Raw genomic sequence first — 57,671 nt, 5'->3', positions numbered from 1 at the left:
CAATCCAACGATGAAAATTGTGGAGGAATTAGAAGGGAAAGAAATTGGACAATACATCATTACCTCGAAAGTGTTATCCGTTGATTTTGAGTTGGCAGGTAAGCAATTATTAAAATATATAGATGAGAATAAACCAGATGCGGTTATTTCCCTCGGTCTTGCTGGTGGTAGGTATAAAATCACGCCAGAAAGAATTGCGATTAATGTTAATCACGGTTTAGCAGATAATAAGGGACATATTCCAATGGATGAAGTGATTCAAGCTGGAGGACCAGACGGGTTATTTTCTACTTTACCTATCAGTTTTATGGTCGAGCAATTAATACATAATGGACTACCTGCTGAGATTTCTAATACGGCTGGGACTTATTTGTGTAACCATGTTATGTATCAAGCTCTTTATTATACAAAATCAAAAAAACTTTCTATTCCAACTGGTTTTATTCATATTCCTGCCTCACATGAATTGGCTATCAAACACGGGAGAATCCCAAGTTGGAGTCATGAAGATTTAAAGAAAGGGATCATAATTTGTATTAAATCTCTTATGAATTCTTAGTAGATTTGTAGACTCATATACACTATTAGATTACCTTAATTTGTGGCTCTGAAAATGGGAATAGGGTGTAATAGGGCTATATGTAAATGATTTTATTTAGGATAGGAAAGAGTGGTTAAAGAGTGATTTTATTCTGACTGTACTATTCTATATTGGAGGATGGATGTGACACAGCTTCAAAAAGAAATAAACAATGAAAAGGCTTTGTGGGCTTTGTTTTTTGGGGTTGTTTTAGTTGCGGTAAATTTAAGAGCTCCGATATCAGCGATTGGTCCAATTTTAAGTTCGATCCAGGAAAGTCTTGGTTTAACTAAATCGATGGCAGGGAGTATGACAACGATTCCCCTTATTGCTTTTGCCCTTTTGTCTCCTTTTGCTCCGAGGTTTGCTAGAAGATTTGGAACGGAGAAGACAATCTTTGTTGCTTTGATTGTATTAACAATTGGAATAGCGGTACGCATCTATCCGAGCATTCCATCTTTATTTATTGGGACAGCTTTTATTGGGGCGGCGATTGCTATTTGTAATGTTCTCCTGCCTGCGATTATAAAGCAGCATTTTCCATTACGGCTTGGGTTGATGACAGGGATTTATGGGCTTGTTATGAATGTAACAGCAGCTCTTTCTTCTGGTATTAGTGAGCCGCTATCCTTATATTTTCATTGGAGTGGGGCGTTAGCAATTTGGGGGGGGCTTGCTGTGATAGCCCTCATCGTCTGGGGTTTTCAGCTCAAAAACAATCAGCCAATAAAAAAAGGATTAGACAAAATGGGGGCTGTTTCTTTTCGATTGCGTACATCATCGTTAGCTTGGTTTGTTACGGCTTTTATGGGGATCCAATCCTTTTTGTACTATACAGTTTTGACATGGCTTCCGCAGATTCTCGAGACATATGGATATAGTTCAATAGCGGCAGGCTGGATGTTAGCGACCATGCAAGGAGCTTTATTTCCGATGACGTTTCTTATCCCGATTCTTGCAGGGAAAATGAAAGATCAACGATTTTTATCTGTAGCTACAGGCATTTGTTTTCTAATATCAAGTGTTGGTTTGTTAATGGGATTTTGGCTACCAGTATGGGTTTTATTAATGGGAGTCGCATGTGGTAGTGCTTTTGGATTGGCGATGATGTTCTTCCCTCTTCGTACTAAGGATGCTCAGCAAGCGGCCAAGCTATCAGGAATGGCTCAATCCTTAGGATATTTATTGGCAGCATCAGGTCCTGTTTTATTCGGCTTTATCCATGAACTATCTGGTGGATGGAGGGCACCGATGATGCTCCTTATTATTCTATCAATCGTCATTTGTTTTATCGGTTTTAAAGCGGGAAGCGGCTTTGTTGAAAGAGAAAAATGAAGAGTGCAGCTAAGAAAAAACAACCCAATCAATAGATAATGGGTTGTTTTTAATTTCTTATAATGCTTGATCATCAACTGATTCAAGCCAGTCTTCAATGGTTTTCACTACTGTTTCAACCATACCTTCTTCAAATGGAGAGGCGAGGGAAGCGGCTTCTACTAATTCGAGGAATGACTTTGAACCACCAAGCTTACATAGGTTTAAATAATCATTCCATGCTTTTTCTTTATTCTCCTGTGATCTTTTCCAAAGCTGAAAGGCACAAATTTGGGCAAGAGTGTAGTCAATATAATAAAACGGTGATTTGTAAATATGACCTTGTCTTTTCCAAAAGTTCCCCTCTTCTAAATAAGCATTGCCATCATAATCGCGATGTGGCAGGTATGTTTCCTCTAACTGTTTCCATGCTTGTTTTCGTTCAGTTGGTGACCATTCAGGGTTTTCATAAATAAGATGTTGAAATTCATCGACAGCGACTCCATATGGTAGGAATTGAAGGCCAGTCGCTAAATGGGAATATTTGTACTTATCCGTATCTTCTTTGAAAAATAATTCCATCCACGGCCATGTTAGAAATTCCATACTCATCGAATGGATTTCACAAGCTTCATGAGTTGGGAATAAATATTCTGGTATCCCGATATCTCGACTTAAATAGCATTGAAAAGCATGACCAACTTCATGGGTGAGAACATCGAGATCATCAGAAGTACCATTAAAGTTAGCAAATATAAACGGGGCTTGGTAGTCCTCAATAAAAGTACAGTAACCTCCCGCTTCTTTTCCCTTTTTCGCTTCTAGATCCATTAAGTTTCGCTCAAGCATAAATTGGAAAAATTCCTTCGTCTCTGGAGACAGTTCTTCATACATCTTTTTCCCGTTATCGATAATCCACTGTGGAGAGCCTTTTGGTTTGGCGTTCCCAGTTTTATACTTGAAATTCTCATCATAAAATTTTAGTGAATCAACGCCAATTCGGTTCGCTTGTTTTTTATACAGTTTAGAGGCGAGTGGAACGATCACATCGCGTACTTGTTTACGAAATACTTCAACCATTTCTGCATTATAATCAATTCTTAACATGCGGATATAGCCTAGCTCTACAAAGTTTTTATATCCAAGTGTGGTCGCGATTTCATGGCGAACTTTAACTAATTGATTGTAAATTTCATCAAATTTATCTGAATGATTTGCATAAAAACCAAAACTAGCATCAACGGCTTCTTGTCGAATATTACGCTCATTGTCCTGTGTAAATGGAGCAAGCTGAGCGAGTGTGTAACTCTCTCCTTGGAATTCAATTTCTGCCGAGGCAACAAGCTTTGCATATTCGGACGTTAGTTTATTTTCTTTTTGAAGTAGATGAATCACTTCCGGTGAAAAAGATTTGATTTGAAAATCAGCAATGTCGAATAATTGTGCTCCCCACTTCTTTTCGAGAGCTTCACGGAATGGAGACTTAATTAACTCTTGATAAAGAGTAGTATTTAGTTCATCCAATTCTGGTGAAATTTCATCAAAGAAATCGCGTTCCTTTTGATAAAAATCATTTTTTGTATCAATGGATGAACGAATATAAGTAAGTGTATGCATCGTGGAAAGCTTACTTCGAAATTGATTAATACTTTCGAGAGCCGTTGTCGCTGCCTTCACATTTGTTGCATTGGTAAATTCTTTTAGTAATAATTTAAAATCTTCTTTTACAGATTGTACATTCGGTCGTTCATATGTATAGTTTTCAAAACTTTTCATGGTCATCCCCCTTTATCTTATATGTATTCGACATTCTTTTTTTAATCCTTTAAAATAATTGCTTTTTTCAAATAATATTTGTTTAGTTGGAAGGGTGGAGTCATTTGTGAATGATTATAACTTCATCCAAAACTAGGTTTAAAGGATAAGGGCGTTAGTGCACATTTAGGTATTGGTACGTATAGTATGTGAAGAGATGGTTACTAAGGAAGTGAATAGCAGTGAGGATACATGTAACGAAAAGTGGTGAATCATTAACGGAACTAGCAAAAAAGCATCATGTGGATGTAGAGGATTTAATCTTCTATAATCCACATATTTTAAGTGTGACTAGTGACAAGGAAGGGGTAGAAGTGAACATTCCATCTCCTCGAATAGATATAGAGGCAAAGGATTTACCTTTATGTCCTTATGGAGAACCAGAGGACCCGCTCGATCATTGGATTCCAACGACTTCTCTTGCCAAAATGGCTGAAACGGAATATGACGTTCTTGTGGTCGGGAGTGGAGCAGGGGGAGGAGCTGCTCTTTGGCGCCTATGTGAAAATTTACTCAAGAGTGGCAAGAAGATAGGTCTAATCGAAGCTGGGAAGTTACTCCTACCAACACATGCTCAAAATTTAGTAACGGTGAATGAGGAACGTTTAGCGAGGTATTTATATAACCCAAAGATCTCGACGTTATCTTCAAAGTATTCTTATGAGTATCCTGGAGCGATTCAAGTTGATGCATTAGGAGGAAATTCTTTATTTTGGAGTGCGGTGACCCCGCGTATGGATCCTTCTATTATTGAATCATGGCCTCTCTCTTTGCAAGAAATGAATAGGTATTATGATCTCGCTGAAAACGTGATGAATGTGACTGAGCAATTTACAGTAGGTTCTTTGGTTACGCAATTCTTTCTTGAGCAGCTCCGAGCAAATGGATATAGAGAAGCCGAGCCAATACCGATGGCAGTAGATTTGCAAGCAACTCAATTTGGTCGGATTCAATCAAGTGTTTATTTTAGTTCGATTGTGTTGCTTGGGAGAGCTCTAAATTATGGAGCATTTGATTTAGCGATAAATGCACGGACAACAAATATATTTGCAGAGAATGGTAAAGTGCAAGGAGTTAGAGTGATGTCAGAAGAAAAGCAAGTATATGATATAAAAGCAAAGCATGTGGTCATAAGTGCAGGAGCATTCGAGTCACCACGACTTTTGCTTCATTCAGGACTTAGCGGAGCGGTTGGACATTATTTGACAAATCATTCTTATATTCGAGCAACGACCCAAGCCGATAGTAAGTCATTTTCTGATCCTTTAGGTACACTTGGAATTCTTCTTCCTCAAAGTGAACATCGTCCTTATCAAATTCAAGTTCACGGGCCAGGTAGCTATTTTTGGTACCCTTCTCCTTATGTTACTTGGAAAACTAGAGCAAGTAAATATGAATTTACCGTGTGGTGATCATGGTGAAGAAAATCAATTCAATGTATTTGAAATTTCTTTAGAAAATTATCAGCTCTCTCCTAAAATGAAAGGGGAACAAGTAGTAACTGATATTTCCCTTGATTTAGATGTGGTCATACGTGAATTGCTATGTCCGGTTGAGCTAGAAACGGTGGAGCAAATTGAGGAACTTGTTGTAGAAATTAAAGACTACATAGAAGATGATTTAAGAAGTGTAATCACTACGTTACAAGACAAAAAAATAGATGTAATTAATGTAGGGCATGAAATCAATATGAAATCTCCAAGTAAGTGGAAAGAGATAAAAGGAGATTGGGATGACTTATTTGCAAAAAGCGAGTTTGTCTTCGATATTTCAATCGATATTGAAGGTTCGGGTATTATAGATTACACTCCTTTTGTGAAATTCAATCAATGATGGAGGAGGCTTTTAATGTTTGAACGAGTGTTTCTCGTTGTATTAGTATATATAATCTTGTTTTCGTTTGATTTATCGAGATTTAGTACGCAGGAAAAACGAGCAAAATTTATTTATTCAGTCATAATTCTAGCCTCTCTATACCAAAGCATTGATTTTATATGGGATGCCAAATGGCCAAATGTCGTGGATTTTATTAATATGCTCTTTTGGGAGCCGGCTGAAAAGATAGTTGATTATTTATCATCATAGAGTAAAGGAAGATAGCGATGAAAGTGAAGGGAAAAGATAAGGAGTCAGTTAGCGATAGGCAAATGTCATTCTTATTTATAAGCTTTTTATTAGGATCAGCTATCGTTAATATCCCGTCGCCACTAGTAAATAGAGCCGGTAATATGGCATGGTTATCACTTATTATTGCTTTTTTGATTAGTATTCCTTTATTACTATCTATTCTTTTTTTACATCGCCAATCTGCGGAGAAAACATTTGTTGAACACTCTAGGAAAACTCTTGGTAATTTTGGGACTGGGCTCATTGTAATTCCTATTTGTATAATGTTGTTTTTAATGATCACATACATCATGTTTGATGTCGGCCTTTTCTTAAATAATACTTTGATGTTAGAGACACCAGCATCGATTGTACACCTGTTTTTGTATATGGTTTCTGCCCTGACTGTTTATGCCGGTATTGAAGTGATGGGGAGAATGTTTACGATCCTGTTTGTCTTTATGATTGGGGCATTTATTCTCTTTCTGTTGTTGATTATGCCTCAGCTTCAACCTGACTATCTCCTACCTTTATTTTCAGACGGACTAAAGCCTATATTCCACGGAGTCTATGTCAATTACGGATTTCCATATGCGGAAGTTGCCATTTTCGCACTGTTACTTTCTTTTACTCATTCTGATAAAAAGAAAGGGTTGAAGAAGGCAATGTTTCGGGCTTTAATGTTACAAGGGTTGTTTTTAATGATGGCTATTCTTTTAACCATTATGGTTTTGGGGCCGACAGGAGCGGATATAAAATATTCTTTATTCTATATCGCAACATTAATTGATATTAAAGAGGTTTTTACAGGGGTGGAAGCTATTGTTGCGATGACATGGATTCTTGGTTCATATATGAAAGGGACGATTGCGTTGTTTGCCTTAAATTTTACATTCTCGCAATTGTTAAAACTTAAAGATGAAAGAATGTTAATCTTTCCCATTGCCTTATGTTCTTTTTTTCTTTCCATATCGACGTTTGACCATGAAAGGGAATTCCATGTTGCGGTTTCAACTGTCTATCCGTTATTAATAACCGTTATAGCTGTATTACCGATTCTTTTTGTTGTCGCGATGACATTTCTGAGACAGAAAAAAAATCAATCAAAAGGAGTTTAGTACTTCGCAGTTCGAATATGACTTCCTCAAAAATTGTCGCCACCTTTTTTTAGAAAGAATAAAGAATCCAAACGGAGGAGCCCATGGAATGTATAGTACCTTTTGGAATACATACAGCCTTCGAGGCAGTTTCGGTTGTTTTTGATTATTCTGATGGAGTTGAGCATAGCATGTAGAATGAAACATATATTATAGAGTCTAAAGTGATAATTTGAATTATTGAATATTAATATGAGTTTATGGGGTTAAAGTAAGTCCGTACGAGATAATAAAAGAAGGGAGGAGAAAAATGAGGTTTCGCAAAGTTGGTAAAGAGATGATGGAAATTGAAGAAAAGGACTTATTAGCTTCTCCAGGTTTAGCAATTTACACAGTAAGAGAGGCATTTAGTCAAGATTATTATACTACGTTGAAAAAAGTAGCTGAAATAGGTTACCGCACACTTGATTTATATGAATATGAGCACATACCACCAAATGAAATGAAAAGAACATTGGATTCTCTTTAATTACATGGGGTTTCCTTATTTATCGAATCTGACCTTCTAGAAAGGGAATTGCAAAAGCATATTGATTACGCACAAAAGATTGGTGCTTCTTATATTGCAACAACGGCTCCAGAAGAGACTTTTCATAGTGAAGCTAAATTCAAAGCACTTAGCTCTTTTTTAAATTATGCAGCAAAAGTGGCTAAAAAACATCAATTAAAACTTGTCTATCACCCTCATGATTGGGAGTTTTTAGCCTATGGTAGTGAGCAATTTGTCTTGGATCGGTTGCTGAATGAAGCAGGTCCTGAATTGGGGTTAGAATTGGATACGTATTGGATCAAGATGGCCGGGGAAAACCCAGAACAGATTCTTAAAAGGTATGAGAGACGTGTGCCTCTTATTCATGTTAAAGACCTTGATAAGGAAGGGAATTTTAAAGAGGTAGGTTCCGGAATCCTGGACTGGCCGTCTATATTCACTGTAGCTCAAGAGGTAGGTGTACAATATTATTTTGTAGAACAAGATGTGTCAGAAGATCCTTTTAAAAGTATTAAAAAGAGTCTCCTATATTTGAAATCATTATAATTTTTATTCCTTTTACAATCTCTTCTTTTATCCACATATTGATAGGTGTGATGGAGTATTCTTTTTCCGCCTTATTTAATGAGCTTTTTTTCAAGAATAATTTTGTGCATGCCCTTTTTATCCGTATAGGTTTCGAGCACATCAAATCCGTTTTTAATATTTAAAATTAACATGTTCCGCCATTTATTCATTGTTTTTGTTTGGACGATTTGGTAACCATATTCTATTAGTAGGTCATGTTGCATTTTCATGAGAGTAGAAGCGATGCCGTAATTACGATAATGAGGGTCCACACCACCAAGCCAGCTATAGAATTTCTCTTCAGTTAATTCATAGCCGATTTTATAGCCCACGAGTTGGTTGTTGTTATAAGCTAAATGGATGAGAATGTTAGATTGTTGTCTCAATTTTCCGATAAAATTGGACTTTTGAGCAAAAATTTTCTCATGGAGACGTATAAGTTGGGTTGATTCTTTTTCAGTTGGTAGGGATTCTAATTGAGAGAACGATAGGTTCATTTATTACCTCCTTATTTGTTTTGAAAAGACTGTCTTCATAATGATGTACTCTTATGGGACAGCCTCATTTTACAACTTCTCCACATTAACCGATTTAACATAACGGATTTTTTTTATTATATAATAGACATCGGTAATGTACATTTTACTTGGTACGGATATTTTTAAATCGATTAGTTGATTGCCGTTATCTAAGTCTTTAACTTTGACCGAGCGGATAGAAATTTCTTTTTTGCGTCGATTTTTTCTTTTTTTCGTAATGGGTTCAGTAGCTTTTTCTTCAAGTATTTCTCCTTTTTGCTCAATGGCTTCGATAAGTTCTGTCATGTTTAGATTCGGTTCCATCACGATTTTTAAGGCAACATCATCCTGTTTAAGAGTTGGTGGTCCAACTGTTTTTAACAATGAAGGGATGATATTAATGGCAATAAGGATTAGAAGAACCGTATAGAATGATTCAAGATAAAAGCCGGCACCAATCGCAATACCGAGTCCAGAAGCTGCCCAAATCATGGCGGCAGTTGTCAAACCAGAAATAACGTCATTGTTGCGGCGGAGAATAACCCCAGCTCCAAGGAAACCGACTCCACTAACAATTTGGGCGGCAAGGCGCATCGGGTCCATATTTGTTGATAATCCTTCTGCTGAATATTTAAAAAATGATTCAACTGAAACGATCGTTACAAGACAGCTAGCAACACAGATGACCATGCTTGTCTTTAAACCTAGAGGCTTATGCTTCATTTGACGATCAATACCGATGACTAACCCTAATAACAGAGAAAGGCTAATTTTAATAACGAATTCTTGAATAAGCATAATTATTCCTCCAGTTTAGGTCTATAATCTTTCATTATGAGTTAAATTGGAAAAACCTTCAACTTCTTAATGGAAAACTTTTTTCCTTATTCATTAATATATGTAGAAAAGCATACTTTATATGAGGTGGCATAATGTTTTTAATTTTTTTTGAAGAAAAGCTTGCATTCCTTTTTATAGCATGGTAAGATATATCTTGTGTCAGAGAAAAGTCTGGTGGCGATAGCGAAGAGGTCACACCCGTTTCCATGCCGAACACGGCCGTTAAGCTCTTCAGCGCCGATGGTAGTTGGGGGCTTCCCCCTGTGAGAGTAGGACGTTGCCAGGCTATATTTGATACATACATAATATCCAGATGATTGGGTATCTTAACTTTATAACGTCGCGGGGTGGAGCAACGAGCATTACATCAATGAGTAATCTCCGAGTAACATCGACGCAGCAAACTTCGAAGCATAAGCTAGAAGAGGAAGATGTCCTCATCAATGAGAAAACATCATCCATTAACTTTATAACGTCGCGGGGTGGAGCAGTCTGGTAGCTCGTCGGGCTCATAACCCGAAGGTCGATGGTTCAAATCCGTCCCCCGCAATACCATAAAAAATCGAAACAGTAGCCTGTTTCGATTTTTTATTATGTGCAAAATAGAAAAGGATAACTTGTAGTGGAGAAGAGTGGGAGGCAAGGAGGTCAGTTTGAATGCCGTCGTTTAAGTGCTATATTAGAACGAATTTACAATGGCAGTGAGTAGAAAATCGATGTGAATCATGCGTAATAGGAAATGAAAACCCGAAAAATCCAAAATTTCAGTGCATATCATTCTTTATAGGCAATAAAAAAGCCAAAGTGTCACAGAAAGAATTATTCTGGGTAGATTAACTCTTTGAACTAGGATTCCTGCAAAAAATCGGCTAAACTGTTGAGAGATGAATTTGCTTCGGTATTAGCTGTATGTAGGAGGAATGGATGATGGATGATGAATTTGCTTTTATTGATAGTGTGACACCTAAAGGAACAAAACAACATGGGCTAGTCGTTGGGATTGGTGATGATGCGGCAATGTATCAGGCGACTGATGGCTTTAATCAAGTCATTTGTGTCGATACGATGGTTGAGGGAATTCATTTTCGGAAGGACACATTAACTCCTTATCAAATTGGTCGTAAAGTGCTTGCGATTAATTTGAGTGATCTTGCGGCGATGGGAGCGATTCCGCGGTATTTTGTCGTTTCCATTGCGGTTCCGTCTACATGGAATGAAGAGGAGTTGCAAGAAATTTATCTAGGAATGAAGGAATTAGCGGACCGATATGATGTTGATTTAATTGGTGGAGATACGGTTTCGACAAACTCGGGACTCGTGTTAACGATTACGACTACAGGTGAAGTGGAACAAGGGCGAATGCTTTTAAGAAGCGTGGCTAAACCTGGAGATATCGTTTTTTTAACTGGTGAAGTTGGGGTCTCCGCTGCGGGACTTGACCTCTTAAATGAAATGGGATTAGAAGGCCCTTATACAGAAGAAGAAATGAAATTAGTCAAAATTCATCAAGAGCCAAAACCGCAAATTGAAGCGGGGCGAATTTTCGCTGAAATCAATGAACGAGTCGCTTTAAATGATGTTAGTGATGGGGTTGCAAGTGAAGTGAATGAATTAGCGACCGCAAGTCAGGTGATGATTGAAATTGATGCTCAGTGCTTGCCGATTCAATTAACAACTAGTTACAAAACGAGAGAACAAGCTCTGGAGTGGGCCTTATTTGGCGGGGAAGACTTTCAACTGATCGGAACAACCTCGGAAACGACATTTCCAAAGTTGGCACAACTGTTTGAAGAAAAAGGAATACAATTAACAGCAATTGGTAAAGTTTATGAGGGAAAACCAGAAGTTTGGTTAAAGGATCACGATAAAAAGGGTAAACTGGATCGAAAAGGTTATAACCATTTTCAAAAAGGTGATAAAAATGAATGAATATATGAAGAGGACAAGTTCACCGGAAGAAACGATGGACTTTGCGACAAGACTAGGACAGCATTTGAAACCAGGAACGGTCCTTACATTAGAAGGGGACTTAGGGGCAGGAAAAACCCATTTTACGAAAGGGTTAGCCAAAGGACTTGGTGTTAAAAGAGTTGTAAATAGCCCGACTTTTACGATTATAAAGGAATATAAGGGGAGTATGCCTCTTTATCATATGGATGTCTATCGACTAGATAATAGCAGAGAAGATATAGGGTTAGATGAGTATTTTTATGGGGAAGGACTTACCGTTGTTGAATGGGCGAGCCGAATTCAAGAGCAACTGCCAAAAGAGCGTTTAGAGGTTGAGATTTTCCGTGTAGGAGATACAGAACGAAAAATAGTAATTCGTCCGATTGGGGCGGAGCTTGAGCAATTATGTGAGGAGATCATTGTATGAGTAAAGTATTAGCGATTGATACATCATCATTTGTCCTAGGAGTCGCTATTATGGACGGTGAGCGTGTACTAGGAGAGATTGTGACCAATAGCAAAAAAAATCATGCATTACGTTTAATGCCAGCTATTTCAAAGTTAATGGAAGAGTTGAAAGTTGCACCTAAAGAGCTAGAACGGATCGTTGTCGCGAATGGGCCAGGCTCTTATACAGGGGTTCGAATTGGTGTCACAACAGCGAAAACATTAGCATGGTCATTAAATATTCCGCTCGTGATGGTGTCTAGTATTGAGGTTATGGCACAAGCGGGGAGGTTTTATCCAGATAAGATTGTTCCGTTAATTGATGCGAGAAGAGGTCAAGTGTATACGGGACTTTATGAAGCGTATGAAGATGAGGTAAAACCACTTGGCTCGGACAAGCTTGTTTTGTTAAGTGATTGGCTTAATGTTCTAAAAGCAGAGGGGGACTCTGTTCTTTTTGTCGGACAAGATGTGGAATTACACCGAGATGTAATTGTTGAGGCTCTTGGTGATAAGGCGAATTTTGCGCCAGTGTCGGTTCAATTACCAAGGCCAACAGAATTGGGTTTACTCGGTCAAAAGAAAGAAGTTGAGGCGGATGTTCACGTCGTAACACCGCAATACTTGCAATTAGCTGAAGCAGAAGCGAAATGGAAAGCTGCGCAAGAGGGGAAAAGCCATGATTGAACAAAATAAAGCATCAATACGCTTTATGACAAAGGATGACATTGAAAAAATTGTAGAAGTGGAACAAAATGCTTTTACAACGCCATGGACACATGAGGTTTTTGAGCAGGAGCTAGAGGTGAATAAATTTGCTCACTATTTAGTATATGAAAAAGACGACAAGCTTGTTGGTTATTGTGGGGTTTGGATTATAACAGAAGAAGCTCAAGTAACGAATATTGCCGTCCATTCTGATTTTCGTGGTCATGGATACGGCGAGGAATTGCTTGACTATGCCCTGAGTTTTTCGAAGTTGATGGGGGCGAATCGTATCTCTCTTGAAGTTCGTTTGTCCAATATCGTCGCACAAAATTTATATAAAAAATTAGGCTTTCAGCCAGGTGGAATTCGAAAAAATTATTATGCAGATAATCAAGAAGATGCATTAGTGATGTGGGTGAAATTATGATAAAAGAACGGGAACTAATCTTAGCGATAGAAACGAGCTGTGATGAAACTTCAGCAGCTGTGATTGAAAATGGGGATACGATTTTAAGTAATGTCGTCTCCTCGCAAATTGAAAGTCATAAACGTTTTGGTGGTGTTGTGCCAGAAGTAGCGTCAAGACATCATGTGGAACAAATCACTTTAATTATTGAAGAAGCGATGTCAGAGGCTGACGTCCAATTTGAAGATTTATCTGCTGTTGCGGTTACAGAGGGTCCAGGACTAGTGGGGGCTTTATTAGTTGGAGTTCATGCGGCAAAGGCGATTGCGTTTGCTCATCAACTGCCACTTATCGGTGTCCATCATATTGCCGGTCATATCTATGCGAATCAGTTAGTAAAAGAGCTCCAATATCCCCTACTTACTCTTGTCGTCTCAGGTGGGCATACAGAGCTCGTCTATATGGAGTCAGAAGGTCAATTTGAAATCATTGGCGAAACAAGGGATGATGCCGTCGGTGAAGCCTATGATAAAGTCGCTAGGACGTTAGGATTACCGTATCCAGGTGGTCCGCATATTGATCGTTTAGCAGCTGAAGGTGAACAGGCGGTTGAGTTACCGCGAGCTTGGCTTGAGCCAGATTCCTATGATTTTAGCTTTAGTGGCTTAAAATCGGCGGTTATTAATACCGTTCATAATGAGAAACAAAAAGGAAGAGAAGTAAATCCAGCAAATGTTGCTCGTGGTTTTCAGGAAAGTGTAATCGATGTCCTTGTGACGAAAACAAAAAGAGCAACAGGAAATTATCCAGTAAAACAGCTTTTGTTAGCAGGTGGGGTGGCAGCTAATAGTGGACTTAGAAACGAGTTAGAGACTACATTTTCCGATTCGGAAGTTGAATTAATCATTCCACCACTCTCATTATGTACGGATAACGCCGCGATGATTGGAGCTGCAGCAAGCGTGAAGTTCAAACGTCAGCAATTTAGTGATTATGCCTTAAATGGCAATCCTGGATTAGATTTAGAAAGTCAATAAAAATGAGCCTTGAAGTTAAAAAACCGTTCTTTTTAAATGGTTGTGCAAAAAAACCATTTTTCAAAAGAGCGGTTTTTTTGTCATTTGTAATGATGGAATCAGTAAAGAAAGGAATGACGAAAGAAGAAGCTCGGCTATTCCTAATGATACTTTAGAATAGTAAAAAAACCCCTTTTATATGTTGGTAGTAACAATTCTTTTAAAAATAGTCTTTTAAAACAAGTTTTCTTACATAAGATGGCAGAAATTGAGTCATACTAAAGAGAAAAGACCCAGTCTTATAGTCAAAAAAGTTGTGCACAAAAGTTGTTAACAAAACTGTGGATAATGTGGATAACATAAAAAAACTACTGATTTAAAAAGAGCTTAACTGTGGTTAACTGAATTTGTGGATAACTATGGGGTGATCGTGGATTATTATAAAAAGTATGATAGTAATAGGATTTGTCCTGTGTATAAAGTTGTGGGTAGTGTGGATATGTCAGAAAATATTGAAAGGTAGAACGTATGTTTTTGAAAAAAATAATCCCGCTTATTCTTTTTTTCTTTTTTATTGTTATTTCGGTTGGTGAAGCTTCAACGACTGACCTGTCCGCTTCCGAACATCATACTATAGTCATAGTTCCACACTTTTCATTTGAGGATGCCAAAGCATTAATTGAAAAGGAAGAGGAACCTTTTTTATGGACTAAAGCGAGTATCGGGGCGATGAATGTTCGACCAGATGGTGCTTATCAATATTTGAATAATATGGTCACACTTGCTACGGGAGCGAAGGCAAAAGGTGTGGATATGTGGAATGCATATGAAGAAGATGAAACCATTCAAGACGTTCCATTAGAAGAAGTGATGTTGCAAGTAATAGGAGAAGAAGGTTTGGAAGCGTCGGGTGTGTTATTACATCCCTTGTTTTATAAACTGAAAACGATTAATGCAAACACATCTTACCGTGCACAAATAGGTCAACTTGGACAAATATTAAAAGAAGATAATGTAGAACGATTTGTTTTGGGGCATAGCGATACGATCGATAACAAAATAAGGTACGGTTCGCTGTTAACCATTGATAACGAAGGGAAAACAAATGGGGGATTAGCCAGTGCTGTGAAGGACAATCGTTATGCTCCTTTTGCGATGGAGATGGATACAGAATTTATTCTGAATGAGTTAAATCAACGGCGAAATGAAGTGAATCGTTCCTTTTTTGTGATTGAATGGGGGGATCTTTTTCGTCTAGACCAATTAAAAGCGGAAATGAAACCAAACCATTATCAAGCTGTAAAAGAGAGGCAATTAGATCGCTTACAATATTTTTTGAAGGAATTGATTGATGGAGGGAAAGGTTCCGTTTGGTTGTTAGCACCAATGATGGACACGGATTCTTTTCAACGGAAAGAGCAGCTCGCCCCTGTTTTTTATTGGGGGGAAGAGGTGGACGATGGTGGCTTTTTAACATCACCAACAACAAGGCAAACTTATTTAGTAGGCAGTATTGATTTTGTTCCAACGATTTTGTCACAACTGAAATTGACACAAGAGGATTTGATGTTACCGGGCAAACCGATTGTGATCGAGCGTTCAGAAAAACTGTCTCATGAAGGGCTTTTTTCAGAAGTAAAACATATTGTCCAAGTATTTAAAACGCGTTCACGGGTACTTTCTATCTTTATATTAAGTCTTGTTGCCTTACTTTTTGCGGCAGGTTTTGTGTTTATTTTTTTACGGAAAAACCAACTTGCTTTGATGTGGGTTAAGGTGACTTTGCTTGCGGCTTGGAGCTCTTTATTGTTTTTCCTTTTATTGGTTCCCTTCAGTCGCTATTTAAATGAGGTTGGTTTCTTAGCACTTTTAATCGGCTGCTCGATGTTATTAGGTTTTCTTATTTACCGCTTTTGTAAAGCCCCTATTTCAGTAGCCGCAGGACTCGTTTTTGTCGCTCTTACAGTCGATGTTTTAACAGGAGGCACCTTGATTCAACGTTCTTATTTGGGGTTTGATCCCATTATTGGGGCGAGGTATTATGGCATTGGTAATGAGTATGGCGGCGTCTATATCATTGCGGTCATGGCGATGCTTGTCCATTTTTTAAGTCGGAAAAAAAGAGATCTCTTTCTTGTTTCAACTGTGCTGCTATTTTTACTATTTGTCCTAGCTTCACAAGCATATGGGACCAATGCAGGTGGAACATTATCGGCCGCAATTGCCTATGCTGTACTTGTGATGAAGATGTATAGTGGCTCTATCCGGACAAAAACATTGTGGATGGCAGGCTTTTTGGCTCTAATTGGAGGAGTCGCTCTATTGTATATGATGCAATTGTTAGGAGTGCAAAGCCATATTGGATTAGCTTTTGAACGGTTACTTAGTGGTGATTTTATTTATATTCAAGATATGATCATTAGAAAACTATCGATGAATTATAAAATTTTAAGGCATTCCAATTGGACGTTGCTTTTTGCGACGAGCTATCTCGTTGTCGCGGTGCTGATCTGGAGAACGAGAAAGCAATTTTTGGATGTTAGAAAAAGGCTTTTTTTACAAGCGGGAGTGATCGCATCGATTGCTTTGCTATTATTAAATGATTCTGGTGTTGTAGCGGCCGCAACCTCGATGTTTTGTGTTGTTGCCTCTTATTGTTATTGGCTTTTAGAAAACTTTCAGGTGACGATGAATCCTGAGTTGGATTATCGTAAAGAAAAGGAAAGTCCAACGGAAAGTTCGTCGTAAAGAAGAAAAGAAACCACCTTTAGCAGTCGATGTCTACTGTTCAAGGTGGTTTTTAATTAATTTTCGGTTTGTAATGTTTCCCATTCTTCCATAAGTTGTTCGGTTTCTGCTTTAGCTTTGTCAATTTTGGTTTGAATTTCGAGAGCTTTTTCGTGATCGGCGTATACTTCTGGGTCGCATAGAAGCTCTTCGCTATCTGTGATATCTACTTCTAACTTTTCGATCGTTGTTTCAATTTCTTCAATACGCCTTAGCCTTTGTCGCTCTTGACGTTTGGCTTCTTTATCACGAGTAAAGGAAGTCGTTTTGGCCTGTTTTTCCTCAGTCGCATTTTCTGCTTCCTTCAAACGAATACGTTCCTTATTTTCCGCTTTCTTTTCAATATAATAATCATAATCACCGAGGTAGCTGATGACCGTGCCAGAATCAAGTTCAGTGACTCGAGTCGCAATCCGATTTAAAAAGTAACGGTCATGTGAAACAAAAAGAAGGGTGCCAGGGTAATCAATGAGGGCGGATTCAAGCACTTCTTTTGCATCAAGGTCTAAGTGGTTGGTCGGTTCATCTAAAATAAGAAAGTTCGCTTTTTGCATCATTAGTTTCGCTAAAGCAAGTCGAGCTTTTTCCCCACCACTTAAGCTAGAGACGGGTTTAAGGACATCGTCGCCACTAAATAAAAAGTTTCCGAGCACCGTGCGAATTTCTTTTTCAGGATGATGAGAATAATCATCCCAAAGCTCATGTAGTACTTGTTTATTCGAATGCAGCTTTGCTTGTTCCTGATCGTAATAGCCAATCTTGACATTACTTCCTAATTTAATCGTGCCCTTTGTTTCTTTTAATTGTTTTGTAATCGTCTTGAGCAAGGTTGATTTCCCAGCCCCATTTGGTCCAACTACAGCGACACTTTCCCCTCGATTGATTTCAAGTGATAATTCAGAGAAAATGGGCATCTTGTCATAGCAAACTTCTAAATCAGAAATACGTAATACTTCATTTCCGGATTGTTTTTCAATATCAAAGATAAAGTTTGCTGACTTTTCTGAGCCACTTGGACGGTCGAGCTTGTCGATTCGCCCGAGTTGTTTACGACGGCTTTGGGCTCTTTTGGTTGTTGAGGCCCGTGCGATATTTCTTTGCACAAAGTCTTCAAGCTTAGCAATTTGTTCTTGTTGTTTCTCGAATTGTTTTAATTCTAGCTCATATCGTTTCGCTTTTTCATCTAAATAAGCACTGTAGTTTCCTGGAAACTTGGTCGATTTCGTTCGTGAGATTTCCACAACTTGTCCAACGACTTGGTCTAAGAAGTAACGGTCATGCGAGACGATTAAGATAGCCCCTTTGTAATTGGATAAGTATTGTTCGAGCCATGTTAACGTCTCGATGTCTAAATGGTTGGTTGGTTCATCCAAAATTAATAAGTCAGGTTTTGTTAATAAAAGTTTCCCTAAAGCTAAACGTGTTTTTTGTCCACCACTTAAGTTTGAAATTTTCGTATCATAACGAAAAGAAGAGAAGTTTAATCCCGAAAGCACACCACGAATGTCGGCCTCGTATTGATAGCCACCTTTATCTTTAAAGATAATTTGCAATTCATCGTATTCACTTAAAATTTTCGAGTAGGCGATTTCATCTTGTTGTAGCTTTGGATCGGACATTTGTTGCTCAAGTGTTCTCAGCTTTTGTTCCATTTCAATCAATGGAGCAAATACGGTGAGCATTTCATCCCAAATGGAAAGGGTTGATTCTAAGCCGGTATCTTGGGCTAGATATCCGAGTTCGACTTCCTTAGGTTTAATAATATCGCCACCATCATATGAGAGCTGTCCTGCGATTATTTTTAAAAGAGTTGATTTCCCGGCTCCGTTCCTTCCAACTAAGGCAATTCTTTCCCCAGTTTGTACTTCTAGCTTTATATTTGATAAAATTGGTTCAGCACCAAAAGATTTTGAGATATTGACACATTGTAAAATAATCATTTAAGATCCCTTCCCAAAAAACGCTTTTGTTTATCGTTCCTTTACTAAGTAGAATAAAGTTGAAAAATACAATAACTACTTATTAGTGTAGCTTAAATGGCCGCTTTCAACAACTTATTGACTATTGAGTCTAGGTGGTTACATCAGAGGAAAAATGATGTACAATAAGGATGTTTCAAAGTTAAGTATGGGGTAAGGTGTAAGAGAAAAGGGAGGGCTGCTTATGAAGTCTGAGCAAACAAAGATACCTCAAGCGACGGCAAAACGGTTGCCTTTATATTATCGGTTTCTTGAGAATCTGCAGGCCTCTGGAAAGCAAAGAGTTTCATCTACTGAATTAAGTGAAGCGGTAAAGGTAGACTCGGCCACGATTCGGAGAGATTTTTCATATTTTGGTGCGTTAGGAAAAAAAGGTTATGGATATAATGTAAGTTATCTACTATCTTTTTTTAGGGAAACGCTTAATCAAGATGAATTAACGAAGGTCATTTTAGTCGGAGTCGGAAATTTGGGGACAGCGTTTTTGCATTATAACTTTTCGAAAAATAATAACACCCAAATTGTCATGGCTTTTGACGTCGTTGAAGAAAAGATTGGTCAAGAGATGGGGGACGTTACAATTCACCATTTTGACACATTGAAGGAAAAGCTCCCTGATGATGTGACAGTGGCGATTTTAACGGTACCTGTTAACGCTGCTCAAAACATTGCGGACAAGCTGGTAGAAGCGGGAATACAGGGGATTTTAAACTTTACACCTGCTAGGCTCTCAGTGCCTGACTATGTGAGAGTTCACCATATTGACCTATCTGTGGAATTACAGTCTCTTGTTTATTTTTTAAAGCATTATCCAGTATAATAGAAGAAGCTACACAAGGTTGTACAAAGGTCTCACAAAAATTAAGGAGGTGCATCCTTCATGCCACTATCAGCAGGAAGTATTGTACTTATCGCACTTGTTGCATTGCTTATCTTTGGTCCTAAAAAATTGCCAGAACTCGGGAAAGCGGCTGGAAATACATTGCGTGAATTTAAAGCAGCCACTAAAGGACTAGCAGATGACGATGATGATGATACAAGTAAGAAAAAAGCGACACGTCAAGACTCTTAATACAGGAAGGGTTTAAAGATGGATACACAGCATATGTCGGTCATGGACCATATTGTGGAGTTGAGACGAAGGATTGTCCTGTTACTCGTCTTTTTTGCAGTAGCGTTCATCGCCGGCTTTTTTTTAGCGACACCACTAATCACATATTTAACAAATGCACCGATGGCTCAAGGTTTGCCGATGAATGCTTTTAAGATGACGGATCCTTTTCGGGTTTTTATGACATTTGCGACAGTCATTGCCCTTGTTTTTATTTTTCCGGTCATTCTCTATCAACTTTGGGCTTTTATTAGTCCTGGGTTACATGAAAATGAGCGAAAGGTGACGTTAGCCTATATTCCATTTGCCTTTATCCTATTTTTAGGTGGGCTTTCCTTTGCCTATTTTGTTTTATTCCCCTTTATCATTCAATTTATGGGGAATTTATCAGCACGACTTGGCATAACGGAGCAGTATGGAATTAACGAGTACTTTCATTTTTTATTTCAAATTACGATACCGATGGGGATTTTGTTCCAACTACCTGTTGTCGTCTCTTTTTTAACGAGATTAGGTCTAGTTACTCCATCTACTTTATCGAAGTTACGTAAATATGCTTATTTTGTCTTACTCGTTATCGCCGGCTTTATTACACCACCTGATTTAATGTCGCATTTAATGGTTACCGTTCCATTGCTTTTACTTTATGAATTTAGCATTTGGTTATCTCGGATTGCCTATCGTAAAGTGTTAAAAGCTCAAAAACTACAAGAAGAAGAACTAGAGCGAACAGAAGCACAATAATAGTTTGCGGGCTTAGTTTATAGGATGCTAAAGTTATAAAAATGGACTTTGGCGAGCGATTTGGGCTCTCTCTTAAGGTTATTGGACCTTTTGAGAGGGCTTTTTTGAGGAGCGGAAGCATGGTTCTCGTGCTTCCTTAGCGGCAATGAAGTCAAAAGCATATGAATCAAAGGCGCAAAGGGAGTCATAAGGCGGCTATGAAGTCAAAAGCCAGTGAATGAGAGGGGGAAAGGGAATCATAGAGCCTGTATGAAGTCAAAAGCCAGTGAATGAGAGGGGGAAAGGGAATCATAGGTCAGCTATGATTCCAAAAGCGATTGAATTAAGGAAGCAAAGGGAATCAAAGAGCTCGTATGAAGTCAAAAGTATGTGAATGAGAGCTGCAAAGGGAATCATAGGACGGCTAATGATTTCAAAAGAGATTGAATTAAGGAAGCAAAGGGAATCAAAGAGCCTGTATGAAGTCAAAAGCACATGAATAAGAGCCGCAAAGGGAATCATAGGACGGCAATGATTCCAAAAGAGATTGAATTAAGGAAGCAAAGGGAATCAAAGAGCCTGTATGAAGTCAAAAGCACATGAATAAGAGCCGCAAAGGGAATCATAGGTCAAGCTATGATTCCAAAAACCATCGAATCAGTGCCCCAACAGATCTAAAAGCCCATTCTGAAAAAAAGTTTGTGAAATATTGAACAAGTTGTGAAGGTTTCTCTAAAAGGTAGATTTCCTAGTAAATACGTCATATACTAAGAGTGTAATCACATGTGAAAACATTCACAAACTCAGAAGAGCAATTATTCATAAGTTTAAATACAAATGGAGGAGGAGTTATCATGTTAGGAGAATTTTTAAGAAATAATAAAATTGTGGCGATGGGATTAGTGGTGTTGAGATTGGTGTTAGGTTGGGCTTGGTTGAGTGCAGGTTGGGGTAAAGTAACTGGTGGCTTTAATGCAGGTGGTTATTTACAAAATGCAGTAGCGAATCCTGTTTTAGATGGTGAAGTGGCTAAGTATCCATTATATGTAAGTTTCTTGGAAAACTTCGCTGTTCCAAATGCTGAAATTTTCAGTCTCGTTGTAGCTTGGGGTGAGGTGTTAGTTGGACTTGGATTAATCTTAGGGGTTCTAACCTCTGCAGCAGCATTCTTCGGAGCCGTAATGAATTTATCTTTCTTGTTTGCTGGAACCATTTCTTCAAACCCTTGGATGTTACTCGTATCCTTTATCATTATTATCGCAAGTGCTAATGCTGGAAGATACGGTGGAGACCGCTACGTATTACCGTATTTACGCTCTAAAATGAAATTAAATAAACGTTCATTTAAAATGAAAAACTCAGACCAAATGAAAGAAGCGGTGTAAGGGAAATACCATTCAATTACGAATAGCACCCCAATTGTGAGTCTTCCTGACAATTGGAGGTGCTATTTTCTATATAAAACGAGTGAAAATGAATAAGCTGTTTATGACAATTCTAAAGTTTTGGGCGTTTCCTCTCCAATATTCATTATGCGAAATACGGAGGGGGTTATTTTTAATAAAACATAATGGGGATCATTTGGTCCTTCAAACCAGTGTGTCCATTTGTCTTGCCACCATTTCTGTTTCTCCGTTGAATCCGTTATCAGTTCAGCCTGTCCTTCAATCTCTAAATAAGAATCATGAAGCCCTTCACCCGTATAGCCTATTAATATGTGAACGGCTGGATTTTGTTTAATCGATTCTACTTTATGTGTGTTTAAATCAGTCGGTGTATAGAGGGTAAAGTGTTCATGATAAAAGCTCATAAATCGACTTTGTGGTTTATTGTCCACAACAGTTGCTAGTGTTCCTATTTTGTCTTCGTCTAATATAGATAATATTTCATTTTGTACGTTTGAAGTATTCATGTCATGCTCCTTTCAAATTGGCTTTTTATAGTTTGCCGAAAGATGCCTTTTTCATTCGGGAGGGGGGAAATGGAAACGAAGGAATTTAATTTGAAGTAACTCGCATAGGGCAGGCATTTTATAAAAAATATATGTAAAAACGTGCTATACTAATTATGATGAAAAATTTCGAGAGGCGAAATGGTGTGTTCAGATGAAGGGAAATCAAAAGTGGATGGTTGTGGTGGCTGTTTTATTAGGATCATTTACGATGATTTTAAATAATAGCATGCTTAATCCGGCTATTCCGACATTTATTGACGTGTTTGAAACAGATGTTGTGTCAGCTGGTTGGATTATTACGATATTTATGGTTGCAATGGGAATGACCGTACCGGTGACGGGTTATTTAGGGGACCGTTTTGGAAAAAAGAGGACGTATTTAATTGGATTGGCTCTTTTTGTCGTCGGTTCGATTATCGGTACTTTTTCCTGGAATTTAAGTTCCTTAATTACCTTCCGTGCTTTGCAAGGGATTGGTGGAGGGATTATGATGCCACTATCGATGGCATTAATTTTTGAAGCGTTTCCGAAAAGAGAGAGAGGGCTTGCGACGGGTGTATGGGGAATTGCCTCGATGATGGCCCCAACGATTGGGCCGACCATTGGTGGAATCCTTTTAGAAACAACAAGTTGGCATTATCTTTTTATAACAAATGCTCCATTTGGATTGATTGGATTATGGTTTGCGTGGAAGTATTTACCTAATACTACACCGAATCGTCAAGTTCAGTTTGATAAGCTTGGTTTTTTTCTTGTCACCTTAGGGGTAGGAAGTATTCTTTTTGCGTTTGCACGAATGTCCACTGTGGCTGATTTAACTCACCCGACCAATTTAATGTTATTAATTGTGGGAATCATCTTGATGTATTTATTTGTAAAGGTGGAAAAGCGGGTTCAACAGCCTTTGCTTGATCTAAGTTTATTTAGAATTCCTGTTTACACATATAGTATTTTGCTGACAACAATTTCTTCTATTGGCCTGTTTGCAGGGATTTTCTTAATTCCATTACTAATTCAGCAAGCCTTTGGTTTAAGTGCGATTGTAACAGGATTAGTCTTTTTACCATCGGCCTTATTTACGGGGATCTTTATGACCGTAGGGGGACGGATTCTTGATACTAAAGGCGCTAAGGGTGTGATCACTTCTGGGTTATTGATTCTCGCTGTTGGTACGCTAGTAATGGGCTTTATGAGCCTTGAAACATCACTTGCTTTTATTATCTTTTGGATGGCGATTCGTGGAATTGGAAATGGACTTAGCTCAATGCCCTCTACCACAACAGGGATGAATGCTGTTCCCGATCGGTTAGTATCAAGAGGGTCTGCCTTAAATAATGTAGCGAGGCAAATGAGCTCTGCCTTTGCCGTTGTGTTTATTTCGATTTTTTATGAAGTGAGAAGAGGGCAGGTTATGACATCAAGTAGTACTTTTTCACTCGAGCAAGCAAGTGTACAGGCGATTAATGAAGCGTTTATATTCGTTGGGATATTAACTTTTTTAACCATTCCGATTGGATATATGCTTGAGAAAAAATCGAAGGAAGAAGACCTTAAGGAACGAAAAATGGAAGAAAAAAAGCAGGCAGTTCGTTGATTGAGGCTCACTCTGTTAAAGGGTGAGCTCTTGATATATTGGTGATTTAGGGGGAGAAAAAATCTTAAGTTGCTGCTGTTCATCTATTAATTTTCTTGACATAATCACACACTGGTGCACAATATAAAGAAGAAATAAATGAAGGAGCATTCACTATGATTCACGTGAAGAAAGCGTTAAATAATAATGTCATTATCGCAGAGCACCCAGATTATGAAGAAATTATTTTAATTGGTAAAGGGCTCGGTTTTGGCAAGCGTGCTGGTGACATCGTAGCTGGAGAACGTGCGGAGAAGTTCTTCGTTCTAAAAGATACGGAGGAACAAAAGCAATATTTAAAGCTACTTGAGTATGTTGATGAGACTTTTATTGAAATGATGGATGCCATTATTACCAAAATAGAAGAACGGTTTAAAGTCGAGTTGAATGAGCATATTCATGTAGGATTAACTGACCATCTCTTTTTTGCGATTAAACGAATTAGAGAAGGATTAGGGGTCAAAAATCCGTTTCGTAAAGAGACTGAGCTTGCTTATCCGAAAGAGTATGCAATGGCAGAAGAAATTGTCGAATCACTCAGCGATTGGCTGAAGCTCCATATTCCAGAAGGGGAAGTAGGTTTTATAGCTCTCCACATTCATAGTGCCCTTACAAATAGGGAGCTTGCGGAAATTAATAAGGAAACCCTTCTTGTTGCTGATTTAGTTGAAGTTATTGAAGAGAATCTTAAAATAAAAGTTGATAAAAAAGATATGAACTATTTGCGTCTTGTTCGCCATATTTATCATACGATTGAGCGTGTTCAGGCTGAAAATTATATGGAGGAACAGGAAGCTTTGAAAAAGGTGTTGCAAGAACAATATCCTGTATGCTACAATTTGTCATGGAAATTGATGAAAGTCATGCAACAAAAATTAAAGAGATCTGTACCGGATGCAGAAGCGGTTTATTTGACACTTCATTTGCAAAGATTGATGAAAAGATAGCAAATTTCTTCTCCATGCATTAACTGGTATGTCTCATAACTTTATAAAACACCAAAACGAACATTTTCCGTGTTACTGGTTAAGCAGGCATGAGCGAAAAGGTTGTATAGGGTGTGAATAACTAGGGAAACTTAACCATAATTTGGTTGGGTTCCCTCCCGATTCACATGCTGTATTGCTTTTTTACTCATGCTTTTTTGTTGTTTTGAATTTATCTTTTCATTATTTGTTGTTGATAAAAATATATAAAAAGGAGATGGTTTAGAAATGTTTAAAAAAGCTTTCGGACAGTTACAACGTATTGGTAAATCATTAATGTTACCGGTTGCGATTTTACCAGCTGCTGGTTTGCTACTAGGTTTCGGTAACGCAATGAGAAATCCGAGTATAACGAACATCATGCCATTTTTAGAAAATGACTTTTTTAATAGCATGGCCATTATGATGGAAGCGGCAGGCGGAATTATTTTTGATAACTTAGCTCTCATATTTGCCCTTGGAGTGGCCGTTGGATTGACAAACGGTGCTGGAGTTGCGGCTTTAGCGGCTCTAGTTGGTTACCTCGTTATGAACGTAACGATGGGAGTTATAGGTAATTTGACTTTGGAAAAGGTATTAGAAGGAGGAGACCCAGCCTTCGCACTAGTGCTTGGGATTCCAACGCTACAAACAGGGGTATTCGGTGGTATTATTATCGGGGCACTCGCTGCTTGGGCTTATAATAAATACTATGAAATAGAACTACCTGCTTTCTTAGGATTTTTTGCAGGAAAACGTTTTGTTCCGATTGTTACAGCTTTTTCAGCTTTCTTTATCGGGGTTGCTTTATTCTTTGTATGGCCTACGATTCAAACAGGCATGAATATGTTTTCTCAGTTTTTAATGGAAGAGGCAATGACTGCTGCCGTATTCTTCTTTGGATTTATTAAACGATTGTTAATTCCATTTGGTTTACATCACATTTTCCATGCACCGTTCTGGTTTGAATTTGGTAGCTATCAGACAGCTGCTGGAAACATGGTTTATGGAGATTTGAACATCTTCTTTGCTCAACTTCGTGATGGAGTCGAAATTACAGCTGGACATTTTATGGCGGGAGAATTCCCAATTATGATGTTTGGACTTCCAGCTGCTGCACTTGCGATGTATCATCAAGCACGACCAGAAAATAAAAAATTAGTCGGTGGTTTATTAGGTTCTGCGGCTCTAACTTCCTTTTTAACAGGAATTACAGAACCACTTGAATTCTCATTCTTGTTCTTATCACCATTATTATTCTTTTTCCATGCTGTTTTAGATGGATTGTCGTTTGTGGTTCTCTATTTCTTAAATATTAATATGGGGTATACATTCTCAGGGGGAGCCATTGACTTCCTATTATACGGTGTCTTGCCAGGCCGTGAACCTTGGTGGGTAGTAATTATAGTTGGTCTAGTGTTTGCCGTTATTTATTATTTCCTTTTCACTTTTATGATCAAGAAATTTAACTTAATGACACCAGGTCGTGAAAAGAATGACGATGCTGTAGAGGGTAATACGAAAAAAGGTAAAGCTGGAAAGACTGAGCTACCTTTTAATGTGTTAAAAGCTCTTGGTGGTAAAGAAAACCTAACACACTTAGATGCTTGTATTACACGTCTTCGTGTTTCAGTAGCAGATATTGATAAAGTAGAAAAGGATCGTTTAAAAGAACTAGGTGCATCTGGGGTTATGCAAATTGACAAAAACATCCAGGCTATTTTCGGACCACGATCAGAGACAATTAAAGGTCAAATTGAAGATATTATTGCAGGAAGAACACCAGTACCGGAAGCAGAACCTGAAGAGAAAGCTGCATCACCATCTGTTGAAGTATCAGCCGAAGACATCGAAGTTGCGGTGCCAATGACTGGTGAAATTAAGTCAATTACAGAAGTACCGGACAAAATGTTTGCTGAAAAAATGATGGGTGACGGATTTGCCATCGATCCTTCGGTAGAAAATGGAATTATGACTGTGACGGCTCCAGCCGCAGGAAAAATTGTCAACTTATTCCCAACAAAACATGCGATTGGACTTGAGACAGATAGTGGCAAGGAAATCTTAATTCATGTTGGGATCGATACTGTAAATTTAAAAGGTAAAGGGTTTGAAGCCTTAATCGAACAAGGACAAACAGTCGATCAAGGGCAACCATTACTAAAAGTTGATTTAGACATTGTGAAAAAAGAAGCAACTTCTGCTGTAACGCCAATCGTCTTTACAAATTTAGCCGATGACGAGTATATCGTCATTGAAGAAGGCTCAGCAAAAGCAGGAGAAACAAACCGTATTCGAATCGCCAAAAAATAACGATTTGATATGAGGGAGGAGACTTCTCAAATGGTCAGTTAATTTTGACCGTTTGAGGGGTCTTTTTTTGTTGTTGGGTGTGGGTTTAGTAATGGATTTATTGAGTTGAGGGGGGCGGGGTGCGAATCAATGAAGCCGAAAGCGATTGAATAAGAGCAGCGAAGGGAATCAAAGGGCGTCAATGAAGCCTGAAGCGATTGAATGAGAGCGGCGAAGGGAATCAAAGGGAGTCAATGAAGCCTGAAGCGATTGAATGAGAGCGGCGAAGGGAATCAAAGGGAGTCAATGAAGCCCGAAGCGATTGAGTCAAAGCCGCAAAGGGAATCAAAGAGTGCCAAAGAAGCCCGAAGCGATTAAATAAGAGCCATAAAGGGAATCAAAGGCCGCCAATGAAGCCCGAAGCGATTGAATGAGAGCGGCGAAGGGAATCAAAGGGAGTCAATGAAGCCTGAAGCGATTGAATGAGAGCGGCGAAGGGAATCAAAGGGAGTCAATGAAGCCCGAAGCGATTGAGTCAAAGCCGCAAAGGGAATCAAAGAGTGCCAAAGAAGCCCGAAGCGATTAAATAAGAGCCATAAAGGGAATCAAAGGCCGCCAATGAAGCCAAAAGCGATTGAGTCAAAGCCGCAAAGGGAATCAAAGGCCGCCAAAGAAGCCCGAAGCGATTGAATAAGAGCAGCGAAGGGAATCAAAGGGAATCAAAGGGAATCAAAGGCCGCCAATGAAGCCAAAAGCGATTGAATAAGAGCTGCAAAGGGAATCAAAGGCCACCAAAGAGGGCTAATAGGTAATTAAAAGCCAAAAAAGCCACCGAAAAGTTCATAACAAACTTTTCGGGGCTTTTAAATCTTCCATTTTAATCAATATTCACATTCAATTTTCCTTCAGCGAGTTCGCGTGTTTCGTTTCCGAAGTTATCGACGACTTTTACTTCGATTTCGGCTCCTTCTACTTTCACATTAGAGGTAGCGGTCCAATAACCGACGTAATAACCTTCTGATTCCTCACGCATTGGTAACTCATTTACATTTTGTACATTCGTAAGTGGCATCCGAATCGCAAATGTCGCATCGAGTCCAGGTTCACTTGTGAATTCGATTTTGACGGTTTCGCCGGCCTTTAAGTTTTTATCTTCTGATGGAGTTAAATCAGAAATGGTTGGAGCTGTAAATTTAGCCGTAATTGTGACGCTTGTCGAAGCCTCATTCCCAGCTAAATCAATGGCTGTTATTTCAATGACATTCTCGCCTTCATCTAATAAAACTCGTTGAGAGAATGAACCATCTTCATTGACGCTAACGGACTGACCATTAACAATAACCTCGTCAATATTCTCATCTTCAGCTGTTCCTGTGACAGTTACTGTTTCACGATTGGTTTTTGAACCATCAATGGGCTCATCAATCGTTAAGACGGGGTTTGTTTGATCGAGTACAATCGTAACAGCTTCAGATTCCGGACTTTCTCCGGCTTCAAGGAGAGCTTTTGCTGTGATTCCATTCTCGCCTTCCGCTAAATGTACATCTACTTCAAATTGTCCAGATTCATTAGTTGTCGTTTGAGCGACCTCTTCTCCGTGATTGAAAATGGCGACATCAGTTGATGGAGCGGACTCACCCGTAACAACAATTGATTCTTCATTTGTATAGGTTCCCGTTTCAGGCGACGTAATCGTTGGAGCTGTTAACTCATAATCGACAAGAGCACGGATCATATAGTTTCCTTCTGCTAATGGTGCTTGTGACCAAGCTCCACCAACATATTGCCAGCTACGTTCAGCATTTGGACCGTCTTCATCGGTCGCAAGCCCAGGTGTATTAGGGTTCGGATGGTTTTGGATATAGACTAAGTAGAAGTCACCTTCCACAACTAATCCATAATCAGATAAATCAACTTCCGTCCACGTACCATCACGATTAGCGGTAGCATCAATTGGATCCATTAAACGATTTCCAGGAGCCCCGTCTGGACCAGTGGCATCATAGACTGTCACTTGAAATTCGGTTCCACCAGGTACTGGCCATTCCGTATCCCAGAAGCGGAAAAGACCACCTGTGACCATTGCGGAATCCTGACCTTCCTCTAAGGACATTCTGACTGCCCATCCGTTACCTGCATCATAGAAGGCACGAGCATTTTCGGCTGTCCCATCGTCATAGCCAATTTCAGCTCCGTATCCGATAAATGGAGTTAGAGTAAAGTCTTCTACAATCGTTTCTCCACCTGTAATCGTAATCTCAACTTCAGCGCTATGGTATTGTGGAGCAAATACATATAATGTATACGTTCCTTCATAGGCTGTTAAGTCATATTGTCCGTTTTCATTTGTTTGTACAGGAACGACATTGGCATCTTCCATCAGCATAAGGGTTGCATTGGTGATGGATTCACCTGTTTGCTCATTCGTTACAGTACCTGATACATTTCCGGTCGGAATTTCTTCCAGGATAAAGTTAGCAACCGCTTCCTCTTCGTCAGCGATCGATACGGTTTGTTCGGCTGAACGGAATCCGTAGCTTTCAGCTCTTAAAGTGAAATCACCTTGAGCATGAAGAAGGCTGTACGAACCATTTGCAGGATTTGTTGTCACCGAACGACCCGTTTCCATTACGTGAACATGTGCTTGTAATGGTAGTAATGTTTGAGTTGGTTCTGGATTTTCGGCATCTGGCTCTTCAATAGGTGGTTTTTTTCCACCATCTCCATCATCCGGTTTAATTTTTTCAGCATCGATTTTTTCTTTAATATAGTCAATTTTATCAACAATCACTTGAACTACTTCTGTTACTTTTGATTTAATTCTCTTTAACGTATCATTAATAATAGAAGAGAATCCAAAACCAGTAACGGAATGAGTAGTAGTATTTTCATTGACTGTGTCAGCTTCTTCTTTTGGCTGTTCAACGCCTAATTGAGCGGCTGTTGAACCTAATGATTCTGATGAAATTGTGACGTCATCAATGTATAAGCCAGGGCGAACAACACTGAAATCAGTTGCTAAGTTGTAGGCGACATAGAGACGGTCGCTGTCATACTCAGTTAAATCGATTTCAACATCCTCCCAATCTGATGACACGCCATTAAAACGAACCGCTTGTTCCCAATTTTCTTGGTCCGTAGAGATAAACACATGTCCGAAGTCATAGTTTAACTCAATATTGTACCAAGCTTTGAATTGTAAATAAGCTGGCTCTCCATCTGTTAAATCAACTGGAGGCATAACGAGAGTCATATTAGCATTATTCGGGTAGTCAGCTTCTAAGTCTGTCCCATAGACTTTTTCACCAGAGGCGGCTGCGCTAGGGCCAGACTGTGGTACACCCCATTCCCATACGTCATTTGCTCCAAAGGAATACCAACCTACTGGATATTCTTCAAAGTCTTCAAAATATCCAACGGAAATACCTGGAGTGATGGATATCTCATAAATTTCACTTTCTGTTGTTAAGCCGACAAAATCAGTAACGACGATTTGATATTCAAGTGTATCACCAGAAATATCTTCGCCTGGAATCGTTACCGTATAAGTTCCTTCGAGGTGATTTCCTGAAAGGAGTTCTGCTTCAAGGGCTGTCCAGTCTCCGTCCACTTCATAACGAACCTCAACACTTGTGACACTGACATTATCTTTTGCGACAATGGCAAGTGGTAAATCCATATGAGAATAAGATTCAGATGGGCTCGTATGTTCAAAGCTAGGAGGTTCTGAATCGTCACCCTCTTTAGCGACTTGACCACTTACATAACCGAGACCTGTAACGACAGAAGACACAGCATCAAAAGCGTTGACTAATCCGTAACCATAACCGTGGTTAGGGGTAGTTGGATACTCGTCATTTGTCATTGGAATCGTTGTTTCAAGCATAATTTCTTCCAGTTGATCAACGGTTAAGGAAGAGTCAGCTTGTAATAATAAGGCAACGACTCCGGCTACGTGTGGAGAAGCCATTGAGGTACCATTATATCCACCTTGATAGATACTTCCAGGTACGGCCGAACGGATATTGACACCTGGTGCACTTAAGTCAGGTTTGATTTCATCATATGGTGATGGACCTCTTAAAGAAAATCCAGCAAGGTTATCACCAATATCTGTTGCCCCTGCTGCAAATGATTCTGGGTAGTTCGCAGGCACGGCTACTGAACCAGGGCCACCAGGGTTAAATAGGGTAGTATTACCTGCCGCGAATTGAGGGAAAATGCCAGCGGCACGCCAGTTTTGAACCATTTCACGATACCATTCATTCATCCCTGGTCCACCGCCCCAAGAGTTGTTGACCACATCTGGAGCCATATCAGGGCGCGGATTTCCATCTTCATCAGTAGGGGCTAAGATCCATTCTCCAGCAGCGAGTAAATCAACATCTGTACCACCTGCAGCAGTAAATGCTTTGACGGCAATCCATTTAGCTCCTGGAGCAACACCAACAGCGTTTGAGCCATCTGGTTCAACTCCAACCATTGTGCCAGTAACGTGTGTCCCATGCCCATCGTCATCGTATGGTGTAGATTCTCCAGCAGTCGCATCGAACCAACTAAATTGATGATCGGGGTTATTAGGATCTGCGGCGTCAAAACCACGATACTGTTCGATTAAAGCCGGATGATCCCATTGAACACCTGTATCAATCGTAGCGACAACAGTACCAGAGCCATCGATACCCATATTCCAAACCTCTGGGGCACCGACTCGTTCAATATTCCATTCAATGGAGCTTGTTTCGATTTCAGCAGGAGTTAATTCTGGAGTTTGTTGTGTAGGAGTCATGAGTTGTCTTGTTTCATTTGGAAGTACTTTTGCCACTTCAGGTCTTGCGGCAAGATCTTTCATAACATCCTCCGTTGCTGTTACGGCAACAGCATTGACAATATAGAAGGATTTATAATCTTGAACAGACTTTGTTTCTTGTTGTTTTTCTAACCAAGCGAGTATTTCATGCTGTGTTTCCATACTTGTTGCTTTTAAATGAGAAACAACAGCTGAGCGTTGCATTAATTTCTCTTGTGAAGGAGAAGCTTTTTGTTGGGTCGCGATAGACATCGCATCTTCTGCGACTTTCATCGTATCTACTTGTTCATCTAGTTTGACTAAAAAAGTAACATATTCTTCTTTTTCAAATTCAGAAAGCAGTCGATTACTAATTTTTTCTTGAACAGATGCACTATCTTTGACAGAAGTGTGTGGTGAACGGTTTGTCTCAGCCAATGCGTGATAAGGTGTTAACATGGAGAAAATAAGAAGTGATGCTAATAGGATAAGGATGAATCGGTTCTTCTGAAATTTCATTTACATATTCCACCTCTTCTTCATTATTTGGTAAAAAGCGACTTGACCTTCACCTCCTAAAAAGAAATTTGTAATAATATGTAAGTGTCGTGGTTGTTTTTTTATCTTAATCTATCAAAACTTGAAAGAAAATAGCATTTCCTATATTTACTAAAAAAGTAATTGGTAGAAGTTTTTCTAACTAGTACGTAATGATTAGTAGAGCGAAATATTAGATAGTCTAATTAGGAGGAATTATACGGGTCGAAATTAATTAATATGAAAAACTATGATAAAAACAGGAATTAACCTTGGAGAGATTTAAAAGATCATGATTTTTATTAAAAAAAATGGTTTGAAATTTAAAGAATGGTGGAAAAGAAGTGTAGTTTAGAAAACAAAAAACGGAGGACTTCCATATGACAAGACAAATTGTAAGTTCCATTATTATATTATTTGTGGCCTTTGTTATTGGGTATGATATTTTAACGATGGATGCGAGGGAATTAGAGCATAACCGCTATAATAATAACATTGATTATGGAATGGATTTATTTGTAGAGTTTGATGGAAGTGTGTTGAAGGTAAGTGCTGATGAAGAAAATAACGAGCGATTAGTGTTTGGTCCAAAGGTTTCCTCTTATCAAAAATTTTGGAGAATGCGCTTATTTGAAACAGATAAAATAAGCGGTACCGAAACATTTGTAAATCAGGACCTTGTCATCGAGCTTAGAGGGGATAACGAAACAGAACAATCTTTTTTTAATTGGTTAGAGGAACAAGGGGATCTCATTATTTTAAATGAAGACGACCTTTTAGTGAATGAGGAACAAATAAGAAAGCATCTGCTTAGCTTTATAGTAAGCAGCGACCATATCGACAATTAGTTTTTTGTTTGTTAAGGATAAGGTGAGAGCATAAAAGACGACAAAGTTCTAAAGGAACTTTGTCGCTTTTTATTTTAAAGGGCATTTTGTTAGTTACTCAACTTTCGCATTGAGAAAATCCGTTCAACTAGTTGGCAGAGCGAAAGGGAAGCTCTTAAACAAATGCCTTTGACACGTTTGAAAAGCGAGAACGCACTATCACACCAAACGGATAAACTGTGCAGTAAGAAAAAATAATAGGCCCTCCGGCGGTCGCTACCAAACAGACACTCCGCGTCCTGCAGGAACCTCATGAGCCTCCTCAGCACGCTTGCGGGGTCTCATTGGGCGGTTTATTCCTGCGGGAGTCTCCGTGTCTGTTTGTCCGCTAGATAATGGAATCGAATCTAGGTTCGGTTTTCTCCTTCCATGACTAATTCCGTTCCAGTTGTAAACAAATCCGTGTTGATGCTCTGTAGGTTAGCTAGATGATCGAGCTTGTTTCGATTTGAATCATGTCTTTTCATTACTGTAGACTTAGGAAAAAAATAGGTGGCAACTACCTATTTTTTTCCATAACCAACAAAGTGAAGAAGAAGGTCCTTCTGCGTTAGAAATAGCTGATTGAGAATGGCCATATCATCAAGCCTCTCCACGACACTTAGCGGACAAAACCATACGGAGACTCCCGCGGGAATAAACCGTGGAGCGAGACCCCGCAAGGCTTGCCGAGGAGGCTCGTAAGGTTCCCGCAGGACGCGGAGTATGGTTTTGGTAGCGACAGCCGAAGCACTTCATTTTAGTGAACAATTTCCTTCAACAGCCTACGAAGAGATGTGTTCAGACTGTCAACGATTGAACCGAACATGTAAAGTCAATTTGAGTCTTGTATCGCCCTAAAGTCAAACTCTATCAACGCTTAAGGGTCAATTATACGCTGCGAAAGTTGAGTTATTTATTATCATTTTCGTTATTGCTTTGTTGCATCTTTTTAATGATTTTTCGTAGTTGGAAATAACGGATAGCTAAGAAATAATCAAACGCAGCGAAGCCCATTAGAAGAATCGTCCAGACATCCCAACCTGACATATTGACACTTCTAATCGCTAGCATAATGAAGAGTGTTCCCATTGAAAAATAAACAATTGATATCGTTAAAGGTGAAAATCTCATAAAAGTCCTCCAATAAATAAAGCCGCTTGATTAAGTGATTCTTGCTGCTCTAATAGTTCATTGATAAAATCGCCAAGTAGGAGATTGAGAATGACGGCGATTGTATTAATCGCAATATGAGCAATAATCGGAACGAGTATTCGTTTTGTTTTGACATATAAATAAGCAAAGACAAAGCCCATGGCCGTATAAATGAGTAAATGACTAAAGTCAAAATGAACTGCCGCAAAAATAATTGAGCTTAATACGGCTGCAATTGGGAAATTAAATCGTTTATAAAGTGCTCCAAAAATAATCATCCGAAAAATAATCTCTTCTAAAATCGGACCAATAATGGAGACAATCAGAATCATTAATGGAAAGGTTTCGATCATGGCAATGATTTCAGCTGTATTTTCCGAACCAGGCTCAATTCCAAGAACCATTTGTTCCACAATATTAGCAAGGATTTGACCACCATAAGCCATTAAGATTCCTAATAAGGACCATCCAACCGCCTGCCAACGTGTCGAACGACCTGGGGTGCTATGGCGATTTTTCATATCTGGTCTAAGTAATAGTAAGATGATAATCAAGCCTAGTGAAAAGGAAATAATATGTGCTAATCCATCAACTTGACCTTTCTCAAGACCTAAGAGTAGAAGGAATTCGGCGATCGGAATCGCTGCAAGTTGGGCGATTAGTATGTATGTAAGGATTACGAACCAATAGCGTTTTGTCATTTAAAGTCTCCTTTATTCATGTTTCCTTCATTTATATTACCACAGCTCTTCATTTATCGCAGAAGATAACTCTTCTATATATTATTTTTATATCTATGAGTGGTTTTCATACAGGAATGAAGAGATATGACGAAAATTATCGATAAAAAAAGCAGAAAATCTAACGCAAAATACTTGCAAAAGGTGGATTGAATGATTATTATAATAATTGTGTTAGCACTCAAAAGGTTCGAGTGCTAATAATGAAACTATTACATATTATCTATTTGAAGGAGGTTGTTTTCCTTGTTAAAGCCATTAGGTGATCGTATTGTGATCGAGCAAGTTGAAACTGAGGAAAAAACAGCAAGCGGTATCGTATTACCAGACTCTGCTAAAGAAAAACCACAGGAAGGGAAAGTTGTTGCTGTAGGTGCTGGACGTGTAGCTGATAACGGTGAACGTATTGCACTTGAGGTTAAAGAAGGCGACAAAATCATTTTCTCTAAATATGCTGGAACGGAATTAAAGTACGATGGAAAAGAATACTTAATCCTTCGTGAAAGTGATATTCTAGCTGTTATCGGTTAATAGAACAAATTTGGGCACGGACCCGTTTATATTTATGATTCTTTTAGGAGGTAGAGACAATGGCAAAAGAAATTAAATTCAGTGAAGACGCACGTCGCGCAATGCTTCGTGGTGTAGATACATTAGCAAATGCCGTAAAAGTAACGCTTGGACCAAAAGGACGTAACGTTGTTCTAGAAAAGAAATTCGGTTCACCACTTATTACAAATGACGGTGTAACGATCGCAAAAGAAATCGAATTAGAAGATGCATTCGAAAACATGGGTGCTAAATTAGTAGCAGAAGTAGCAAGCAAAACGAATGATATTGCTGGTGACGGTACAACAACTGCGACTGTTTTAGCTCAAGCGATGATTCGTGAAGGTCTTAAAAACGTAACATCTGGTGCGAACCCAATGGGTATCCGTAAAGGGATTGAAAAAGCAACAGCTGCTGCGGTTACAGAACTTAAAAATATTGCGAAACCAATCGAGGGCAAAGAGTCAATTGCACAAGTTGCGGCTAACTCAGCAGCTGATGAAGAAGTTGGACAAATTATTGCAGAAGCAATGGAACGTGTTGGAAACGACGGCGTTATTACAATCGAAGAATCAAAAGGTTTCTCTACTGAATTAGAAGTAGTAGAAGGTATGCAATTTGATCGTGGTTTCGTTTCTCCATACATGGTAACGGATTCTGATAAAATGGAAGCGGTTCTTGAAAATCCATATATTTTAATTACGGATAAAAAGATTGCAAGCATTCAAGAAATCTTACCAGTTCTTGAGCAAGTGGTTCAACAAGGTAAACCAATTCTTATCATCGCTGAAGATGTTGAAGGGGAAGCTCAAGCAACATTAGTCGTAAATAAATTACGTGGTACATTTAATGCGGTAGCCGTTAAAGCTCCTGGATTTGGTGACCGTCGTAAAGCAATGCTAGAAGATATTGCGATCTTAACTGGTGGGGAAGTGATTACAGAAGATTTAGGTCTTGACCTTAAATCAGCGAACATTTCTCAACTTGGTCGTGCAAGCAAAGTCGTTGTGACAAAAGAAAACACAACGATCGTTGAAGGTGCAGGCGAACCAGCTCAAATTTCAGCTCGTGTCAACCAAATTAAAGCTCAAGCAGAAGAAACAACTTCTGACTTTGACAAAGAGAAATTACAAGAGCGTTTAGCGAAATTAGCAGGTGGAGTGGCTGTTCTTAAAGTTGGTGCCGCAACTGAAACAGAACTAAAAGAGCGTAAACTTCGTATTGAAGATGCCCTTAACTCAACTCGTGCTGCTGTTGAAGAAGGTGTCGTAGCTGGTGGTGGTACAGCTCTAGTTACGGTTATTGGAGCAGTTAAAGCTGTAGATGCAAAAGGTGATGAAGCAACTGGTGTGAGCATCGTTCTTCGTGCACTTGAAGAGCCAATTCGCCAAATTGCACACAATGCAGGTCTTGAAGGTTCTGTTATTGTAGAACGTCTAAAAGGCGAAACAGCGGGTATCGGTTTCAATGCAGCAACAGGCGAATACACTGACATGATTGCAGCGGGTATCCTTGACCCAGTTAAAGTAACTCGTTCAGCCCTACAACATGCAGCAAGTGTATCGGCGATGTTCTTAACAACTGAGGCAGTAGTAGCAGACTTACCAGAAGAAAATGCACCAGGAATGCCTGATATGGGCGGAATGGGCGGAATGGGTGGAATGGGCGGCATGATGTAATAATGCCCCTCTAACCCTTGGTATATAAGGATTTTTTAGTGAGTTTAGAGTGGTTTGCTAACATTGAGAATATTAACGGAGGCTTCTCATGAGTTCATTGAACTTGTGGGAGGCTTTTTTTTCATTACTTGTGTCACATGAAGGTAAATATTTTTGTTAATTTGATCGTTTGAATGCACAAGTGTCTATACTCAGAATGAGAGAGACGTCAGCTTCAGCAAAATGCAGTTTGAACTTAAAATGGGTCAGTAAATCTTGTAAAGGCTCACTTTAATTTAAAATTAAATCAATATATAATGAGAGTACACCATAATATAAAAAGTGCGTATGAAGTTAATGAGCAACATGATGACCCAGTACCGGACGAATTCTACAATAGGACAGGCAATTATGGATGGAATTCTGCAAGGTTATAAGAAATATCTTCAGGAACAAAGAGGAAAATGTACAACTATGTATGTAGGTACTGTTATACATGGACCAAAGGAATTCATAATAATAATTATTTGGATGAATATTCAGAATGCTAAGTGGGGAAATCCGCTGAATCTGGATATACTTGTGGTATCTTCAGGTTGGTCATGAGCGAACTGAAAGCATATTGCAGTAGATATATATAATTATAAAGTTAGATGACATATGATGGTCATTACAGATTGATGAAGGAGTTTAGTCTATGCTAACAAGGATTGAACAACGGTTTTATGAAAATGATAAGATGCGAACGAGTCAAACATACTCGATTAAAGATTTTATATTATGAAGTTTTACATTTCGGAAACTAAATAATCAAATTTAATTATATGTTTGAGTGAGAGAGGTGAGGCCAATGTTCGAACGAATAAATGAAAAGAAAGCTCTGCTAGATGCTAATCGACCATTACCTAAATATACAGTCAAAAGTTTACGTGAAAAGCTGTTACTTGATTGGACATATAATACAAATGCAATTGAAGGAAACACGTTAACTATTAACGAAACGAAGGTAGTACTAGAAGGTATTACTGTTGGTGGCAAAACACTACGTGAACACTTGGAAGTTATTAATCATCGGGATGCTATTTACTTTGTAGAGGAAATTGTACAAAAAGGTGAACCTTTGTCAGAATGGCAAATTAAGAGTTTACATCGACTTGTGTTAAAAGGGATCGATGATGAATATGCTGGTGTCTATAGGGATCAGCAAGTTTTTATTTCGGGTGCTAAACATATACCGCCGGCTCCCTTCCTCATCAAAGAAGAGATGGAACAGATGATGGTCTGGTACGAACAAACAGAAACGCAAGAATGGCATCCGGTTGTTCGCGGGGCTATGTTACACGCTATCTTTGTTGGAATTCACCCATTTATTGATGGAAATGGTCGAACATCACGTTTGTTATTAAATTTAGAACTTATGAAAAATGGTTATCCACCAATTGTTATTAAAGCAGAAAATCGAATAGCTTATTATGGAGCATTAGATAAAGCTCATATGCTAAAAGAATATGATGACTTTATTCAGTTAGTCACCAACGAAGTAGAAGACTCGTTAAACTTATATTTAAGTACAATTAATAAAAACGCTTAGAAAAGTAGACAGTAGAGTTGTCAGTTTAGGTTAACACCCCTATAGCCTATAGCATATTTTGTGCTACCAACAATTTGTTAAAGAAATATTTATTTCTTAATTCACTTTAAAATTTTTCAATTCTTTGTCTATACGGCTACGTTGCTATTATATCATAGTAGGGTTTGTGTCTTAAAAGTATGTAGTAGACGGTGGTAAGCATTCGGTGTCCGATGGCACTGAGTGCTTTTTTCTTTCCTCTTCGTGTCTGCCGCAAATGATCAAGATCTAATCGATACACTTGTTTCCCTACCTCTAGAAATGATCTCAATAAACGGGAGAAAAATGGACAGGACTTAGAAAAGTATGATAAAGCTCAAAGAATTATCAGAACGACCATTTATAGAGGCTATTCATGATGAATTAGCAATCCGAAACTTCAATGTTGAGTTGGGTTCAATGGATTATGGTCTTGATATTGATAGTATTATCGGGTTCGATTTCATGAAGGGAGTGTGTCTTATTCTTGACTATTACAAGATATGGCATATAAAAGATTCAAGCTTTCACTTTTTCCTTTCTAAATCGTTTACTCTTATTTATTTAAACCCCATTTTTTTACAAAATTCAAAAAATAGATTTTATAAAAGTTACCTATTTTATTCTTCAAAGTTTATATGGTAAAGGTATGATTGGAGAATTGAGAGCGATTAACAAAAAGCGAAAGTCTGGTAAACAGATTAGTATATTACGTTTGTAAAAAGTAATTGAGGCTGGGATAAAACTAAAGTGTTTAACCGAGAATACGAACTATACACAACCTTAGCGAGTCTAATTCTAGAGCTCATGCTAAGGCTAAATAACCAGTAAGTTCGAATTCCTCATTTGTAAAAACTCTTTTTCCGAGCCTCTTTTTATAGGCTTTTAATTAAATCTTGAAATATTACTGAACCAAATTGTCAGTTTTAAATTTCTTACAAATGTATCCTACCAAATCTATCGCCTATAGTTACACTATTATACTTCTAACCAGTTTTGTGACCAATTTTCCATCTCCCGCATGAGAGGTTCAAGGGCAATTCCTTTTTCAGTCAATGAATATTCGATTCGAACTGGAGTTACTGGGAAAACTTCTCGTTTTACAATACCTTCGTTTTCAAGAACTTTTAACCTTTCTGATAGGACCCTACCACTCACGCCGATTGATGATTCGATATGGCAAAAACGTTGTGGACCAGATAGAAGCTGGTAAATGATTAAACCTGTCCATCTTTGGCTCAAAAAACCCATCGCTTTTTCAAATCTAGGACAAATCGACTTATCCAATTAAATCAACTCCTTATTTATATAGTATAAACTGCTTAGAGAAATAATTGAATTACCTTTTATCATAAAGTTACTTGACTACTTCTATTTATAATAATATACTAACTTACATAAAGTAATAAACTAACAAAATGTTTTTGATGATTCATTAGGAGGCAGCTAAAATGAATTTTCATCGTGGACCTATTACATTTGTCGGTCAGGTAAATTTAAAGATACAAAATTTAGAGCGTTCTATCGCCTTTTATAAAGAAGTCATTGGCTTTAAGGTGCTTGAACAAACGTCAAGAACTGCTACATTTAGTGCGGATGGAAAAACAGCTTTATTATCAGTGGAACAACCAGAGCATGTAGTTGCAAAACAAGAAAGAACGACGGGGTTATATCACTTTGCACTTCTTCTGCCTAAGCGAACTGATTTAGCCAATATAGTACAACATTTTGTGAAAATAGGGTTACAGTTCGGTTCTTCTGATCATCTTGTAAGTGAAGCTCTCTATTTATCTGACCCAGATGGAAACGGAATTGAAATCTATGTAGACCGGGATCCCTCCGAATGGAATTGGAAGGATAAGGAGGTAGAAATGACCGTTGATCCATTGAATTTTCCTGATCTTTTATCTATAGGAAATGAGCAGTTGTGGAAAGGTCTTCCGATTGAAACGACTATGGGCCATATCCATTTGCATGTATCGGAATTAAGCAAGACAGAAGAGTTTTATATTAAGGGGCTTGGATTTGAAGTCGTAAATCAATTCGGTAATCAGGCACTTTTTATTTCGGATGGCAAATACCATCATCATATAGGTTTAAATACTTGGAATGGTGTCGGGGCATCTGCACCTCCTCGTAATAGTGTTGGTTTAGAATCATTTACCTTAATGCTTTCAAGTGAGGAAAAGAAAAATAAAATGATTGCACAATTGAAGGGAATTGGGGCATCTGTTACAGAAGAAAATGGTTCTTCGATTACAACAGATCCATCAGGAAACCGTATACGCTTAATCGTGAAAAAGTAGCAAGGGGTTTATGCATGAGAAAGAAAGTATTAAAAAAATAGCAATTGAAATTGGGATTTATACTACAATAACCCCAAAATTAGAAGGCTAGAAAGTTAATTAAATTAAAAAAATCATAGAGGAGAATGAATAATGGTCCAAAAATATGAAGTGAGTTTATTCATTATTCGAGTAGTCTTAGGAGTAACTTTTTTAATCCATGGTATAGCTAAATTTCAAATGGGACTTGGTAATGTAGCAGGATGGTTTGAAAGTATTGGTCTTATGGGCTTCTTAGGTTATGTTGTTGCATTCATTGAACTTCTTGGTGGAATTGCCTTAATAGTAGGGATTGGAACTAGAATGACCTCAGCGTTAATTGGTTTTATAATGCTAGGTGCGATCTTTACTGTGAAATTACCACTTGGTTTCCTAGGAGCTGAAGCAGCAGGTTATGAGTTAGATATCGTTTTATTGGCAATGGCAGCTGCACTTGTTATTAGTGGGAGCCAACTACTTGCATTGGATCGGAAGCTATTTGGGCATAAACGAGAAGTTTAATACCAGAATCAGTGCTTAGCCTATATGTTCTTTGTGGAAATTCACTTATTCTAGACTGATAAAATGAAAAATATATTGGGGAAATCATATATGAAAATGTTAGTTACAGGAGCAACAGGAAAATTAGGTTTTAAAATTGTCGAGACTTTATTAAAGAAGATACCAGTAAACCAATTAGCTGTTAGTGTTCGTAATCTAGAAAAAGCAGAAGGGTTACGGGCTCGAGGAGTTAGTTTTGTTCCAGCCTCTTTCCTACGTTTAGTCAAGGGGTTTCTGATCCATGTAGGTTAAGGTAATTAATTTCTGCAGGGCCCGGAGGGCCCTGCAGAAATTAAAAAGCACTTGCTGATCAACTGAATAAAATTAGACTTTTTGTTGGGTAATCTAACGTAGGAGGATACTACTTATTTTATTTTCTAGTACGACTACGTATGATTAGGCATAAGAAATAAACCTCAAGTCTAGTTCATTTAAAATGAGGTTCATGTGATATAATACTTTTATTGGTCCGTTGAGACCGCGTGCGAGTAATCGTACTTTGTATCATTTCTAACCATGGAATGAATACACTTTATAAGCTTGTTCATACAAGCGACAATGGCAACCTTGTCCTTCTTGGGGGTAGGTTGCTTTTTTAATTTGTAATAGTAATCGACAATGTGATTGGGAGCTGCCTTTTGTTGGCGAATCATGTTTCGGATAATTATATATAAAATCTTTCTCCCTTTGGGATTTCCGCGTTTATTGATATGGTCCTGTCCATGATATTTACCTGATTGATATCTTCGAATATCAATTCCAACAAAGGCATTCACTTGTTTATGGGTGGAGAAGCGGGATACATCACCTAGTTCCCCCATGAGCAGGGCAGCACTTATCTCACCGATACCAGGAAAGCTGATGAGCCGTTCGAATTCAGGAAGGGTTTTAGCTTCTGCAATCATCGCTCGGGACACGTGTTCTTTTTCTTCTAATAGGTGAAGTAGCTGACGTGCATAGTACTGTACTTTTTGAGTTTGAACACTGTTGGACGGCACAGCTGGATACGATGATTGTGCGTACTCCATAATGGTTATGGCTTTTTGTTTCGCTCGTTCCTGTGATATTTTTTTCTTCGTGTGATTCACTAAAAGATCCTTAATCTTTGTAATACTGGAACCTAAAACAAGATCAGGGTGAGGGAACAGTTCAATCAGTGTTAACGCGTATGGGGTGAGTCTATTTGAGAAGAACTGTTCAAGCTCTGGAAAACTCATATGCAGGGCATTGTGTAAGTACATACGCATACGTTTAATTTGTTCCTCTATTTCTTGATAAAAGCGAGAGAAATCACGCAGATTTTGATAGACATCCGATGGATGGATCTTTTCTTCTCTTCTGTGATGGGTGTGAGATTGAGCTAACATATGTGCATCGTGCTTGTCCGTCTTCCAACTTCTGAGTGTATTTTGTTCGAGTTGCTTTTTAGCTGCCAAGGGGTTTAAGAGACAATAAGGCAGTGCATTCTTTTGGCAAAATGTTTCAACCGGCTTTGAGTAAATACCTGTGGATTCGAAAACCACTGTCACCTTCCCAGGGAGGCTTTGAATTTGATGGAGCAGCTGTTGAAACCCTTTAAGATTATGGGCAATCTCTTGTTCATAAATGCATGTTTGATTTTGATAGATGACGACATAACTTCTCCCCATTGAAACATCTAAAGCAGTTACAAATTCCATGTTTTCTCCTCTTTTCATACGAAAGTTGAAAGTTCTTCACTTATTCATTCCGATTCCCATTTCCTATACACGAGCTCAATGGCCCCAACATACTTAAAACTGATTCAGTAATGAAAGTGAAGAAGCTCGGTTTGATTTCCGGATTCTGAATCCCTGAGGCTTTGGTCGAGCTTTCTTTCACCTCTCACTATACTCCTAAAAGAAAAATAGTGGGTAAAATCATCCGTCGATGATCTTACCCACTAATCTTAGTATGTTTTATGATTAAAATCTTTTAAGACCTTTTGGAGAACTTCTTTATGAAGAAGTTGAATTTATGGATTTTTTTTTCTTAATAAATACGGAGTGTGCGGCTGTAGCCTTAATCATTTGTATGCTTAGTAATAATATTAGAATATGCCACGAAAAAAATATATTGATTATTCATAAAAGAAATAGTATTCTGACGTAATATCTTTTTTTAAAGGGGGATAGGATATGAGGCAATTAGATGCAGTTGAAGCTATTTCAAAAAGTTTAAAGAAAGACAGTGCAGTAAAAGCTATCTTTGTGAAGGGATCCATTGGAAGAGGAGAATTCGATGAACAATCCGATGTCGACCTTTATTGTTTGGTAGAAGATACGGAAGTAGAAGAGTTTCTTACCCGTCGAATGCAGCACCTTGGTAAGTATAGAGAAATCTTGTTTTATGAGGATTTATTTATTATCGCTCCGCAAGTAATTGTTGTATATGATAACCTTTTGCATGTCGATTTATTTACTGTAACGGAAACCACGTTTAAGAAGAAGGATTATTTTAAAGTTATTTATGATCCTGATAATCGATTAAAACCTTTTAAAGAGGACCAGAATTTACTTTTATCTGAAGATGAATTTGATACACATACTTATGATCTCGCTTGGTTTTTGTTTCAATATAGTAAAGCAAGAAAAAGAGGAAATGATTTTTGGGCAATTGAAATGTTGAACTTCGCTATGCCTAACCTTGCAAAGATTTTGTTACATCGTTATGAGCCAAATCGTGCTCAATTAGGAATAAAGACATTACAGCGGTCATTACCTATAGAGGTATCTGAAAAACTGGAAGATATATTAAATAATATGACTCCGACTAACCATCAGAAGGGAGTTGCCTTACTTGTTCGGCTCTTAAAAATGGAGTTAAGTTGGATTGAAGCGAATTTATTAAAGGAATCGCAATCTAGACGTTTTATTCGGTTTATGATTGAACAATTAGATACATAGAGAAAGGTTGGGGAAGCGATGTTTTATTATAAAGTGAATGAAGATACAATGTTACGTTTATTTGAGGTAAGGCATGCTGAGAGTTTGTTTCAACTAACGAAGGATTCAAAGGAACATCTAAGAGAATGGTTACCTTGGGTTGATTATATAAAAGAAGTGAACGATTCAAAGGGTTTTATTGAAAGCTCATTAAAACAACTTGGTCAAAATAATGGATTTCAAGCGGGTATTTGGTATAAAGGTTCTTTAGCTGGTGTAATAGGGCTACATGAGATTAATTGGCCCAACAAAACAACATCGATTGGTTATTGGTTGGGCCATAAGTATGTAGGAAACGGATTAATGACGGATTGCTGTCATGCTGTGATCAAATATTGTTTTGAGGAGCTCGTTCTCAATCGAGTCGAAATAAGAGCAGCAACTGGTAACAAGAAAAGTCAAGCTATTGCGGAAAGATTAGGGTTTCAGAAAGAAGGCTGTATTCGAAGTGGAGAGTTTTTATATGATCGCTTTGTCGATCATTATGTGTACGGGTTGCTGAAGGAGGAGTATAACAATTGATAGATTAAGCTGAAGTGAGAAAGGGGTAGGTAACAGTGTATTAACTATTTGTTTACTCGATTCATGATTTTTACGACAACTTTAAGATAAATAACTTTTAGGTTTAATGAGGTAACTATGGATACTTTAACTATTACGATTACGATTATGACAATGGGTATCATGATAGCATTAGGAGCTTTTGTCGCTTCAAGAGTGCCGGTTACATTACAAGCTAAAGAGCTTTTAATGTTTATCATCATTAACCTCGCTGTACCGTCTATTATTTTAAACGCGGTATTTAATACTGAAATTGATGAAAATGTCTTTCAGCAGGTGATTATAGTATTTGTCGTTTCTGTAGTGTTCAATGGACTAGGCATATTAATAACGATTTTGATTGGTCGTTTAATAAAGTTTGAACCATCACTTGCAACGAAGCTAGGCTTATTAGCTGTTTTGGGGAATGTAGGTTTTATTGGAATTCCTTTAAGTGCGACCATCTTTGGTCCAATCGGGGGATTACTTGCTGCAGTTTTTGATGCGGGAATTGATCTAGTTTTATTCTCTCTAGGAATTTACCTTTTACAAAGCGAAAAAAGGTTTCATTTCAAACAGTTAAAGGCGTTAATTAATGTTCCCTTAATCGCCATTATTTTAGGGTTAGCCTTTGTTATAAGTAATCTTGAGGCTCCTTTTGTTTTTAAGCAATTATCTTCTATCTTGTCTGGACTAGCCGCACCTTTAGCTATGTTGTATATTGGCTTTTTATTATATCCTTTCTTACGTAAAGAACAACCATTTTATTATAAAGAACTTTGGTATCCATTAATTTTAAAGCTCTTACTATTCCCAATATTGGCGATTTTTATAATGACTTTACTTCCTCTCGAGGATTTTATGAAGCAATTACTAACAATACTAATTGCGATGCCAACTTTTATGTTAGCTTCAGTCGTTTTCTCTAGGTATTCGGATGGCGATAATTTAGCTGTTATCACAACCGTTGTGAGTACTTTATTATCATTGATTACAATACCTTTAGTAACGCTTATTGCCAGTATTTTTATATAGTTAAATTAGTAATACATTTAAAATTTCTAATTAGGAGCTTGGCCTTGAGTTCTTTTTTCAGTTATCAGTTCAATTCCACACTCATAAAGGTTAGTTTAAATAGAGAGCCTTTTATAAAAGACTGAAAATAAGACATCACTGATCAGAAGTTATCTTTTCTGAACAGTGATGCCATCATATTTTTTGATTAGAAAGGTCCCCATCCGATAAAATGGGCAATGAGCAGGAATGTACATCCTAGTACAAGCCAAATGAGCATTAATGGAAAAATGAATTTAATCCATTTCCACCAAGAGACACCGGCAATGGCGAGTGCGGCCATAATATGTCCAGATGTTGGGAAGAGCAAAGTGGACATCCCGTCTCCAAATTGGAAAGCAAGCGTTGCGGTTTGTCTTGTAATGCCTAGAATATCAGAAAGAGGAATCATAATTGGCATGGTAATCATGGCTTGTCCACTACCAGATGGAACAAAGAAGTTAAAGACCCATTGGGCGAAAAACATCCCAATCACGGATAGTTCAGATGGTAATGTACTGACAACAGTAGCTAGAGCATAAATAATCGTATCAATTATTAAACTTTCTTCCATAATAACGACCACACCACGGGCAATGCCGATAATCATCGCACCCATCATCACCTGTTTAAAGCCTTTATTAAACGATTCACTAATGCCTTCTCCAGACATACCTGCTATAACCCCTACAATAATTCCGAGTATTAAAAAGTAACCAGCGAGTTCGATAAAGCTCCATCTAAAGGTTAAAATTCCAGCAACAAGGCCAATGAATAAAAGAATGGCAGTGACACCGGCAACTTTTTCACGGAATGTTAATGTAACGGTTTGTTCGATTTGGTTTTTGTTTGCTTCATATTCTTTACGATCTTCTTCAACTAATTCTGGGTTTTTCTCTAATTTTTTTGCGTAAAGCATTAAGAAAATAGAAGAGACGAGAACAATTGAGATTATAACTAAAAAGCGATATCCTGCCCCAGAATACATAGGTAACCCAGCTATTTCATGAGAGACTCCGACTGTTCCAGGGTTTGTTAAGGCTGATAAGAATCCAGCTGTTGGACCAACCAAGGCAATGGCAGTCGCTAAAATTTTGTTGTAACCAAGTTTAATCATTAAGGGAATAAGAATAGGAACATAGAGTAAACAAAGCTCAGGTGTACCAACAAATGCTGCTAAAGTGGCAAAGGCTGTAATCAGTACAGGAATAATGACAATTCGTTTTTTTGAAAAGGCACGTATTAATCGATCAACCCCAAATTGAATGAGTCCAATGTTTTGTAAGACCATAAACGATCCACCAAGAACAAAAGTAGCAAACACAACAGGTGCTGCTGCCATGAAGCCAGTCGGAATCGCTGAGATGAAATCAATAATGCCAATGGTTGCATTTTCAATAAAAGTAAATGATTCCGCATCGATCGTTGTTTGGCCATTTTCCCCGACGGTTCTCTCATATTCGCCTGAGGGGATAAAAAAAGATAAAAGGCTCATAAAGGCAATAATGCCAAAGAGTATCACATAAATATGGGGAAACTTTAATGGCTTCTTATTTTCAGGTTCTTTTAAAATCAAACGTTCTTGCTGATGAGCTACCTCTTTTTTTAGCGAATTCTGATTCATATTAATGCTCCTCCCTATGTATAGAAACGATTATGGTGTCGCAACAAATTGTTAATAGTTGCTATTATAATGAATCGATCATAAATGAAGTGTTAATATGTTAAATATTCTGACAGTGAAATTAAGGAAGGGTTATGTTATATTTTCTTACGTTCTAATGCTCAAATAGTCATTTTAGTAGAAGAGATATGCCTTTTTAGATTAGTTAAGATGAATAAAGGAGGGTCTTACATTTTTCTAATGTAGGTAATAGCTAAAAATATAATTAGTTAGAGTACATGAGAGAATATATGATGGAAGAAGTAGGTTGATTTTTCGATCAAATCATGTAGTATGTATTTTAAATATGGATGTTTTCAACCAAATATTGGTCTGTTATTCTTCGAGGCTACTTTAAAGAAAGGAGGTTAATAGGATGAATATCATCGATAATCGAGGCGAATCACATGAGTGGTTGCTTGTCATTGTTGTTATCTGTTCTTTCCTTACTTTTAAAAGGATTTGTAAGTTAGAACAGTATAAAAATAAGCTGCATGGAAAATTCAAACCTTATTAGGGTGCATTTAAAATCTATGTATTTATTTCTCTAGTTATTATTTCTAGAAAAACTTTAAGATAAATTACTTTTTGGTTAATGAGGTAACTATGGATACTTTAACTATTACGATTACGATTATGACAATGGGTATCATGATAGCATTAGGAGCTTTTGTCGCTTCAAGAGTGCCGGTTACATTACAAGCTAAAGAGCTTTTAATGTTTATCATCATTAACCTCGCTGTACCGTCTATTATTTTAAACGCGGTATTTAATACTGAAATTGATGAAAATGTCTTTCAGCAGGTGATTATAGTATTTGTCGTTTCTGTAGTGTTCAATGGACTAGGCATATTAATAACGATTTTGATTGGTCGTCTAATAAAGTTTGAGCCATCACTTGCGACGAAATTAGGCTTATTAGCTGTTTTGGGGAATGTAGGTTTTATTGGGATTCCTTTAAGTGCGACCATTTTTGGTCCAATCGGGGGATTACTTGCTGCGGTTTTTGATGCAGGGCTTGATCTAATTTTATTTTCTCTAGGAATTTACCTTTTACAAAGCGAAAAAAGGTTTCATTTCAAGCAGTTAAAGGCATTAATTAATGTTCCACTAATCGCCATTATTTTGGGTTTAGCCTTTGTTATAAGTAAGCTTGAGGCTCCTTTTGTTTTGAAGCAATTATCTTCTATTCTATCAGGATTAGCCGCTCCTTTAGCTATGTTATATATTGGCTTTTTATTATATCCTTTTTTACGTAAAGAACAAGTATTTTACTATAAGGAACTATGGTATCCATTAATTTTAAAGCTATTGATATTCCCACTGATTGCTATTCTTATAATGACTTTACTTCCACTAGAGGATTTTATTAAACAATTACTAACAATACTAATAGCGATGCCAACTTTTATGTTAGCATCAGTTGTTTTCTCTAGATATTCGGATGGCGATAATTTAGCTGTTATAACAACCGTTGTCAGTACTTTATTATCATTGATTACCATACCTTTAGTGACGTTTATTGCAAGTGTTTTTATGTAGCATAATGTATTAATAATTTCAGTTGAATTTATGGGAAGTGGGAGAACATCGGGAGGGAAAAGAGGAAGGCGTATAGAGGAAATAGTAATAAGGATGCTTCGTCTTGCACGAAGCATCCTTATTATTGCTCACTCTTATTTAATTTGACTAATTCACCGGTTTCAAAAGCGATAGCGATGCCAAAAGCAATAGTATGAATAATGTAGACACCAGTGAATAGGAAGAAAGCTAATGATGCTCCTTCAACTATAGTAATGATAAACCAAGCAACTAAGATGGTAACAAAACTGACATTCCATGCCATGGCTTTGGCGAAGGAAGTGATTTGTTTATGACGCTCATCGTATAGGTATTTCTTTTGGCCATTCCGTCTAATAAAATACCATGTAATCAATTGAATAATAATAGCTATGAATATCCCTGAAGAAGCCCATAATAGATTACTCATTTAAATTCTCATTCCCCTCAAAAATAAATAAATCTTCAATCGTACATTCAAAAAGTTGAGCTAATTTGTGTGCCAAGACAAGCGATGGTTTGTATTTCCCTTTTTCTAAAGAAATGATTGTTTGTCTAGACACTTTTAGACGTTGAGATAATTGCTCTTGAGTGATTTCTTTATCGATACGTTTTTCACGAATTAGTGTTTTCATGTTCTCTCCTAAGTAAAGCTAACTTTACGTATAGTTTACTTTACGTATAGTTTACTTTACATTGTCATCGTTTGTAAAGTGTTAGGAGGTGAAATAACAAATAAACCCATTTTAGCGATAATACCGAACAAATTACTACTTTATAACTCAAAAATCAGACCCCTTTAGTAAGGTTTTAACTCTCTTGTTCAGGTAGATTCGATGTGACATATGTTTGAGCTAACAAATCATGAATGGAACGTTTGTCTTCCCTTGTTGAGACAAGATATATACTTACTATAAGAAGAATTCCAGCAGAGGAGCTATATAGAATGGGGATAAAACACCCTCTTATTATCATAGAAGTAAAGGTTAATTTCCCCCCTGATATTTGTGAAATTCTAATCCCGAATAGCCGTTTTCCAATTGTATAACCATTCCAAAAAATTGGCAGAAACACTGCATATAAGTATGAAAAAACGACTGCTATGAGGAACATAGACAAATCAAGAAATAAATGAATGATAAATGAGAAAATAAAGGTAATGATCAGGTCAGTAAAAAGTGAAATAGCTCGCATATATACTCCGACAGGGCTATCAACTAAATGATTCATTGAAAATCTCCTTCCTACTAAAAATACTTAAGTGCCTTTTTTTAGTTATACCCGATAACGCAGTCTTCGTTTATACTAAAATGGTAGTCATAAAGTAATGGATATTGGAAAAGAGGTAGAATGATGATTTTGTTTCTAATGTTCTGCGTTATCGCATATGTCATTGGGTCTATACCTACCGGGAAGATAGTGGCTAGACTCAAAGGTGTAGACATTCAAGCGGTGGGAACTAAAAATATAGGGTCAAGTAATGTTTATTTAAATTTAGGTAAAACAATGGCAATCATCGTTTTATTAGGAGATATGGGGAAAGCGTATTTTATTGTTACTTATGCAGGTCAATTATTTGATGGTGGTCAAGCAATGGTTATCGCTTTATTTGTCATTATTGGAAATTTAAAATCTGTCTTTTTAAATTTCACAGGTGGAAAAGGCGTTGCGACTAGTTTAGGAATCTTTTTGGCGACAGAACCGATTGCTTTAGTGTATCTTGGCGTATTGTGGCTAATTGGACTAGCATATAAAAAATACATCCTTTTTGCAGGGCTTGCAGCGATTTTGATTATCCCTTACCAATATATTCGGTATGAGGGGCAAATAGCGGTCATATCAGCATTTCTTATTATCTTATTTATGCTTTTAAAACATCATGAAAATATTGGATGGGCACGAGAGGAAAAAGTGTTTTAGAGCTTTTAATTAGTCGTTTCTTTTCTTTGGGTAGACTCAAACTTATTGTAATCTAAAAATAAATACTCATGACAAAAACCAGTAGCGATGTTTTTACTGGTTTTTTGCCTTGGAGAACTTTCTTCTTTTTCTTTTCGCATAAATATAGAGACATCCTAAATAGGCGATCATCATGACAGAAACTGATATTCTCCACTCTCCATATTTTTCAGGAGAAATATGGTGCGTATTGTTTGTAAAAGAAGCAAGGAGCCATCCACCAAATATTGTTAGCCCAAGTAATAATAACACGCCGCCCAAATTTGTAAATTCGTTAGGGTACTTTTCACTTGTAGCCGCAATTTCTTTTTCGGGTATCGCCAAATCTTTTTTAGTAAGTCTTTTTTTCTCGCCTTTAACTAGTAGTTGAGTAAAGGTTAGTATGAACCATAAGAAAAAAAAGGAGAATAAGAGCACGATAAACACTTGACCACTAACAACCCCGAGGAAAAACAAACTACTACCAATTAAAAAGAATAAAAGAGTAACAATTAAAAGAGCAATCAAAATATTCACCATCTTTAAACAAATTATACCATTGTCTTTGGTGATGTTCTTTTTTTTAGATGAAAAATAAGGAAATGAATGAGATTTAATGTTTACTTATGTTCGTTTATGTGTGATTATTAAAGAGTAAAGGAGTGAATGGAAATGTTATCACAGAAGCGTCATGAGATGTTATTAGCTTATTTAAATGAACATAAAGCGGTAAAAGTTTCGGAAGCAAGTGAGCTTTTAGGTGTTACCGAAAAGACAATTCGCCTTGATTTAGAAATGTTAGAACATAAAAAGCTTTTACGTCGTGTGCACGGAGGGGCGGTATTAGAAGAGACAAAAACCAGCCTTTTTCCGGTTGAGGGAAGAAAGCTTAGTCATATGGATAAGAAACAGGAAATCGCCGAAAAGGCGTTATCTCATATTGAAAAAAATGAAGTCATCTTATTAGACGGAGGTAGCACGGCACTGGCTTTAGCTCGGTTACTAGGAGATTTTCCGGTATCGGTTTTGACCAATGATATCCAAGTAGCTCATGAATTATATCCAAAAGAAAACGTTCAACTCGTCATGTTGGGTGGGGTAAGACTTGAAAATTCACCGGTGATTTATAGCCAACAAACGACCGATATGTTGGAGTCGATGTTTGTGCAAAAGCTTTTTTTAGGGGCAACAGGTGTATCACTAGAGCATGGCTTGACGGTGTTAAAAAGTTACCATACAGAGTGGAAAAAGCAAGCGATTCGTAGTTCGAACGAAACTATTTTACTCGCTGATTCAACAAAATTTGGTCAAGTGGGTCTCATGAGGTTTGCCCAAATAGAAGAGGTGGACATGGTTATAACTGATTCATCACTAGAGCTGTCATTTAAGGAAGCTTTTAAGGAAAAAAATATTAAAGTATTATAAGAAAACATTTGCTGGTTCTGAAAAAGAATGATAAAATCAAACTTAAACGAACATAAATGAACATGAAAGGGTGGGTGGCATATGTTTAATCAAAATTTCTCGTTAAAAGGAAAAACAGCTCTTGTAACAGGGGCTAGTCGTGGACTCGGACAAGGAATGGCCATTGGTCTTGCTGAGGCTGGGGCGACAGTCATTGGGGCAGGAGTAAGTGAAATGGTCGAAACAAAGCAAAAGATAGAAGAGATCGGTGGAACCTTCTATTCTTTGAAAGCGGATTTATCTGCTGAAGGTGGAGCAAAAACATTAGCTGATCAAGTTCTAGCAAAATATGAAAACGTTGACATTTTGATTAATAATGCTGGAATTATTAGACGTCACGAAGCAGAAAATTTTAGTGATGAAAGTTTCAGAGCGGTTTTACAAGTGAATTTAGATTCTTTGTTTACGCTTTCGCGTGAGCTCGGTCGTCATATGATTGAAAGAGGAAATGGCTCGATTATTAATATCGCCTCTATGCTGTCCTTTCAAGGTGGACTAAGAGTTCCTGCTTATACGGCAAGTAAACATGCAGTGGCAGGGTTAACAAAAGCATTAGCCAATGAATGGTCGTCAAAAGGAGTTCGTGTCAATGCAATTGCCCCGGGATATATGGTGACAGATAATACAGAGGGGATTCGAAATGATGAACAGCGTTATGAATATATTAGCTCCCGTATTCCAATGGGAGAGTGGGGAAAGCCAGAAGATTTAAAAGGTCCCGTTATTTTCTTGGCATCAGATGCCTCCCGTTATGTGAATGGCCACGTGCTATGTGTTGACGGGGGTTGGATGAGTTCATAATGGATTTAAATTTGGGGAAGTAGGTGTTCTTATGAAAAACGGACTGGTTACTTTTGGCGAAACGATGATTTTATTTGAGGCAGAATCAGAAGGTGGTTTTCGTTATACATCTCGATTTATAAAACGAATGGGTGGAGCAGAATCGAATGTGGCCATTGCAGCAACCAAGTTAGGACACGATGCAACTTGGATGAGTAAAGTTAGTGATGATGAATTAGGTGAATTTGTTGTTAGGGAATTACAAGCTGAAGGCGTTAACACTGCTTATGTAAAAAAGACAACAACGGCACCGACAGCTATTTATATAAAGGAACGAAAACGAGCGGACCAAACAAATGTTTATTATTTTAGGCATGGTTCAGCCGCAAGTGAATTAACGGCGAGCGATCTTGATTTTTCAGTGATCGAACAAGCCAAGGTTTTACATGTGACAGGGATTACCTTGCTATTGAGTGATTCATGCTATGAGGCAGCGTTGGAAGCTGTATTGTTTGCAAAAGAAAAAGGAGTATTTGTTTCGTTTGACCCAAATTTACGTTTTGCTCTTATTAAACGAGTCGGCTGTGATACGTCTCGCGAAAGAATACTGACTATTGCAAAATTAGCTGATCTTGTTTTGCCTGGACTAGATGAAGCGAGCTGGCTATTAGGGGAAAAAGAAGAACAGGAGCTTGTTCAAGAGTTTATGACACTTGGTGCGGGTTCCGTTGTTTTGAAAAATAATGATCATGAGATGCTGTATGCGACGAAGGAAGAGAGTGGAAAACTATCAGGTTTTCACGTCGAAAATGTTGCCGATCCAGTTGGGGCAGGTGATGGTTTTGCAGCGGGTGTTCTGGTTAGTCTTTTAGAAAATAAACCGTTAAAGGAAGCGGTTCGATTTGGTGCTGCTGTTGGGGCCTTAGTTGTGCAAACGAAAGGTGATTTTGAAGGAATGCCTGAGCGTAAGGAAGTAGATGCCTTACTTAATCAAGATAATAAGGTGAATGGGGGCGTATTAAGGTGACGGTTTTAGAAAATTTGCTAGATTCTGGTGTGTGTGCGGTCATGCGAAAGTTACCTGTAGCCGATGTTGAGGCGATTGCAACGGCTCTTGTTGATGGTGGGGTCAAAGGGCTCGAAGTAACGCTTGATTCTGAAGATGCGTTGTTCATTATTAAACAACTCAGTGAAAAATTTGGAGATACGGCGATTGTTGGAGCAGGAACGGTGCTTAATGCAGAACAGGCAGAGGCAGCGATTGAAGCAGGAGCAAAGTTTATATTTGCACCGATTTTAGATAAGGAAACAATCGAGGTGGCGAAAAGTCATGGTGTGATTGCCATACCGGGTGTGTTTACGCCAACAGAAGCTCACCATGCGATGAAGTGGGGAGCCGATGTGGTAAAGGTCTTTCCAGCTGAGTGTGTAGGTCCATCTTTTATTAAATCAGTCAGTGGTCCACTTTCACATGTCAAAATGATGCCGACTGGTGGAGTTAATTTAGATACAATCGATTCATTTATTAAAGCTGGTGCTGTTGCAGTCGGTGCAGGTGGCTCCTTGTTAAATGCGGATTTAATCGCAGCAAAGGACTGGCAAGGCTTGCGACAACTAGCTTCTGAATTTGTCGGCAAAGTCCAGGAAAGCCGTGGGAATTCAAAAGTTTTAAAGTAAAGGTTTGAGCTGGACGGCGATGATGTGTAAAAAGGAAAGCCGCCCACCGCCGTTTATATATGTAATATTGAACTGTATCAATAAAAAATATGAGGAGGAAACATAAAATGGATATTCGTTATGAGGTAAGTCCAAGAGATGTGAAACGTTATACGACAGAGGAGTTAAGAGAGAGCTTTTTAGTTGACTCGCTTTTTAAAGAAGGTGAAATTTCATTTACTTACTCGCATTATGATCGTCTTGTTATTGGGGGAGCTATTCCAACAAAAGAGGAGCTTACTCTTGATGCTGGGGATGCCCTTCGTACGGAGCATTTTTTAGAGCGTCGTGAAATTGCTATTATTCACATTGGTGGAGGCAAGGGTACGGTTAAAGTAAATGGGGAGTCTTATAATCTAGATAAACGCGATTGTTTATATGTAGGGAAAGATAACGAACATGTAACCCTCCATTCAAATACACCGGAGGAGCCGGCTCGTTTTTACTTAGTATCAGCAACTGCTCACAAAAATTATCCGACTCGCTTATTACCAATTGCTGAGGCTGAGCCAACTCGTTTAGGTAGTGATGCGGAATCGAATAATCGGACGATTTATAAATATGTACATGAGGATGGCATTCAAAGTTGTCAACTAATGGTTGGGATGACATTACTTGAGCCGAATAATATGTGGAATACGATGCCTGCACATGTTCATGATCGTCGGATGGAAGCGTATTTATACTTTGATATGGAGCCAGCTTCACGTGTATTTCATTTTATGGGTCAGCCGAATGAAACTCGTCACTTGCTTATTCAAAATGAGCAAGCCATCATTTCGCCACCTTGGTCGATTCATTCTGGGGTCGGTACGAGCAATTATACGTTTATTTGGGCCATGGCTGGTGAAAATTATACGTTTAAAGATATGGACTTCGTACCAGTAGAGGAGCTGAAATAAATGATTACGACAAATCAGTCGTTTATTCATGATCATTTTATGTTGCAATCAAAAGCGGCGGAAAAGTTATATCATCAATTCTCGAAAGATTTGCCGATAATTGATTACCATTGCCATGTTTCGCCTTTTGAGATTGCTGAAAATCGTCGCTATGAAAATATATCTGAGCTTTGGTTACATGGCGATCATTATAAATGGCGAGCAATGCGGACAATGGGTGTAGATGAAGCCTACATTACTGGAGATAAAAGTGATAAGGAGAAGTTTTTAAAATGGGCGGAAGTGGTGCCATATACGATTGGAAACCCTCTTTATCATTGGACACATCTTGAGCTAAAACGATACTTTAATGTTGATGAACTTTTATCGCCCAAAACAGCTGAACGGATTTGGGAGCAAACAAATGAAATTTTAAAATCAAATACGTTCAGTACTCAAGGAATTATTAAACAATCAAATGTTGAGTTGATTTGTACAACAGACGATCCGATCGACACATTGGAAGCCCATGAAGCGATTCAAGAGCAGGAAGTTTTTGCGACAAAAGTGATTCCAGCATTTCGTCCTGATAAGGCACTGTTTATCACATCGCCAACGTATTTAAACTACTTAGAAAAGTTGGAACACGCTTCAGAGAAACCGATTCAAAAGTTAAGTGACTTGCTCCAGGTACTTGAAGATAGAGCTTCCTATTTTCATGAAAGAGGATGCCGTTTATCGGATCATGGAATTGAAACATTACCTTATACACCTTGCACTGAATCAGAGGCAAGTACCATTTTTGAAAAAGCATTGAATCAGGAAACGATTACGGTCAATGAGGAGAGACAATTCCAAACATTTGTCCTGCTATTTTTAGGGGGAATTTACCATAAGTTAGGTTGGACTTTGCAGTTTCATTTAGGAGCGTTACGAAATAATAACAGTCGAATGTTTGACAAGCTTG

54 protein-coding genes, 1 tRNA gene, 1 rRNA gene and 1 pseudogene (2 of these 57 cut by a window edge) are annotated in these 57,671 nt (G+C 38.1%); 42 read left to right on the top strand and 15 right to left on the bottom strand.

All coding sequences use genetic code 11. The features are described 5' to 3' along the window. Both AA0017_RS16995 and AA0017_RS16990 read left to right on the top strand, forming a co-directional pair. Positions 1 to 559, top strand: partial view of a pyroglutamyl-peptidase I gene (locus AA0017_RS16995; protein ID WP_413376385.1) — the 3' portion only. Its footprint begins 50 nt before the window's first position; only the last 559 of its 609 coding nucleotides appear in the window; the start codon falls outside the window, past its left edge; it ends in the stop codon at positions 557 to 559. A 165-nt stretch (positions 560 to 724) separates the two neighbouring features. Beyond that, positions 725 to 1,915, top strand: a complete 1,191-nt coding sequence (locus AA0017_RS16990) for a CynX/NimT family MFS transporter (protein ID WP_413376383.1) — start codon at positions 725 to 727, stop codon at positions 1,913 to 1,915. A 57-nt stretch (positions 1,916 to 1,972) separates the two neighbouring features. Here AA0017_RS16990 and AA0017_RS16985 read toward each other — a convergent pair whose 3' ends face one another. Further along, complete coding sequence (locus AA0017_RS16985) at positions 1,973 to 3,670, bottom strand: M3 family oligoendopeptidase (protein WP_413376381.1); 1,698 nt, start codon at positions 3,668 to 3,670, stop codon at positions 1,973 to 1,975. Positions 3,671 to 3,891: 221 nt separating this feature from the next. Between AA0017_RS16985 and AA0017_RS16980 the strand changes: the two genes are divergently transcribed. The 6 genes from AA0017_RS16980 to AA0017_RS16955 all read left to right on the top strand — a co-directional run bounded on the left by AA0017_RS16980 (position 3,892) and on the right by AA0017_RS16955 (position 8,008). Then, positions 3,892 to 5,121 carry a GMC family oxidoreductase N-terminal domain-containing protein gene (locus tag AA0017_RS16980; RefSeq protein ID WP_413376379.1) on the top strand — a complete coding sequence of 410 codons (1,230 nt, stop codon included), beginning with the start codon at positions 3,892 to 3,894 and terminating at the stop codon, positions 5,119 to 5,121. Further along, positions 5,102 to 5,542 carry a Ger(x)C family spore germination C-terminal domain-containing protein gene (locus tag AA0017_RS16975; protein WP_413376377.1) on the top strand — a complete coding sequence of 147 codons (441 nt, stop codon included), beginning with the start codon at positions 5,102 to 5,104 and terminating at the stop codon, positions 5,540 to 5,542. The genes AA0017_RS16980 and AA0017_RS16975 overlap by 20 nt, the downstream gene beginning before the upstream one ends. 15 nt (positions 5,543 to 5,557) lie before the next feature. After that, entirely contained in the window at positions 5,558 to 5,794 is a 237-nt protein-coding gene (locus AA0017_RS16970) for a hypothetical protein (protein ID WP_413376375.1), read from the top strand. A 17-nt stretch (positions 5,795 to 5,811) separates the two neighbouring features. Beyond that, positions 5,812 to 6,933 carry a GerAB/ArcD/ProY family transporter gene (locus AA0017_RS16965; RefSeq protein ID WP_413376373.1) on the top strand — a complete coding sequence of 374 codons (1,122 nt, stop codon included), beginning with the start codon at positions 5,812 to 5,814 and terminating at the stop codon, positions 6,931 to 6,933. A gap of 289 nt (positions 6,934 to 7,222) precedes the next feature. After that, a complete protein-coding gene (locus AA0017_RS16960; protein ID WP_413376371.1) occupies positions 7,223 to 7,441 on the top strand; it encodes a hypothetical protein in 219 nt (72 codons plus the stop codon). A 48-nt stretch (positions 7,442 to 7,489) separates the two neighbouring features. Next, a complete protein-coding gene (locus tag AA0017_RS16955) occupies positions 7,490 to 8,008 on the top strand; it encodes a sugar phosphate isomerase/epimerase family protein (protein WP_413376369.1) in 519 nt (172 codons plus the stop codon). Between the two features lie 71 nt (positions 8,009 to 8,079). Here the strand turns inward: AA0017_RS16955 and AA0017_RS16950 are convergent, their stop codons facing one another. After that, on the bottom strand, positions 8,080 to 8,526 hold the full coding sequence (locus AA0017_RS16950; protein ID WP_413376367.1) for a GNAT family N-acetyltransferase: 447 nt from the start codon (positions 8,524 to 8,526) through the stop codon (positions 8,080 to 8,082). A 69-nt stretch (positions 8,527 to 8,595) separates the two neighbouring features. Next, entirely contained in the window at positions 8,596 to 9,345 is a 750-nt protein-coding gene (locus tag AA0017_RS16945; protein WP_413376365.1) for an MgtC/SapB family protein, read from the bottom strand. 212 nt (positions 9,346 to 9,557) lie between these two features. On the opposite strand from AA0017_RS16945, the gene rrf reads away from it, so the two are divergent. From rrf to AA0017_RS16905, 8 genes are all read left to right on the top strand, one after another. Continuing rightward, positions 9,558 to 9,673, top strand: a 5S ribosomal RNA gene (rrf, locus tag AA0017_RS16940). A gap of 190 nt (positions 9,674 to 9,863) precedes the next feature. Further along, positions 9,864 to 9,937: transfer RNA gene (locus tag AA0017_RS16935), tRNA-Met, on the top strand. A 377-nt stretch (positions 9,938 to 10,314) separates the two neighbouring features. Next, on the top strand, positions 10,315 to 11,316 hold the full coding sequence (gene thiL, locus AA0017_RS16930) for a thiamine-phosphate kinase (protein WP_413376363.1): 1,002 nt from the start codon (positions 10,315 to 10,317) through the stop codon (positions 11,314 to 11,316). Continuing rightward, on the top strand, positions 11,309 to 11,764 hold the full coding sequence (gene tsaE, locus AA0017_RS16925) for a tRNA (adenosine(37)-N6)-threonylcarbamoyltransferase complex ATPase subunit type 1 TsaE (RefSeq protein WP_413376361.1): 456 nt from the start codon (positions 11,309 to 11,311) through the stop codon (positions 11,762 to 11,764). Before thiL ends, tsaE begins: the two co-directional genes overlap by 8 nt. Continuing rightward, positions 11,761 to 12,471: a tRNA (adenosine(37)-N6)-threonylcarbamoyltransferase complex dimerization subunit type 1 TsaB gene (tsaB, locus tag AA0017_RS16920; protein WP_413376359.1), complete on the top strand. Its 711-nt coding sequence runs from the start codon at positions 11,761 to 11,763 to the stop codon at positions 12,469 to 12,471. Before tsaE ends, tsaB begins: the two co-directional genes overlap by 4 nt. Continuing rightward, complete coding sequence (rimI, locus tag AA0017_RS16915) at positions 12,464 to 12,919, top strand: ribosomal protein S18-alanine N-acetyltransferase (protein WP_413376357.1); 456 nt, start codon at positions 12,464 to 12,466, stop codon at positions 12,917 to 12,919. The genes tsaB and rimI overlap by 8 nt, the downstream gene beginning before the upstream one ends. After that, a complete protein-coding gene (gene tsaD, locus AA0017_RS16910) occupies positions 12,916 to 13,935 on the top strand; it encodes a tRNA (adenosine(37)-N6)-threonylcarbamoyltransferase complex transferase subunit TsaD (protein WP_413376355.1) in 1,020 nt (339 codons plus the stop codon). Before rimI ends, tsaD begins: the two co-directional genes overlap by 4 nt. Positions 13,936 to 14,448: 513 nt before the next feature. Further along, positions 14,449 to 16,662 carry a hypothetical protein gene (locus tag AA0017_RS16905; RefSeq protein WP_413376353.1) on the top strand — a complete coding sequence of 738 codons (2,214 nt, stop codon included), beginning with the start codon at positions 14,449 to 14,451 and terminating at the stop codon, positions 16,660 to 16,662. A gap of 56 nt (positions 16,663 to 16,718) precedes the next feature. Here the strand turns inward: AA0017_RS16905 and AA0017_RS16900 are convergent, their stop codons facing one another. After that, entirely contained in the window at positions 16,719 to 18,641 is a 1,923-nt protein-coding gene (locus tag AA0017_RS16900; RefSeq protein ID WP_413376351.1) for an ABC-F family ATP-binding cassette domain-containing protein, read from the bottom strand. A 223-nt stretch (positions 18,642 to 18,864) separates the two neighbouring features. Here AA0017_RS16900 and AA0017_RS16895 point away from each other — a divergent pair, with 223 nt between their 5' ends. From AA0017_RS16895 to AA0017_RS16880, 4 genes are all read left to right on the top strand, one after another. Beyond that, entirely contained in the window at positions 18,865 to 19,500 is a 636-nt protein-coding gene (locus tag AA0017_RS16895; protein WP_413376349.1) for a redox-sensing transcriptional repressor Rex, read from the top strand. Between the two features lie 60 nt (positions 19,501 to 19,560). Beyond that, positions 19,561 to 19,752, top strand: coding sequence for a twin-arginine translocase TatA/TatE family subunit (locus AA0017_RS16890; protein WP_413376347.1), 192 nt, complete (start codon positions 19,561 to 19,563; stop codon positions 19,750 to 19,752). Positions 19,753 to 19,770: 18 nt separating this feature from the next. Next, on the top strand, positions 19,771 to 20,535 hold the full coding sequence (gene tatC, locus AA0017_RS16885) for a twin-arginine translocase subunit TatC (RefSeq protein WP_413376345.1): 765 nt from the start codon (positions 19,771 to 19,773) through the stop codon (positions 20,533 to 20,535). 833 nt (positions 20,536 to 21,368) lie between these two features. Then, a complete protein-coding gene (locus AA0017_RS16880) occupies positions 21,369 to 21,899 on the top strand; it encodes a DoxX family protein (protein WP_413376343.1) in 531 nt (176 codons plus the stop codon). A gap of 101 nt (positions 21,900 to 22,000) precedes the next feature. Here AA0017_RS16880 and AA0017_RS16875 read toward each other — a convergent pair whose 3' ends face one another. After that, entirely contained in the window at positions 22,001 to 22,426 is a 426-nt protein-coding gene (locus tag AA0017_RS16875; protein ID WP_413376341.1) for a pyridoxamine 5'-phosphate oxidase family protein, read from the bottom strand. A gap of 193 nt (positions 22,427 to 22,619) precedes the next feature. Here AA0017_RS16875 and AA0017_RS16870 point away from each other — a divergent pair, with 193 nt between their 5' ends. The 3 genes from AA0017_RS16870 to ptsG all read left to right on the top strand — a co-directional run bounded on the left by AA0017_RS16870 (position 22,620) and on the right by ptsG (position 27,379). Next, on the top strand, positions 22,620 to 24,062 hold the full coding sequence (locus AA0017_RS16870; RefSeq protein ID WP_413376338.1) for an MDR family MFS transporter: 1,443 nt from the start codon (positions 22,620 to 22,622) through the stop codon (positions 24,060 to 24,062). Between the two features lie 155 nt (positions 24,063 to 24,217). Next, positions 24,218 to 25,048, top strand: a complete 831-nt coding sequence (gene glcT / locus AA0017_RS16865; RefSeq protein ID WP_413376336.1) for a glucose PTS transporter transcription antiterminator GlcT — start codon at positions 24,218 to 24,220, stop codon at positions 25,046 to 25,048. Between the two features lie 267 nt (positions 25,049 to 25,315). Continuing rightward, positions 25,316 to 27,379, top strand: a complete 2,064-nt coding sequence (gene ptsG / locus AA0017_RS16860) for a glucose-specific PTS transporter subunit IIBC (protein ID WP_413376333.1) — start codon at positions 25,316 to 25,318, stop codon at positions 27,377 to 27,379. 856 nt (positions 27,380 to 28,235) lie between these two features. Here the strand turns inward: ptsG and AA0017_RS16855 are convergent. Further along, positions 28,236 to 32,666 carry a S8 family serine peptidase gene (locus tag AA0017_RS16855; RefSeq protein ID WP_413376331.1) on the bottom strand — a complete coding sequence of 1,477 codons (4,431 nt, stop codon included), beginning with the start codon at positions 32,664 to 32,666 and terminating at the stop codon, positions 28,236 to 28,238. A gap of 398 nt (positions 32,667 to 33,064) precedes the next feature. Between AA0017_RS16855 and AA0017_RS16850 the strand changes: the two genes are divergently transcribed. Further along, positions 33,065 to 33,532, top strand: a complete 468-nt coding sequence (locus tag AA0017_RS16850) for a hypothetical protein (RefSeq protein ID WP_413376330.1) — start codon at positions 33,065 to 33,067, stop codon at positions 33,530 to 33,532. 930 nt (positions 33,533 to 34,462) lie between these two features. Here AA0017_RS16850 and AA0017_RS16845 read toward each other — a convergent pair. Then, entirely contained in the window at positions 34,463 to 34,684 is a 222-nt protein-coding gene (locus AA0017_RS16845) for a YdiK family protein (RefSeq protein ID WP_413376328.1), read from the bottom strand. Further along, complete coding sequence (locus AA0017_RS16840) at positions 34,681 to 35,406, bottom strand: CPBP family intramembrane glutamic endopeptidase (RefSeq protein WP_413376326.1); 726 nt, start codon at positions 35,404 to 35,406, stop codon at positions 34,681 to 34,683. The genes AA0017_RS16845 and AA0017_RS16840 overlap by 4 nt, the downstream gene beginning before the upstream one ends. A gap of 285 nt (positions 35,407 to 35,691) precedes the next feature. On the opposite strand from AA0017_RS16840, the gene groES reads away from it, so the two are divergent. From groES to AA0017_RS16825, 3 genes are all read left to right on the top strand, one after another. Further along, entirely contained in the window at positions 35,692 to 35,976 is a 285-nt protein-coding gene (gene groES, locus AA0017_RS16835; RefSeq protein ID WP_413376324.1) for a co-chaperone GroES, read from the top strand. Between the two features lie 59 nt (positions 35,977 to 36,035). Then, positions 36,036 to 37,673, top strand: a complete 1,638-nt coding sequence (gene groL / locus AA0017_RS16830; RefSeq protein ID WP_413376322.1) for a chaperonin GroEL — start codon at positions 36,036 to 36,038, stop codon at positions 37,671 to 37,673. 829 nt (positions 37,674 to 38,502) lie between these two features. After that, a complete protein-coding gene (locus tag AA0017_RS16825; RefSeq protein ID WP_413376320.1) occupies positions 38,503 to 39,243 on the top strand; it encodes a Fic family protein in 741 nt (246 codons plus the stop codon). 996 nt (positions 39,244 to 40,239) lie between these two features. Here the strand turns inward: AA0017_RS16825 and AA0017_RS16820 are convergent. Then, entirely contained in the window at positions 40,240 to 40,548 is a 309-nt protein-coding gene (locus AA0017_RS16820) for a winged helix-turn-helix transcriptional regulator (protein WP_413376318.1), read from the bottom strand. Positions 40,549 to 40,712: 164 nt separating this feature from the next. On the opposite strand from AA0017_RS16820, the gene AA0017_RS16815 reads away from it, so the two are divergent. The 3 genes and pseudogenes from AA0017_RS16815 to AA0017_RS16805 form a co-directional block, all read left to right on the top strand. Next, complete coding sequence (locus tag AA0017_RS16815) at positions 40,713 to 41,567, top strand: VOC family protein (protein ID WP_413376316.1); 855 nt, start codon at positions 40,713 to 40,715, stop codon at positions 41,565 to 41,567. A gap of 132 nt (positions 41,568 to 41,699) precedes the next feature. Beyond that, a complete protein-coding gene (locus tag AA0017_RS16810; protein ID WP_413376314.1) occupies positions 41,700 to 42,107 on the top strand; it encodes a DoxX family protein in 408 nt (135 codons plus the stop codon). 90 nt (positions 42,108 to 42,197) lie between these two features. Beyond that, positions 42,198 to 42,365 (top strand): annotated as a pseudogene (locus AA0017_RS16805) (SDR family oxidoreductase); the annotation flags it as partial. 242 nt (positions 42,366 to 42,607) lie between these two features. On the opposite strand, the gene AA0017_RS16800 reads toward AA0017_RS16805, so the two are convergent. Continuing rightward, complete coding sequence (locus tag AA0017_RS16800) at positions 42,608 to 43,825, bottom strand: IS110 family transposase (protein WP_413376313.1); 1,218 nt, start codon at positions 43,823 to 43,825, stop codon at positions 42,608 to 42,610. A 477-nt stretch (positions 43,826 to 44,302) separates the two neighbouring features. On the opposite strand from AA0017_RS16800, the gene AA0017_RS16795 reads away from it, so the two are divergent. The 3 genes from AA0017_RS16795 (at position 44,303) to AA0017_RS16785 (ending at position 46,684) form a co-directional block, all read left to right on the top strand. After that, entirely contained in the window at positions 44,303 to 45,070 is a 768-nt protein-coding gene (locus AA0017_RS16795) for a nucleotidyltransferase domain-containing protein (RefSeq protein ID WP_413376311.1), read from the top strand. Between the two features lie 18 nt (positions 45,071 to 45,088). After that, a complete protein-coding gene (locus AA0017_RS16790; RefSeq protein WP_413376309.1) occupies positions 45,089 to 45,631 on the top strand; it encodes a GNAT family N-acetyltransferase in 543 nt (180 codons plus the stop codon). Positions 45,632 to 45,748: 117 nt separating this feature from the next. Further along, complete coding sequence (locus tag AA0017_RS16785; RefSeq protein WP_413376307.1) at positions 45,749 to 46,684, top strand: AEC family transporter; 936 nt, start codon at positions 45,749 to 45,751, stop codon at positions 46,682 to 46,684. Between the two features lie 187 nt (positions 46,685 to 46,871). Here AA0017_RS16785 and AA0017_RS16780 read toward each other — a convergent pair whose 3' ends face one another. Then, positions 46,872 to 48,326, bottom strand: coding sequence for a YfcC family protein (locus tag AA0017_RS16780; RefSeq protein WP_413376305.1), 1,455 nt, complete (start codon positions 48,324 to 48,326; stop codon positions 46,872 to 46,874). A 415-nt stretch (positions 48,327 to 48,741) separates the two neighbouring features. Here AA0017_RS16780 and AA0017_RS16775 point away from each other — a divergent pair, with 415 nt between their 5' ends. Then, positions 48,742 to 48,882 carry a hypothetical protein gene (locus AA0017_RS16775; RefSeq protein WP_413376303.1) on the top strand — a complete coding sequence of 47 codons (141 nt, stop codon included), beginning with the start codon at positions 48,742 to 48,744 and terminating at the stop codon, positions 48,880 to 48,882. Between the two features lie 89 nt (positions 48,883 to 48,971). Next, positions 48,972 to 49,907 (top strand): AEC family transporter, encoded by a 936-nt coding sequence (locus AA0017_RS16770; protein ID WP_413376301.1) that lies wholly within the window; start codon positions 48,972 to 48,974, stop codon positions 49,905 to 49,907. 121 nt (positions 49,908 to 50,028) lie between these two features. Here AA0017_RS16770 and AA0017_RS16765 read toward each other — a convergent pair whose 3' ends face one another. The 3 genes from AA0017_RS16765 to AA0017_RS16755 form a co-directional block, all read right to left on the bottom strand. After that, positions 50,029 to 50,355, bottom strand: coding sequence for a hypothetical protein (locus AA0017_RS16765; RefSeq protein ID WP_413376299.1), 327 nt, complete (start codon positions 50,353 to 50,355; stop codon positions 50,029 to 50,031). After that, positions 50,348 to 50,560 carry a helix-turn-helix transcriptional regulator gene (locus tag AA0017_RS16760; protein ID WP_413376297.1) on the bottom strand — a complete coding sequence of 71 codons (213 nt, stop codon included), beginning with the start codon at positions 50,558 to 50,560 and terminating at the stop codon, positions 50,348 to 50,350. Before AA0017_RS16760 ends, AA0017_RS16765 begins: the two co-directional genes overlap by 8 nt. Positions 50,561 to 50,735: 175 nt before the next feature. Further along, positions 50,736 to 51,155, bottom strand: a complete 420-nt coding sequence (locus tag AA0017_RS16755; RefSeq protein ID WP_413376295.1) for an RDD family protein — start codon at positions 51,153 to 51,155, stop codon at positions 50,736 to 50,738. A 123-nt stretch (positions 51,156 to 51,278) separates the two neighbouring features. On the opposite strand from AA0017_RS16755, the gene AA0017_RS16750 reads away from it, so the two are divergent. Further along, a complete protein-coding gene (locus AA0017_RS16750; RefSeq protein WP_413376293.1) occupies positions 51,279 to 51,845 on the top strand; it encodes a glycerol-3-phosphate acyltransferase in 567 nt (188 codons plus the stop codon). Between the two features lie 93 nt (positions 51,846 to 51,938). On the opposite strand, the gene AA0017_RS16745 is transcribed toward AA0017_RS16750, so the two are convergent. Continuing rightward, positions 51,939 to 52,391 (bottom strand): hypothetical protein, encoded by a 453-nt coding sequence (locus AA0017_RS16745; protein WP_413376291.1) that lies wholly within the window; start codon positions 52,389 to 52,391, stop codon positions 51,939 to 51,941. A gap of 144 nt (positions 52,392 to 52,535) precedes the next feature. Between AA0017_RS16745 and AA0017_RS16740 the strand changes: the two genes are divergently transcribed. The 6 genes from AA0017_RS16740 to uxaC form a co-directional block, all read left to right on the top strand. Then, the gene (locus tag AA0017_RS16740; protein ID WP_413376289.1) at positions 52,536 to 53,288 is read left to right on the top strand and encodes a DeoR/GlpR family DNA-binding transcription regulator; all 753 of its coding nucleotides are present in this window, start codon (positions 52,536 to 52,538) and stop codon (positions 53,286 to 53,288) included. Between the two features lie 81 nt (positions 53,289 to 53,369). Continuing rightward, positions 53,370 to 54,128, top strand: a complete 759-nt coding sequence (gene kduD, locus AA0017_RS16735; protein ID WP_413376287.1) for a 2-dehydro-3-deoxy-D-gluconate 5-dehydrogenase KduD — start codon at positions 53,370 to 53,372, stop codon at positions 54,126 to 54,128. A gap of 31 nt (positions 54,129 to 54,159) precedes the next feature. Further along, positions 54,160 to 55,134, top strand: a complete 975-nt coding sequence (locus tag AA0017_RS16730) for a sugar kinase (protein WP_413376286.1) — start codon at positions 54,160 to 54,162, stop codon at positions 55,132 to 55,134. After that, positions 55,131 to 55,784: a bifunctional 4-hydroxy-2-oxoglutarate aldolase/2-dehydro-3-deoxy-phosphogluconate aldolase gene (locus AA0017_RS16725; protein WP_413376284.1), complete on the top strand. Its 654-nt coding sequence runs from the start codon at positions 55,131 to 55,133 to the stop codon at positions 55,782 to 55,784. Before AA0017_RS16730 ends, AA0017_RS16725 begins: the two co-directional genes overlap by 4 nt. A 107-nt stretch (positions 55,785 to 55,891) precedes the next feature. Beyond that, the gene (gene kduI, locus AA0017_RS16720; RefSeq protein ID WP_413376282.1) at positions 55,892 to 56,725 is read left to right on the top strand and encodes a 5-dehydro-4-deoxy-D-glucuronate isomerase; all 834 of its coding nucleotides are present in this window, start codon (positions 55,892 to 55,894) and stop codon (positions 56,723 to 56,725) included. Continuing rightward, positions 56,726 to 57,671, top strand: the 5' portion of a protein-coding gene (gene uxaC, locus AA0017_RS16715) for a glucuronate isomerase (protein WP_413376280.1). It continues 467 nt past the right edge of the window; only the first 946 of its 1,413 coding nucleotides appear in the window; it begins with the start codon at positions 56,726 to 56,728; its stop codon lies beyond the right edge, outside the window.

The sequence above is a fragment of the Alkalihalobacillus phoenicis genome (assembly GCF_047302405.1).
Classification (GTDB): Bacteria; Bacillota; Bacilli; order Bacillales; family Bacillaceae_D; genus Alkalihalobacillus.
Note: the sequence above shows the minus strand (reverse complement) of the source record. Positions and strands in the feature narration are given on the sequence as shown.

Bases quoted from the DNA above. Each gene is read 5' to 3' on its own strand.
- AA0017_RS16810 (WP_413376314.1), top strand. From the start codon at position 41,700: ATGGTCCAAAAATATGAAGTGAGTTTATTCATTATTCGAGTAGTCTTA.
- AA0017_RS16965 (WP_413376373.1), top strand. From the start codon at position 5,812: ATGAAAGTGAAGGGAAAAGATAAGGAGTCAGTTAGCGATAGGCAAATG.
- AA0017_RS16945 (WP_413376365.1), bottom strand. From the start codon at position 9,345: ATGCTTATTCAAGAATTCGTTATTAAAATTAGCCTTTCTCTGTTATTA.
- tsaD (WP_413376355.1), top strand. From the start codon at position 12,916: ATGATAAAAGAACGGGAACTAATCTTAGCGATAGAAACGAGCTGTGAT.
- AA0017_RS16880 (WP_413376343.1), top strand. From the start codon at position 21,369: ATGTTAGGAGAATTTTTAAGAAATAATAAAATTGTGGCGATGGGATTA.
- AA0017_RS16970 (WP_413376375.1), top strand. From the start codon at position 5,558: ATGTTTGAACGAGTGTTTCTCGTTGTATTAGTATATATAATCTTGTTT.
- AA0017_RS16950 (WP_413376367.1), bottom strand. From the start codon at position 8,526: ATGAACCTATCGTTCTCTCAATTAGAATCCCTACCAACTGAAAAAGAA.
- tsaE (WP_413376361.1), top strand. From the start codon at position 11,309: ATGAATGAATATATGAAGAGGACAAGTTCACCGGAAGAAACGATGGAC.
- kduI (WP_413376282.1), top strand. From the start codon at position 55,892: ATGGATATTCGTTATGAGGTAAGTCCAAGAGATGTGAAACGTTATACG.
- AA0017_RS16730 (WP_413376286.1), top strand. From the start codon at position 54,160: ATGAAAAACGGACTGGTTACTTTTGGCGAAACGATGATTTTATTTGAG.
- tsaB (WP_413376359.1), top strand. From the start codon at position 11,761: ATGAGTAAAGTATTAGCGATTGATACATCATCATTTGTCCTAGGAGTC.
- AA0017_RS16760 (WP_413376297.1), bottom strand. From the start codon at position 50,560: ATGAAAACACTAATTCGTGAAAAACGTATCGATAAAGAAATCACTCAA.
- AA0017_RS16845 (WP_413376328.1), bottom strand. From the start codon at position 34,684: ATGAGATTTTCACCTTTAACGATATCAATTGTTTATTTTTCAATGGGA.
- AA0017_RS16825 (WP_413376320.1), top strand. From the start codon at position 38,503: ATGTTCGAACGAATAAATGAAAAGAAAGCTCTGCTAGATGCTAATCGA.
- AA0017_RS16895 (WP_413376349.1), top strand. From the start codon at position 18,865: ATGAAGTCTGAGCAAACAAAGATACCTCAAGCGACGGCAAAACGGTTG.
- AA0017_RS16870 (WP_413376338.1), top strand. From the start codon at position 22,620: ATGAAGGGAAATCAAAAGTGGATGGTTGTGGTGGCTGTTTTATTAGGA.
- AA0017_RS16975 (WP_413376377.1), top strand. From the start codon at position 5,102: ATGAATTTACCGTGTGGTGATCATGGTGAAGAAAATCAATTCAATGTA.
- ptsG (WP_413376333.1), top strand. From the start codon at position 25,316: ATGTTTAAAAAAGCTTTCGGACAGTTACAACGTATTGGTAAATCATTA.
- tatC (WP_413376345.1), top strand. From the start codon at position 19,771: ATGGATACACAGCATATGTCGGTCATGGACCATATTGTGGAGTTGAGA.
- AA0017_RS16790 (WP_413376309.1), top strand. From the start codon at position 45,089: ATGTTTTATTATAAAGTGAATGAAGATACAATGTTACGTTTATTTGAG.
- AA0017_RS16900 (WP_413376351.1), bottom strand. From the start codon at position 18,641: ATGATTATTTTACAATGTGTCAATATCTCAAAATCTTTTGGTGCTGAA.
- AA0017_RS16855 (WP_413376331.1), bottom strand. From the start codon at position 32,666: ATGAAATTTCAGAAGAACCGATTCATCCTTATCCTATTAGCATCACTT.
- AA0017_RS16985 (WP_413376381.1), bottom strand. From the start codon at position 3,670: ATGAAAAGTTTTGAAAACTATACATATGAACGACCGAATGTACAATCT.
- AA0017_RS16960 (WP_413376371.1), top strand. From the start codon at position 7,223: ATGAGGTTTCGCAAAGTTGGTAAAGAGATGATGGAAATTGAAGAAAAG.
- rimI (WP_413376357.1), top strand. From the start codon at position 12,464: ATGATTGAACAAAATAAAGCATCAATACGCTTTATGACAAAGGATGAC.
- glcT (WP_413376336.1), top strand. From the start codon at position 24,218: ATGATTCACGTGAAGAAAGCGTTAAATAATAATGTCATTATCGCAGAG.
- AA0017_RS16850 (WP_413376330.1), top strand. From the start codon at position 33,065: ATGACAAGACAAATTGTAAGTTCCATTATTATATTATTTGTGGCCTTT.
- AA0017_RS16800 (WP_413376313.1), bottom strand. From the start codon at position 43,825: ATGGAATTTGTAACTGCTTTAGATGTTTCAATGGGGAGAAGTTATGTC.
- thiL (WP_413376363.1), top strand. From the start codon at position 10,315: ATGGATGATGAATTTGCTTTTATTGATAGTGTGACACCTAAAGGAACA.
- AA0017_RS16750 (WP_413376293.1), top strand. From the start codon at position 51,279: ATGATTTTGTTTCTAATGTTCTGCGTTATCGCATATGTCATTGGGTCT.
- AA0017_RS16875 (WP_413376341.1), bottom strand. From the start codon at position 22,426: ATGAATACTTCAAACGTACAAAATGAAATATTATCTATATTAGACGAA.
- AA0017_RS16795 (WP_413376311.1), top strand. From the start codon at position 44,303: ATGAGGCAATTAGATGCAGTTGAAGCTATTTCAAAAAGTTTAAAGAAA.
- AA0017_RS16740 (WP_413376289.1), top strand. From the start codon at position 52,536: ATGTTATCACAGAAGCGTCATGAGATGTTATTAGCTTATTTAAATGAA.
- AA0017_RS16780 (WP_413376305.1), bottom strand. From the start codon at position 48,326: ATGAATCAGAATTCGCTAAAAAAAGAGGTAGCTCATCAGCAAGAACGT.
- AA0017_RS16775 (WP_413376303.1), top strand. From the start codon at position 48,742: ATGAATATCATCGATAATCGAGGCGAATCACATGAGTGGTTGCTTGTC.
- AA0017_RS16770 (WP_413376301.1), top strand. From the start codon at position 48,972: ATGGATACTTTAACTATTACGATTACGATTATGACAATGGGTATCATG.
- groL (WP_413376322.1), top strand. From the start codon at position 36,036: ATGGCAAAAGAAATTAAATTCAGTGAAGACGCACGTCGCGCAATGCTT.
- AA0017_RS16755 (WP_413376295.1), bottom strand. From the start codon at position 51,155: ATGAATCATTTAGTTGATAGCCCTGTCGGAGTATATATGCGAGCTATT.
- AA0017_RS16815 (WP_413376316.1), top strand. From the start codon at position 40,713: ATGAATTTTCATCGTGGACCTATTACATTTGTCGGTCAGGTAAATTTA.
- AA0017_RS16890 (WP_413376347.1), top strand. From the start codon at position 19,561: ATGCCACTATCAGCAGGAAGTATTGTACTTATCGCACTTGTTGCATTG.
- AA0017_RS16785 (WP_413376307.1), top strand. From the start codon at position 45,749: ATGGATACTTTAACTATTACGATTACGATTATGACAATGGGTATCATG.
- AA0017_RS16840 (WP_413376326.1), bottom strand. From the start codon at position 35,406: ATGACAAAACGCTATTGGTTCGTAATCCTTACATACATACTAATCGCC.
- AA0017_RS16765 (WP_413376299.1), bottom strand. From the start codon at position 50,355: ATGAGTAATCTATTATGGGCTTCTTCAGGGATATTCATAGCTATTATT.
- kduD (WP_413376287.1), top strand. From the start codon at position 53,370: ATGTTTAATCAAAATTTCTCGTTAAAAGGAAAAACAGCTCTTGTAACA.